This window comes from Arthrobacter sp. PM3 (genome assembly GCF_003352915.1).
Classification (GTDB): Bacteria; Actinomycetota; Actinomycetes; order Actinomycetales; family Micrococcaceae; genus Arthrobacter.
Window position 1 is genome coordinate 4,189,728 of the sequence record NZ_CP022314.1, and the last position, 57,671, is coordinate 4,247,398.

Below are 57,671 nucleotides of genomic sequence, written 5' to 3' on the forward strand. Positions count from 1 at the left end.
GGCGGCCTCGATCTCCCGCGCTTCTGCGGCCGCGCCGATGGCCCGCAGCCGGGCGGCTTCTGCGGGATCGTCGGTCAGGGCAATGACCACGACGCCGACCGCGGACAATCGATCCACGAGTGAGGCCGTCAGCTCTTCGCTGCCGGCCGAAACGACGGCGGCCCGGGCCAGCCCGCTCTGGCAGGCCGCCAGCAGTTCGGCAAGTTCGCCGCATCGCCTGACCACCGAGACGGGGCCGTGAAGCCGTTCCAGGCTGCCCACAAGATCGTCCCGGGAATCCCCCACCGTCACCACGGGGATGCTCATCTCGCGTCACCGCCCGGGTTCCAGACGACCGCGATCTTTGCCTTGTTGGCTTGCGCGCCCAGCAGTTTAGGCATCTGGGCGTCCGGGACGAGCACCATGACCACCGTGGAACGGGACGCCCCCAGCGCGGTGCTCGCGGGGGTGATCTCGGCAATTTCGGCGCCGGACAGGAGCAGGGTGGGCTCACTGAAGCCGTTCCGGGTGTCCGGTAGGGCCACCCAGATATCCACCCGGGATCCGGCCGCAGCCTGGGCGGGCAGGTTCTCTTCGACCGTCACGGCAACCGGCTTGCGGTCCAGCCCGTCGGGCTGCCCGACGCTTTCGCGCGGCAGCAACTGGTCCTTGCCGATCCTTTGGACTGCTACGAGCCCGGCCTCCATCCCGGACGCCGGGGTCAGGTAGTACTGCTCGACCTCGCCGAGGCGCACCTTGACCCTGTGCAGCTTTTCCGCAGTGAGTGACTCGCCGACCGCAATCGGCTCGCGCGCCGCATAGGCTTCGGTGGTCTGGTCCGCGGCGCCGACCAGGGCGACGACGCCCGCCACCGACGCCAGCACCAGCAGGATCCCGATCAGGAGCCGGGGGTCTTTCCACGACGGCTTCTTCAAACGGGCCCCGCCGGCTGCCGCGCCTACACTCATGCGTCCGCTCCCCCTGTCGTTCGCCATCCGTCCCGGGGATGCCGCGCACACCTATTGTTGCGCCCCCGCGGTCGGGGCGGAAGATGCACGGACAAACACACGCAATCTGTGGATAACGGCTTCAGCCGGCACCAACGGTGGCAAAATGAACACATGCCCCGATTCCTGACCCTCGCAGACGTAGCCGAACAGCTCCAGATCAACTCCCCGGCTGCCTACGCACTCGTTCGCAGCGGCGAGCTCAAGGCGATTCAAGTGGGCGGCCGCGGCCAGTGGCGGGTCGAGGAGAAGATGCTCGAGGAGTACATCCAGCAACGCTACGCCGAGGCCAGCCGCATGATCGAAGAGGCCAAGTCGAAGGCGGCCGGGAGCTGACCCGAGGCCCGGCTAGCCTGCCGGGCTAGCCGACCTGATGGCAGCCAGGGCGCCGAAGGGAATTGTCACCGTCGGCCGTCCGGCGGCCGGACGCCGGCTGTCGTCGTCACGGGCCACGGCCAGGTCGAGGAAGTCCCGGCCGACCGTTTCGATGACGCCGCGCTGCCCAGTGTCGTCCGGGCGGCGCGCGAGGACGACTGTCACGCGGGCCCGGTTCCGGGCCAGCCCGCGGAGGGCGCTGCCCAGGCCCAGCCGCTGACGTACTCTGGACGGTTCCGGGACGGCCAGCCGCGAAAGCCCTGCATACTGCACGGCAGCGGCATAGGGAATGAGCACCTGGTGCGCCGGCTCATCGACCACCAGCGCCTCGCTGCCTACGTGGCTCAGCACGCCTTCGATTGCGGCTCCCGCGGCCAGGTGGACACGGATGCTCCGCCCCAAGGAGCCGCGGAGCCGGTCCGCAAGCTCCACGCCCGCCGAATCCACCAACGCGCGCTCCGCTATCTCGGCCTCAAGATCGAGCTGATGGCGCGCGGCCAGCTGTGCCTCCATGTCTTCGAACAGGGCATCCCAGCGCATGGCGCCAGCGTAGGCGGACCGCCCGCACCGGTCAATCAGCGGGCGCCCGACTATCCACAGGCAGCCGTCCACTCTGGACAAAGACGCTAGAAGCGGTTCAGACTGCATTAAAAGATGTCAAACACTATCAAACGGCATCAAACTTGCTTGGGGTGAATGGAGGCAGTGCTCATGGAACCGACAGCTGCAGGACATCCCCGGCCCGGGACCGGAGCCCGGGAAACGGTCCGGGCAGACTCGACCATGGCAGCCACAATCCTGCTGCTGGGCGTATTCCTCGCTGCGACGGGAGGCGCCCTCGTCGAGCGCTGGCACCTGGCCTCCGCCCGCCGGCAGTCGTTGTCCTTCGAGGACCAGTTGGGGATCGTGGCAAACACGGCCGGGCTGATCGTCATCACCTGGTGGATCATGTCCCTCGTCATCGCCATTGCTGCGGCGCTGCTCGCGCGCTGCGGCAAGACCCGTGCGGCGGCCGCCACGGGAAAATTCAGTCCGGCCTTCATGCGGCGGCTGGTGCTCGCCGCCGTCGGCCTCCAATTGATGACTGCGCCGCTGGCCGACGCCGCCACCCCGCACGCCGCCACCGGGCCGGGGCAGCCCGCACCGGCAGCAGTGGCTGCGCCGGTGCCGGCGGAGGCGGCTGCGCCCATGGCCGTGCAGGTGTCCGAAATACCTGCGCCGACCCCGCCGCCCCGCGGTCCGTCCGCCCGGCCCGCCGTGGATCCGCGGTGGAGGCCGCTGCCGCCGACCGTGGATGCGGGTCCCCTGGCCGCGCGGCACATGCGCACCCAGGACATCCCCGGCGCCGGCCGCGAGGTCACCGTCCGGCCCGGTGATTCGCTGTGGAGTATCGCGGCGACGGTGCTGGGCCCGCTCGCCTCGGACGCCGATATCGCCAGGGAGTGGCCCCGGCTCTACGCGACGAACCGCGGGGTGATCGGGGACAATCCGCATCTCCTGCGGCCGGGGTTGCTCCTCACCCTCCCGCCGGACACCTGAGGAGCCCTGGCCACGCCCGCGCTGCCACAGCACCGCAGATCAGCACACCCCGTCAGCACCAGCCGCAAGGTCATTCACGATCAGTCACCAGCAAAGGAACCGTCATGAAGGCAGTCACCGGGGTCCGCGCAGCCGCGGCGACCCCCGTCCCGCCGGCCCCGGACCTCAGGGTCGTGTCCGGCACGGCAGCACCGGCCGCACGCCGGGCGGCGGGCCCTCCGCCCCTGCGCGTGGTGGACGAGGCCCGCGAAATCTGCGCGATTTCGCGCAGCACGGTGCAGGCGGCCATCGAGGTTCTGGCCGGGACGCGGCCCGCCCATCAGCTGTCCCGCCGGCTGGACCCGCGGTGCCTGGCGGCCCTGGAGCACCGCGCCGCACTGACCCGGCGGGTTGCCTCGGGCAGTTCACCCACGGCAGGCCGGCTGCACCGCAATCCGTCGGTCCGGTCCGTCCGGGCGTGCCGCGTATCGGATGACGTCTACGAGGCCAGCGCGGTGGTGGTCGAAGAGTCCAGGGTGCGGGCTGTCGCGTTGCGGCTGGAGCGCGGCACTGCAGCGTGGCGCGTGACCGTCCTGGAGATCGGCTGACCGGCCCCGCCCGCGCCGGGCACAGCAACCGGCGGGAACCGTCACGGTGAAGCAGTCCCGCCGTCACGACGGCGCGTACAGGACGGCGCGTTTGTGGACGGCGCGTACAGGACGGCGCGTTTGAGGAAAGGAGGTCCAACAACAGGAGGACCGGAACACATGTTCCGGTCCTCCTGTTGTTGTCTGGCAGCCTAGCGGCGCTTCTTCTTCGCCGTACGGCGGCCGATGTCCTGCGCCGCAGCCTTGGCCGGGTTCCCGGAGCGTCCGGCGTTCTTCGCCTCGATCCGGGTCTGGGCGGCGCCGTCTTCACCGGGGGCCGTGTACTGCAGCTGGGCGGGCTTCTCCGGGGCCTCCAGCCCGGCGGCGTGGATCTGCGGCTCGTGGTGCTCCGTGTGCTGGCCCGCGGCGTCCGCGACCACAACGTCCTCGGCCGGCGTCACCTCAACTTCGAGGTTGAACAGGAAGCCGACGCTTTCCTCGCGGATGGCCTCCATCATGGCCTGGAACATGAGGAAGCCTTCTCGCTGGTATTCCACCAGGGGGTCGCGCTGGGCCATGGCGCGCAGCCCGATGCCTTCCTTGAGGTAGTCCATCTCGTAGAGGTGTTCCTGCCACTTCCGTCCGATGACGGACAAGACCACCCGGCGCTCGAGTTCGCGCATGCTTTCGGAGCCGATTGCCTGCTCGCGTGCCTGGTAGACCAGCCGGGCATCGGAGAGGATCTCTTCCCGGAGGAACTCGACCGTGATGCGGGACTTTCCGCCCGCCTCGTCAATGACGTCGCGCGGGGTGAAGCTGACCGGGTACAGGGTCTTGAGGTTGGTCCACAGGAGGTTGAAGTCCCAGTCATCGCCGGTGCCCTCGGCCGTGGCCTCGTTGATGAAGGCGTTGATGGTGTCTTCCAGGAAGTACTGGACCTTCTCGTGGAGGTCATCGCCTTCAAGGATGCGGCGCCGGTCGCCGTAGATGGCCTCGCGCTGGCGGTTCAGGACGTCGTCGTATTTCAGCACGTTTTTGCGCTGTTCGGCGTTGCGGCCTTCCACCTGGCCTTGCGCGGAGGCGATGGCGCGCGAGACGAGCTTGGACTCGAGCGCGACGTCGTCCGGGACCGAGCTGTTCATGAGCCGCTCGGCCGCGCCGGAGTTGAACAGGCGCATCAGGTCATCGGTCAGGGACAGGTAGAACCGGGACTCGCCCGGGTCGCCCTGGCGTCCGGACCGGCCGCGGAGCTGGTTGTCGATGCGGCGCGACTCGTGCCGTTCGGTGCCGAGCACATAGAGCCCGCCCAGGTTGAGGACTTCCTCGTGTTCGTCCTTGACGGCCTGCTTGGCCGACTCCATGGCCTCGGGCCAGGCGGCCTCGTATTCCTCGGAGTTTTCCTCCGGGTCCAGTCCCCGCTTGGCGAGTTCGGCGACGGCGGTGAACTCGGCGTTGCCGCCGAGCATGATGTCGGTACCGCGGCCTGCCATGTTGGTCGCGACCGTGACGGCACCCTTGCGGCCCGCCTGGGCGACGATCGAAGCTTCCCGGGCATGGTTCTTGGCGTTCAGGACCTCGTGCCGGATGCCTTCCTTGGCCAGGAGGCGCGAGAGGTATTCGCTCTTCTCGACACTCGTGGTGCCGACCAGCACCGGCTGGCCTTTTTCGTGGCGTTCGGCGATGTCCCGGACCACGGCGTCGAACTTGACGGTCTCGTTCTTGTAGACGAGGTCTGCCTGGTCGATGCGCTGCATGTCGCGGTTGGTGGGAATCGCCACGACACCGAGCTTGTAGGTGCTCATGAATTCGGCGGCCTCGGTCTCGGCCGTACCGGTCATGCCCGCAAGCTTGTCGTACATGCGGAAGTAGTTCTGCAGCGTGACCGTGGCAAGCGTCTGGTTTTCGGCCTTGATCTCGACGCCTTCCTTGGCTTCGATGGCCTGGTGCATGCCCTCGTTGTAGCGGCGGCCGGCCAGGATGCGGCCGGTGTGCTCATCGACGATCAGCACCTCGCCGTCCAGGATGACGTAGTCCTTGTCCCGCTTGAATAGTTCCTTGGCCTTGATCGCGTTGTTCAGGAAGCCGATCAGCGGCGTGTTGGCGGACTCGTACAGGTTGTGGATACCGAGGTAATCCTCGATCTTTTCAATGCCGGACTCGAGGACGCCGACCGTGCGCTTCTTCTCGTCAACCTCGTAGTCAATCTCGGGCTGCAGGCGGGTGACGACCTTGGCGAATTCGCTGTACCAGCGGTTGGTGTCGCCCTGGGCCGGCCCGGAGATGATCAGCGGGGTGCGGGCCTCGTCGATCAGGATCGAGTCCACTTCATCGACGATGGCGAAGTGGTGGCCGCGCTGGACGAGTTCCGAGCTGTCCCACGCCATGTTGTCGCGCAGGTAGTCGAAGCCGAATTCGTTGTTCGTGCCGTAGGTAATGTCCGCGGCGTACTGCTCTCGGCGCAGCGCCGGGTCCTGGTTGGACAGGATGCAGCCGCTGCTCAGCCCAAGGAAGCGGTACACCCGGCCCATGAGGTCGGACTGGTATTCGGCCAGGTAGTCGTTCACCGTGACGACGTGGACGCCCTTGCCGGTGAGGGCGTTGAGGTAGGCCGGAGCAGTGGCCACCAGGGTCTTGCCTTCACCGGTCTTCATCTCGGCGATGTTGCCCAGGTGCAGGGCGGCGCCGCCCATGAGCTGGACGTCGAAGTGGCGCATGCCGAGGGTGCGGGAGGACGCTTCGCGGACGGCGGCGAAGGCCTCGGGCAGCAGGTCGTCCAGTTTCTCGCCGTCCTGGTGGCGGGCGCGCAGACGGTCGGTTTCTTCGCGGAGTTCAGCGTCCGTGAAAGTTTGGAAGGAGCTCTCCAGGGCATTGATGGAATCGGCATAGTTCCGCAGTTGCCGCAGGGTTTTTTTGTCCCCCGTGCGGAGAAGTTTTTCGATAAGTGATGCCACGTGAAGTTGCTCCCAGTCTCAAGCTGCCGAATTCTGGCGTGTTTAGTCTACGGGAGAGATCCAGGGCCGACGGCGCCTGTTCCCTCATAGCGGATACTGCCGGCGGCCGGGCATGTTTGCGGCGTGTTCCTGGCGGTCCTCGACGGCTGCGGCGAGCGCCGGTGCAAGGTCTCCGGCCGGGGAGACGAGCACCCCGGCCAGGCCGAGCCACCGGGCCATGAGCCCCAGTTCCGCGGCGAGTTCGACGGCGGTGTCCGCCGGCGCGCCGGGCTCGGCATGGGCGGTCCGTACCAGGAGCCGGCCGCCGGCCCGGTCGGCTTTCAGGTCCACCCGGGCGACGATGGCGTCGCGCAGCAGGAATGGCAGGACGTAGTAGCCGTACCGCCGTTTCGGCTCAGGCGTGTAGATCTCGATCCGGTAGTGGAATCCGAACAGTTCCTCCAGCCGGCGGCGTTCGAACACCAGGGAGTCAAACGGGCTCAGGAGTGCCCGCCCGGTGGCTGCGCGGGGAAGTTTGGCTTCGGCATGGCGGTACAGGGGCCGGTCCCAGCCGGCCACCGTGACCGGCTGTAGCCGGCCGGCGTCTACGAGGTTCCGCACGGCGAGCGCGGCGGCTTTCTGGGGCGTGCGGAAGTAGTCGGCGAAACACCGCACGGTCCCGATACCGTGCGCCCGGGCCGCGGCGTCGATTAGCCGGTCCAAGGCGGCGGACGGGTCGGTGTTCCGATCCTCCGGTTCCCCGCCGGGTCCCGGCAGGACCCTCGCGGTGAGGGTGTAGCGCCGTTCGAAGGATTCGGTCCGCGAGGAGGCTGAGACCAGGCCCTCCTCGAACAGGTGCTCCAGGACCCGCTTGACGGCATTCCAGTTCCAGCCCCAGTTGTCCCGCTGGCGGTCTTCGACATGGCCGAGCCGGGCCGTCAGTTCGGCGGCGGTCATGGGCTTGCCGGCCGCCAGGGTGTCCAGCACCCGGACCGCCACCCCGTTGCGCAGCTCGGGGTCCATGGCGTGTGCGCCCACCCATTTGCGGTTCTGCCACTGCACGAGATCGTGGAAGTGCTCGGGCCGGATAAAACAGGCCTCGTGCGCCCAGTACTCCATCATCCGGCGCGGATGGGACCCTGCCATCCGCTGCAGGATGGTGCGGTCGTAGTTGCCCAGCCGGGAGAAGAACGGCAGGAAGTGGCTGCGGGAAACCACATTGACGGAGTCGATTTGAACCAGGTGGAGCCGGGCAAAGGTACGGCCCACCGCCCGTGCACTCACGGGGCCGGCGGGCCGTTCCTTGTCCAATCCCTGGGCTGCCAATGCGATCCGCCGTGCCTGTGCCAGGCTCAGCGATGCTTGCACGTCAGTCCCTTCGTCGAAAAAGTCTGCTCCAGCTTATGCGCTGGCGGGCTCATCCTCCGAACGGTAGGCCAGAATCTTTTCTTCCAGGCTCGAGTGTCCGGGCTCGCAGGTCTGGTCCAGGGAGATGACGCCGTAGGTCCAGCCGTCGCGGCGGTAGACAACCGAGGGGGCCTTGGTCTCCTTGTCCACGAAAAGGTAGAAGTCGTGGCCCACCAGTTCCATGTTGTCGACGGCGTCGTCGAGCGTGAGCTGCGCTGCGGGGAACACCTTGCGGCGGATCAGCACCGGGGAGTCTCCGGCCGGAATATCGTTCTCGACGTCGTACGGCGACTTTTCCGCGGCCGGTGCCGCGGCTTCCTGCTGGTTTGCCGCCTCCACGTAGAGGGGTTCGCTGGGGCTGGCCGGTTCCAGGGTTGCCGTCGCCTCGGTGACGGACTTGGGGGTGTGCCGGCCATGATGGACCTTCCTGCGGTCCCTGGCCCTGCGCAGGCGTTCAAGAAGCTTGTTGTAAGCGAGATCGAAGGCAGCGAACTTGTCGGCGGCACTCGCTTCTGCGCGGATGACGGGGCCGCGTCCGAGGACTGTCAACTCAACCGTGAGCGATTCGGCGGTCTGGCGGGCTTTAGTCTCCTTGGTGACCTTTGCGTCCACCCTCTGGACCTTGTCTCCCAACGAGGCGATCTTTGAGATCTTGTCGTCGGCATACTCGCGGAACCGGTCTGAGACCGTCAAGTTGCGTCCGCTGATCATGAACTCCATGGTGCCCTCCAAATGACTTCGGTGACACGACGGCGGCACTTCCCGGGGCCGATCTGACTGACAGTCGAGCCCCTTTCCGAGCCGCTATCGACAGGTACATCTGTTCTTGGTACCCATCTTCGACGTTAGTTCATAGCAACCTGTTATTCATCTTTTTTCGGTTTATTTTTTTACTCGCCGCCCTTTCTCCCCCGCCATCGCGGGGCTGGGGGCGCCGGCGTCGGAGATGGCCGGCGGGCGTGTCGCGGCCACCACGACGGCGCCGCAGACGACGGCCCCTGCTGCCCGCAGCGCACGGGCCGCCTCGGCCAGGGTGGCACCGGTCGTCAGGACGTCATCGACGATGATGCAGGTCCGGCCGGTGACCCCCGGCGGGCGCGGGCGGGCCCTGACCCGCATGGATCCGCGCACCCGCCGGGCGCGGTCGCCCCGGCCCAGTCCTTTTTGTCCGCTGGACGCGGCCAGCCCCTCCAACCGGTCCAGCGCCCCCAGCCTCCCGGCCGGCCCCGCACGGGCAGCGGCGTCTTGCGCAGCGCGTCCGCGACCACGAAGCCGGGGATGTCGCGGCCGCGAACGAGCCGGCGGAGCAGGAGGTGGACGGGGCTGAAGCCCCTCTTGCGGAAGGCCGCGGCGCTGGTAGGCACGGGCACCAGGACGAGCCCCTGCCCGGGCCCCGGCAGGGCGGCGCGGAGGGCCCTGGCCAGGGCGCGCGACAGTTCACCGGCCAGCCGCGGCTGGCCGTGGGTCTTGAAGGACAGCAGGCACTGCGCCAGTTCGGCCCGGTAGGCCCCCGCCGCGACGACGGGAAGCAGCACGGAGCCGTCCGCGTCCATCAGGGAAGGCGCCTGGGCCTCGGCCCGGAACGGCCTCAGTGTCAGCAGCCGGAGCTGCCGGGCGCAGGCAGCGCAGAGCGCGGAGTCCTCGGCGCCGCAGCAGACGCAGTCCACCGGGACGGCGAGGGCGAGCACGTCGGCGGCCGCCGCCGTCGTCCGGTCCGCCAGCCGCGCCAACGGCGTGGCATACGCGCCGCGGTGCCTGGTGCTGCTCATCCCCCAAGCCTGGACGCCCCGGTCCCCCGGCGGTAGCGCTGCCCCCGGCTATGTGGACAAGCGCTCAGCCGGGGAACGCCGGATCGACGGGACCCTTGAGCTGGGGTGACCAGCCGTTGCCCAGCCGCTGGAAGATTCCTTCGGCGGACTGGCCGTAGATTTCCGCGGCCCCGTTGCCGGCACTGAGCGCGGTCAGCCCGGGCCAGGGCGCCAGCTGCGACGGCTGGGCGGAGGTCAGGGACAACAGCTCGGGCGTGACGGCGTCGCTGGCGGAGGCCTTCATGACCGCGACGGTGGTGTCATCGACCCACACGCCGGTGTCCGGATCGCGCGGTGTCAGCAGCGTCAGGGGCGCTGTCAGGTCCCGCGGCGTGCCGTCCGTGTTCCGGATGACGCCGGTGATCTGGACTTTGCTCTTGCCGTTCTGTTCGGAAATGACGAGCGCCCGTGTGCCGTCCCGGGAAATCCGGAACTCCCTGACGGTCCGGCCGGCGAGCCATCCCGGGGTCAGGGTCACGGTGGGTACGCTGGCGTTTTCGGCCACCCCGACCGGCCGGTAGGCGACCACTTCGGTGGCGCCCGAGGCTCCCGGCCCGGCGGTCCAGACCCAGTCGTACCGGCCGAAGGAGGGCCGGGAGAGGGTGGCCCGTGTGGTCAGGGCCCGGGCGGGCTGGCCCGGGACGATGGAATACAGCGTGGTGCGGGCGGCGTTGAGGAAGGCCGCGGCCTGGGATTCGGTCGACTCCGCCGGCGAGCGCGGGGACAGGGCCGCGACGGAGCGGATGTCCGGCAACGGCGAAATCCTGTTGTTCTCGTACCGGACGAGGTCGTTGTTGCTGACGGCAATCTGGTAGCCGGGGACGCTTTCGTCGCGGATCGGAGGCAGGACCGTGCCGTTGTCCTCGACGCGCACCAGGTCCTGGTTGGCCCGGAGCTCGACGCTGATGACATCCGGCTGGCTGCGGAACGTCAGGGCCAGCTGTGTCTGCATCCGCAGCCGGTCCTCGTTGGAGGCATCCACCAGGTCTTTGGCCGTCAGGTCCACCTGCGCCGCGCCGGACACAACGGGCACGGACTCGCGCGCCAGCCTGATGCCGGACGGGAAAGCGCTGACGACGGCGCCCTTGAGGTAGGGGGCTGGTCCGCCCAGAAGGGCACTCGTCATGGCCTTGACGGTTTTCTTGCGGATGAACCAGCGAACGTCAGGCACGGCGTAGGTGAAGGTGGGGTCGTAGAAGTAGATCGGGTAGGCGCCGTAGATGACCTTGAACGTCTCTTCCGGGATCGCCGTGCCGTCCGGGAGATCCGAGATCCGCCATTCGCCGTCGACCTGGGTCACGGTGACGGGGATGTTCTCGGTGGTGCCCTCGGGCAGTTGGGTGGCAACGCCGTCGGCGTCGACCGAATAGGCGAGGTCCAGCTGGTAGTTGAAGACGTTTTCGACGCCGGTCGCCACCACCGCGGCCTTCCGGAAAACCAGGGCCCGCTGATCGGGTTTCCACGTCACCGACGAGCCCTGGGTCAGGTACTGGCGGGCGACGGCGTAGTCGTCCTCGTAGCCGCTGCCGGCCAGGTAGAAGTCTTCGATCACCGCTTCGGGGCCTGCCCCGGGGCGCGGGGCGGCGGGGAAGAAGACGGGGGCGTTCGGGTTTCCCGCGCTCTCGTCGGTGCTCTTGCCCACAGGGCCCGAGCGCGGGATCTGGGCGCACGAGGTCAGCAGCAGCAGGACTAGGGCAAGCAGGGCCGCTCCCGTCCGGATGACCTTGCCGTACTTCCTGCTCATGCCCCGCCCTCCGTGTCCGCGCCAGGCGCCTGCGGCGCACTGGTTGCCGCGGTGGCCGCCGCCGTGCCGGCCACCGCGTCCACTGTTTGGTCCGCTGGCGCGGGTGGCGGTGGATCCAGCAGCACCACGGTCTGCTGGCTTCCCGCGCCCGGCAGCCCGACGTTGACCGGTTCGAGCGGGAGGGGCGACCTGCCGATCGGCTCGTCCCGGCGCAGCGGCAGGGTCAGCCGGAAGTTGGATCCGTCGCCCTTGCTCCCCCAGGCCTGCAGCCAGCCGTTGTGGAGCTTGGTGTCTTCGGTGGCGATGGACAGGCCGAGCCCGCTGCCCCCGGTGGTGCGGGCCCGGGCCGGATCGGCGCGCCAGAAGCGGTCGAAGACGCGGGCCGCCTCCGCCGGCGTCATGCCGATGCCGTGGTCCCGAACGGCCACGGCCACGGCGGTGTCGTTCGCGGCCACGGATATGTTCACCGGCCGGCCTTCGCCGTGTTCGAGGGCATTGAGGATCAGGTTGCGCAGGATGCGGTCGATCCGGCGGTCATCCATGTCAACGATGATGCTGCCCGCCGCGGCGTTGACGGTCACGGCGGAGCCGTATTCGGCGGCGACGGGCGCCACCCCCTCGATGACGTGGGAGAGCAGCTGCACGATGTCTGTGGGTTCGGCGTCGAGGGTGGCCGCACCCGCATCGAAGCGGGAGATTTCCAGCAGGTCGGCCAGCAGTGACTGGAAGCGTTCCACCTGGTTGTAGAGCAGCTCGGCGGACCGCTTGTTGATGGGATCGAAGTCCTCGCGGGCGTCGTAAAGCACTTCGGCGGCCATGCGCACCGTGGTCAGTGGGGTGCGGAGCTCATGCGAGACGTCGGAGACGAACCGCTGCTGCATTTGCGAGAGCGTGGCCAGCTGGGTGATTTGCTCCTGAAGGCTGGCCGCCATGTGGTTGAACGACGCGCCGAGCCGTGCGACCTCGTCCTCGCCCCTGACCACCATGCGCTCCTGCAGCTGGCCGGCTGCGAGCTTCTCGGAGACTACCGCGGCGTGACTGACCGGGCTGACCACGTTGCGGGTGACGTACCAGGCGACCCCGCCGATCATCAGGACCAGCAGGGCGCCGCCGGCCAGCAGGACGTTCTGGATCTCGTCCAGCGTCTTCTGGGCCGTGTTGAGATCGTAGATGAGGTAGAGCTCGTAGACGGTGCCGTTGAAGGTCACCTTGTTGCCGACCGCGATGCCGGGCCGGTCCTCGGTCCCCACCGGGAACTGCGTTGACGCCCAGAACTGGTCCTTGCCCGAATCCTGCACGGCTTTGCGGAGTTCGGGCGGGATGACGCCGATGGTGAGCTGGTCGGAGGCCCGGGACTCCACCCAACGGTTGCGCGGCTTTGTCTGCTCCGGCATCGCCTCGAAGACGTAGCGGCGCTGGATCACGGACCCGCGGCCCTCCACGGCGTTGAGGGTGTCGTAGACCAGGGTGATGACGCTGGACTGGTCGGTGACCTGGGCGCCGTCGAACGTGTCCTGAACCTGCTTGACGTTGTAGCGGGTCTCCGATTCAGCCTGGGCGAGGCGTTCCTGGAAGAGGTTGTTGGCTATCTGGTTGGACAGATATGCGCCGACGACGGCGAACGAGCCGATTGCCAGCAGCAGCGTGGTAAGGACCGTCCGGAACTGCAGCGAGCGCCGCCACTTCCGTTGCACTTCGCGGAGCAGGTATCGGAGCCCGGGCAGGATGCTGCCCGCCCCGGTGCGGACCAGCCGGGCTACCCGGACGCCGACGATCCTGGCGCGTTTGGCCCACAACCGGGTCCGGAAAACGAAGCCCCGCGAGGGGCCAGGGCCGCCGGCATGCTGCGAGCCGTCCCCGCGGGGGCCGGGTTCGCCGGTTCCGGCGTCCGTGGACTCAGGCTCCTGCTTTATAGCCGACACCACGGACCGTCAATACAACTTCGGGGGCTTCCGGGTCGCGTTCGATCTTGGACCTCAGCCGCTGGACGTGGACGTTGACCAGCCGGGTGTCGGCGGCGTGCCGGTAGCCCCAGACCTGCTCCAGGAGCAGCTCCCGGGTGAAGACCTGCCACGGCTTGCGGGCCAGGGCAACGAGGAGGTCGAATTCGAGCGGCGTCAGGGAGATCCGGTCGTTGCCGCGGCTGACCAGGTGGCCGGCGACGTCGATCGTGACGTCGGCGATCCGCAGCGTTTCGGGCGCCTTCTGGTCACCCGGGCGGAGGCGTGCCCGGACCCGGGCGACGAGTTCAGCGGGCTTGAAGGGCTTGGGCACATAGTCATCGGCGCCCGATTCGAGGCCGCGGACGACGTCCGAGGTGTCCGCCTTCGCGGTCAGCATCACGATCGGCACGTCAGACTCGGCACGGATCTGCCGGCAGACCTCGATGCCGTCCATCCCCGGCAGCATGAGGTCGAGCAGGACGAGGTCCGGCTTGGCGGAGCGGAACACGTCCAGTGCCTGCCCGCCGTCGGCGCAAAAGACGGGCTCGAAGCCGTCGTTGCGCAGCACAATACCGATCATCTCGGCGAGCGCCTCGTCATCATCCACTACCAGAATGCGTGCCTTCATAGTTATATATTCCCCCATTGCCTTGGCTTTGTCGTATCGGGCGGCGCACCGGCATGGCGCCAACGGGCCCGCCACGGCCGCCCGGACCGGGCCGGCGGCCGGGAATGTTGTGACAATTGCCGCGTTGTCCTGCATGCTGTGGACAGGCCCCGCAAACCGGCCCGGACCCAGGAGGAACCGTGAACACCCCGATCTACGAACGCGCCCTGGGCAGGGACTTTGCCCGGCTGCAACCCGAACTCCAAGCCTACTTCTCCCTGGCGCCGGGCTCCGGCCACTACGGGGTGGGCGAAGGCGTGTTCGACGTCGTCGGCTGCCGCCAGGCCTGGCTGCGTCCCCTCCTGCGGCTCACCGCCGGCGAACAGGCCTTCTTTCCCGAGTACGGCGAGGGCATCCGTTTCCGGATCGAGAACCACGCCCACCTTGACCCCTTCGGCAGGTCCAGCCTGACCGCCCGGCGGGAAATCTTCTTCCCGGGGACCACCCGGCTGTTCCAGGACACCACCAGCCTTGACGGAGCGGGAGGCAGGTCCGGGCTCGTGGACTACGTCGGCCGGTTCCGGCGGCTCGTCACGGACCTCAACCTCAGCGTCACGCCGGAAGGCCGGCTCCGCGGCGTGTCCGAGGCCTCCCGGCTGTTCGCGGGACCCTTGCGGATTCCGCTGCCGGCGGCCCTGGACGCCAAGGCCTACGCCGAGCAGTGGTGGGAACCGGACAACGGCGGCCGGCACCGGATCCAGGTCAAGGTGATCCAGCCCCAGCTCGGCCTCGTGCTGGTGTACGCCGGCCGTTTCGACTACCGGCTCGAGCCCTACCCCGGCGGAGTCACGGCGCCCGGGCACCTGCCCGGCTACGCCCGGCCGGACCGCTGGGAGCGCCGGGTCTGACTAGCCCAGGGCGAGCTGGTTGAGCCCGTCCGCCACCTGGGTCAGCCTGGTCAGGACCGCCGTCGCCGCGGCCGGCGAATGCCGGGCCAGGCCGTCCGACGGGGTGACCCGCACAGCCCCCAGCGCCGAGGCCGGAAGACCCAGCTGCCGCCACGGCCGCCACACGGTGTCCACGACCTCGCCCACCCGTGGCAGCGCCGCGGGGTCGGTGACGTCGAGCGCGCCGGCCCACAGGCGTTTGCCGGCTTCCACCGCGGCCGCGAGCTGCTCCCACTGACGCGAGGTCAGGGCGCGCAGCGGCACGGCGATCCCGTCCGCACCCGCGGCCAGGATCCGCTCGAACGGGGCTTCGACCTCGGCGACTGCTACGACGGTCTCGGCGGCGCCCGCGGCGCGGATGGCGTCGATGACCAGCTGCCAGGACTCGGTGACTTCACTGCCGGGTACCGAGCGCAGCGTGCGGTAGCCGCTGGCGGTGGGGATGGTTCCGGCCAGCACGGACGCGATGTCCGGCTCGTCCAGCTGGACCGTGATCCGCGCACCGGGGGCTGCCGCAGCCACCCGTTTGAGGTAGCCTTCCACGCCCGCGGCGAGGGACGCGGCAATGTCCCGGCGGGCGCCGAAGTCGATCAGGGCCCGTTCGCCGTTGTGGAGGTGGAGTCCGGCGGCCAGGCTGAGCGGTCCGCGGAGCTGGATCTTGATGTCGTCCGCCGATACTTCCTCGGCGCCAATCACATCGGCCAGGATGTTGATGTCGGTGGACAGCGCCGATTTTGCCCGCAGCAGGTCCTTGCCGGGACGGTCCACCAGCCTCCAGCCGTGCGGCTGGACATCGACGGGGAGTTCCACGAGCAAGGAGGCGGACCGGCCCACAGCATCGGAGCCGACGCCGCGGTCAGGGAGCTCGGCCAGGAACGGCAGGTGCGGGCTGCCGAGCTCGCCGCGGATGATGCGGGCGGCCTCAGCCGGGTCGTCCCCGGGCCAGGGGCCCAGACCTGTGGCGGTGACCTGGCCGGAAGCGGAAGCCTCTGGTGCGGCCATGGCTACGCGTCGGCGGCGCGGACGGCGTCCGTCGCGCCGGCGGCCTGGACGGCGGCCTGGTGGTCCTCGGCGATGGCCTCGTGGTGGCGGATGACCTCGCCGATGATGAAGTTCAGGAACTTCTCGGCGAAGGCAGGGTCCAGGTGCGCCTCGGCGGCGAGGTGCCGCAGCCGCGCGATCTGCGCCGTTTCACGGCCCGGGTCCCCCGCGGGGAGCTGGTGCGCGGCCTTGAGGAAGCCCACCTTCTGCGTGGCCTTGAAGCGTTCGGCGAGGAGGAAGACGAGGGTGGCATCGATGTTGTCGATGCTGGAGCGGATCGACAACAGCTCCGCCATCACCGCGGGGTCCACGGAACCGGCCAGCGAACTGGCTGCCGGGTCGTAGGAATCGGTGTCAGGAAGATTGAGGTTCTGCTCGGTCATTGACCCAGTCTATTGGTACCTCAGCCAATGCTTTCTGCTGTTAAGCCCGGTTGCCGCCGGGGCGCGAGCCCCGGAACGGGACATGCCCGCCGTTCATTGCGAACGGCGGGCATGTCCCCTGCGCGGCGGCGCCGGCGGCACCCGCGGGCAGCTCGGACCGCGTCAGCTGTGGAGCACGGCCCGGAAGGCCTCGCGCCGGCGGGCCTGTTCGTCGGGGTCCGGAACGGGCAGCGAGGCGATGAGTTTCTTCGTGTAGTCGTGCTGAGGGTTGCCCATGACCTGGCTGCCGAGGCCCTGCTCCACCATCTTGCCCTTGTAGAGCACCCCGACCCAGGTGGAGAGCATGTCCACGACGGCGAGGTCGTGGCTGATGAAGAGGGCCGCGAAGCCGAACTCCTCCTGGATGTCCTTGAACAGTTCCAGCACCACGGCCTGCACGGACACGTCCAGGGCCGACGTCGGCTCATCGGCGATGAGCAGCTTGGGGTTCAGGATGAGCGCCCGCGCCAGGGAAGCGCGCTGGCGCTGCCCGCCGGAGAGTTCATGCGGAAACCGGTCAGCGAACGACGCCGGAAGCTGCACCGATTCGAGCAGCTCACCGACCCGTTTGCGCGCCTCGGCCGGGGAAGGGTTCGCGTGGATGAGCAGCGGTTCGGCCACGCAGTCGCCGATGGTCAGCTGCGGGTTGAACGAGGCTGCCGGGTCCTGGAACACGAAGCCGATCTCCTTGCGCAGCGGCTTGAAGGTCCGTTCCTTGAAGTTCAGCATTTCGTAGCCCAGCACCTTGAGGCTGCCGCCCGTGGTCCGGTTCAGCCCGGCGATGGCCCGGCCGATCGTGGTCTTGCCGGACCCGGACTCCCCCACCAGGCCGAAGACTTCGCCTTCGGACACTGTGAAGCTGACGCCGTCGACCGCTTTGAAGGCCGGGCTGCCCAGCCGGCCCGGGTACTCGATGGTCAGGTCTTTGGCCTCGACCAGCACCTTGCCGCCCTGGTGGGCGCGTTCGGTCATGCCCTCCGATGCGGAATTGCGGCCCAGGTGCGGGACGGCGGCGAGCAGCTTACGGGTGTAGTCCTCCTTGGGCTGGGCGAACAGCACCCGCGAGGTCGCTTCCTCCACGACGTCACCCTGGTACATGACCACCACGCGGTCGGCGAGGTCGGCGACCACGCCCATGTTGTGGGTGATCAGCACGATGGATGTCCCGTACTTGTCGCGCAGGTCCCGCAGCAGTTCCAGGATCTCGGCCTGGACCGTGACGTCCAGGGCCGTGGTCGGTTCGTCGGCCACGATAAGTCCCGGGTTCAGGGCCAGTGCGGCAGCAATGACGACGCGCTGCTTCTGGCCGCCCGAGAACTGGTGGGGGTAGTAGTTGACCCGGGTTTCCGGATCCGGGATGCCCACTTTCCGGAGGGCTTCGATGGCCCGCGCTTTCGCCTCCTTGGCCGAGACCTTGTTCCCGCTCGCGGCGTCGGCGTGCGCCCGGATGCCCTCGGCAATCTGCCAGCCGACGGTGTAGACCGGGTTGAGGGCGGTGGACGGTTCCTGGAACACCATGGCGACGTCGCGTCCGCGGATCTCCCGCAACTTGGCTTCGCTGACGCTAATGACGTTGTTGCCGTTGATCAGGACTGCGCCCTGGCTGGTCGCCGTCTCCGGCAGCAGGCCCAGGATGGTCTTGGCCGTCACGGTCTTGCCGGACCCGGATTCGCCCACAATGGCGACAACCTCGCCGGGGTTGACCTCGAGGCTGACGTCCTTGACGGCGTACACGTCCCCGGCGTCGGTGGCGAAGGTGACCTTGAGGCGGTCGATGTCCAGGACCGGGCCTGCGTCCCTGGCCGGCTTGTCAATGTTGGTGGTCATAGAACTCTCGATTCTGCTTCGAGTGCAGCCTGGGTGCCGGCGGTTGAATCGGGTCCGCCCTTGCCGGCGGCTGCCTTCCTGCGGCCCCGGAGGCGGGGATCGTTAAGGTCGTTGATGCTCTCGCCCACCAGGGTCAGTCCAAGGACGGTCAGGACGATCGCCGTACCGGGGTACACGCCCGTCCACCAGATGCCCGAGGAAGCATCCGCGATGGCCTTGTTGAGGTCGTAGCCCCATTCGGCAGCGGAGGACGGTTCGATGCCGAAGCCCAGGAAGCCGAGCCCGGCCAGGGTCAGGATCGCCTCCGAGGCATTCAGCGTGAAAATCAGCGGCAACGTGCGGGTGGCGTTCTTGAAGATGTGCCGGCCCATGATGCGGACGCTGGACGCACCCACCACCTTGGCAGACTCGACGTACGGCTCCGCCTTCAGCCGGATGGTCTCGGCCCGGATCACGCGGAAGTACTGCGGGACGAAGACGACCGAAATGGAGATGGAGCACGCAACGATGCCGCCCCAGAAACTGGACTGTCCATGATTGATGACGATCGACATCACGATGGCCAGCAGAAGGGACGGGAAAGCGTAGATCGCGTCGGCGATCACGACGAGCGCCCGGTCCAGCCAGCCGCCGAAGTAGCCGCTCAGCAGGCCGAGTGCGACGCCCAGGAAGATCGACATCACGACGGCCACGACGATCACGACAAACGCCGTCTGCGCGCCCCAGAGCACGCGGGAATAGACGTCATAGCCGGCCACGGTGGTTCCCCAGATGTGGGCCGGGCTGGGCGGAGCCTGGGCCGGGAACGTTCCGGCCGCGTCGCTGAGCTGGGCGAAGCCGTAGGGTGCGATCCACGGTGCCAGTGCCGCCGTCAGCAGGAAGACGACGGTCAGCACCAGGCCGGTGACGAGCATGCCGCGCTGCAGCCCGACGCTCGACCGAAAGTGCGAGATCACCGGCAGCCGGTACATGAGGGGCTGCTTGCGCCCGCTTACTGTGCTTGCATTCATGGCTAGTACCTCACTCGCGGGTCGATCAGGGCTGCGACGACGTCCACGATGAAGTTCGTGACGGCGACGATGACCGCCAGCAGCACGACAATGCCCTGGACGGCGACGAAGTCGCGGGCGTTCAGGTACTGCACCAGCTGGTAGCCGAGGCCCTTCCACTCAAAGGTGGACTCCGTGAGGACGGCACCGCCCAGCAGGAGGGCGATCTGGAGTCCCATCACCGTGATGACCGGGATCAGCGCAGGCTTGTAGGCATGCTTCGTGACGAGCCGGTAATTGCTGACGCCGCGGGACCTGCCGGCCTCAACGTAGTCCTTGCCCAGCGTGCCGATGACGTTGGTGCGGACCAGCCGGAGGAAGACCCCCGCCGTCAGCAGGCCCAGGGTGACCGCCGGGAGGACCGAATGGGATGCGACGTCGCCGAACGCGGCCATGTTGCCGCTGCGCAATGCATCGAGCCAGTAGATCCCCGTCGGTGCGGCCAGGCTTCCCATGGCCAGTTCGGTCCGGGTGGAGGCCCGGCCGGCGACGGGCAGCCAACCGAGCCAGACCGAAAAGGTCAGCTTCATCAGCAGGCCGGCGAAGAACACCGGGGTGGCGTAGCAGAGGATGGCGAAGAACCGCAGGACGGCGTCCGGTGCCTTGTCGCGCTTGTAGGCGGCGATCAGACCGAGCGGGATGCCTACCACCAACGCGACGATGAGGGCGTTGATGGCCAGCTCGAGGGTTGCGGTGCCGAAGGTCAGGAGCATTTCGACGACGGGGCGGCGGTCGGTGATGGTGGTGCCGAAGTTGCCGGTCGCCACTTGCCCCACGTATTCCAGATACTGCACCAGGATGGGGCGGTCATACCCGGCTTCATGAATGCGCTGCGCCAGCGCCTCTGGCGGCAGCCTGCCGCCCTGGGCGGCGGTGATGGGGTCGCCGATGACCCGCATCAGGAAGAAGACCATGGTCACCAGGATGAAAATGGTCGGAATGATCAGGAAGAACCGGACCAGGATGTAGGTCCCCAGTCCCCCGCCTGAGGATTTTTTCTTGGACGGAAGAAGTCCGTCGGCGTCGCTGGGCGGCGCCTCTATCAATGTTGTCATTGGTACCTAATGTTGTGCGTTCGCGGCCAGGGGCCGGCCGCGGGTGCTGCAGGGTGCGGCATGACCAGCAAAGGCGGGGCGCCTCGAGGGCGCCCCGCCTCGCAGGCCGGTCAGGACAGCAGGGTCGCAGCCCTACTTGGAAACAGTTCCCAAACGGAACTTGAAGGAGGCATCGAGGGTGGAGTCGACACCCTTGACGCCGCTGCCGGAGATGGCAACCTGCGCGCCCTGGAGCAACGGAAGCGTGGAGATGTCCTTGGCGAGGGCATTCTGTGCATCCTTGATCGTGGACTCGCGTTCAGTCTTGTCAACGGTGGTGAGCTGCTTGTTGATCAGGTCGTTGACGGTCGGGTTGTTGTAGTGGTTCTTCAGGAAGCCGCCTTCCGGGAAGAACGGGGTCAGGTAGTTGTCAGCGTCGCTGAAGTCCGGGAACCAGCCGAACTGGAACAGCGGGTATTCATCTGCCCGGCTGGCCTTGCTGTAGGTGACCCATTCGGTGGACTGCAGGTTGACCTTGAACAGGCCGGACTTCTCCAGCTGGTCCTTGATCATGGCGTACTCGTCGCCGGAGGACTTCCCGTAGTGGTCCGGGTTGTACTGCAGGTTCAGCGTCACCGGGGTGGTCACGCCGGCGTCGGCCAGGACCTTCTTGGCCTTGTCCAGGCTGGGCTTGCCGGCGTCGCCGTAAGCGTCCTTGAACGATTCGTTGGCGCCGAGGAAGCCGTTGGGAACGTTGGAGTACAGGGGCAGGTAAGTGCCCTTGTAGACCTGGTCCGCGATGGCCTGGCGGTCAACGAGGTTGGCGATGGCCTGGCGGACGGCGGTGGCCTTGGCCGGGTCGGCATCCGGAGCCTTGGCGCCGAACGGCATGGTGTCGAAGTTGAACGTGATGTAGCGGATCTCGCCGCCGGGACCCACGTTGACCTTGACCTTGGAATCCTTCTTCAGGTCGTCGATGTCGGTGGCGCTGAGGCTGCGGTTGGCGACGTCGATGTTGCCCTGCTGGATGTCCAGCTTCATGTTGGTCGGGTCCGCGTAGTACTTGATCGTGGCGGCGTCGTTGGCCGGCTTGCCAAGGACACCCTGGTAATCGGGGAACGCCTTGAAGCTGATCAGTTCGTTCTTCTTGTACGTGTCGATCACGTACTGGCCGTAGAAGGCCTTGGCCTTGACGATCGAGTCGTCGTCGAGGAGCTTGTCGGCCGGGAAGACTTCATCGTCCACGATCGGCGCGGCGGGGCTGCTGAGGATCTGCGCGAAAGTCTGGTCGTTGGCCAGCTTCAGCTTGAAGACCACGGTGTTGGCGTCCGGGGCGGTGACGCTCTCCACGTTGGCCAGGAGGCTGGCGGGGCCGGCGGGATCATTGATCTTGATCTGCCGGTCGAAGGAGAACTTGACGTCCTTGGAGTCGAGCGTGTGGCCGTTGGCCCACTTAAGCCCCGGCTTGAGCTTGACCGTGTATTCGGTCGGCGAGGTGAAGGACGCGGACTCGGCAAGGTCCGGAACGGGCTCGGCGCTGCCCGGCTTCGAGTTGAGCAGGAAGGAGTAGATCTGGTTCATCACCATAAACGAGCCGTTGTCGTACGAGCCCGCGGGATCCAAGGCGGTGACCTTGTCCGTGGTGCCGTAGGCGATCGGTCCGCTTGCGGCGGCTGATGACCCGCCCGAGCCACCGGACGGCCCGGTGCAGGCCGTCAGTGCAAAGGCGGAAACCCCGGCCAGCGCGATAACGCTGTGCCAGGCCTTTTTGTGCATTGCCATCTGTGAACTTTCTGTTCGATGCGTTTTGGCGCAGCCCAAGTGAGACGAAGGTCTCGTCGGGCGGCACGCTTTGCTGATCCCTAGATTCAACCAGACAACCACATGGTGAATCGTTGCATTTTGTGAGTTGAGACACAAAATTTATACGATTCGAAGCTTTCTTCCACTTTTCTCCGGATTTCTTGGGATTTCCGGTCGGATCTTCGGCCCGCAGACGGCGCAGGGCCCCGCCGGGTGGCGGGGCCCTGCACTGGAGTCGGTGTATTTGCTGGCGTTACAGCGGGGCGCGCTGCAGGGACCGTGCCGCATCGATGGTGGCCTGGCCGAGCACCCGGCTGCCCTGGTAGAGGACGACGGTCTGGCCGGGGGCCACACCGCGCAGGGGTTCGTCGAGGGTGACCACGAGCCCGTCGCCGGCCATACGGGCACGGGCGGGCACCGGGTCGCCGTGGGCGCGGACCTGGGCGTAGCAGTCGAACTCCGCCCCGGTGGCCACCTCGGCGATCGGCAGCCCGGCCCAGGAGACCTTGATGCCGCGGATCTCGTCGATGGCGAGCAGCGCCTCCGGGCCCACCACCACCTTGTTTTCCTTGGGCCGGATTTCCAGCACGAACCGTGGCTTGCCGTCCGCGGCCGGCGTGCCGAGCTTCAGGCCCCGGCGCTGGCCGACCGTGAAGGCGTTGGCGCCGGGGTGCTCGCCGACCTTCGCCCCGGATTCGTCGACGATGTCTCCCGCAGTCATTTCGATCTTTTCGGCGAGCCAGCCGGCGGTGTCGCCGTCGGGAATGAAGCAGATGTCGTGACTGTCGGGCTTGTTCGCCACCGACAGCCCCCGGCGCTCGGCCTCGGCGCGGACCTCGGCCTTGGACGGTGTGTCGGCCAGGGGGAACATCGAGTGCTTGAGCTGCTCGTGGGTCAGCACGCCAAGGACGTAGCTCTGGTCCTTGGCCCAGTCCGCGGCGCGGTGAAGTTCCGGGTTGCCGTCGGCGTCGGTGATGACCTTTGCATAGTGTCCGGTGCAGACGGCGTCGAAGCCCAGCGCGATCGCCTTCTCCAGGAGGGCGGCGAACTTGATGCGCTCGTTGCAGCGCATGCACGGGTTGGGCGTGCGGCCCGCGGCGTACTCGTCGATGAAGTCCTGAACGACGTCCTCTTTGAACCGCTCGGAGAAGTCCCACACGTAATAGGGGATCCCGAGGATGTCGCAGGCACGCCAGGCGTCCCGGGAGTCCTCGATCGTGCAACAGCCGCGGCTGCCGGTTCGCAGGGTGCCGGGCATCCGGGACAACGCCAGGTGGACCCCGACGACGTCGTGGCCGGCCTCGACGGCGCGGGCGGCGGCAACGGCGGAATCAACGCCGCCGCTCATGGCTGCAAGAACTCGCATACTGGCTTTCTCTAGCTTTCGGGGATGTCGCGGGCCCGCTCCGGTCAACGGCGGTTAGCACAAAGCCTGCGGCCCCATTCTATCGCCACGCCGATTCCCCGCCCAAAACCCTTGACCCGGCGCAGGTCTGGAATCTAAAGTCAAAGAACGTCATTTTAGAGGGCGGGACCGGCGGAAGCGAGCGGATCATGGCCACTGAGGGCATCGTCATCGTAGGCGGCGGGCTGGCAGGGGCAACAGCTGCCAAGACGCTGCGCGCCGAAGGATTCGCCGGATCCGTCACCGTACTCGCCGCCGAGCCCCATCCGCCGTACCTGCGCCCGCCGCTCTCCAAGGACTACCTGCTGGGCACGTCCGGCGAGGAAGCCCTCCCGGTGGCGCCGGAGGACTGGTACGGCGCGAACGACGTCGACCTCCGGCTCGGCTCCCGGGCCGTGGCAATGGACCCGGCCGCACGGGCCGTCACGCTCGACGACGGCAGCGAACTGCACTACGCTTCCCTGCTGCTCGCGACCGGGGCTCAGCCCCGCAGCGTCCCGTTGCCCGGCAGCGGGCTGGAGGGGGTCAGCACCTTCCGCACGGTCGAGGACAGCAGGCGGGTCCGCCGCGCCCTCGCCGGGGGCGGCCGGAATGTCGTTATGGTCGGTTCGGGATGGATCGGGATGGAACTGGCCGCGGCCGCCAGCATTTACGGCAACACGGTCACCCTGATGGGCCTGGAAGAGGTGCCCCTGGCCGCCGCAATCGGCCCCGATCTGGGCGGCTTCTTCCGGTCCCTGCATGAGGCCCACGGCGTACGGTTCCTCCTGCCGGCGTCGGCCGCGGAAATCACCGGCAGCTCCGGGCGCGTCACCGGCGTCCGCACCAGCACCGGCGAACTCCTGCCGGCGGACCTGGTGGTCATTGCCGTGGGTGTGGTCCCGGAGGTGGGGCTGGCCGAGGCGGCGGGCCTCGGGATCCGCAACGGGATCCTCACCGACGCCTCCCTGCGCACCGGGACCCAGGGGGTCTTCGCGGCCGGCGACGCCGCCAACGCCCTGCATCCGTTCACCGGGGAGCACCACCGCAGCGAGCACTGGTCCAACGCGCTCAACGGCGGCAAGGTGGCTGCGCGGTCAATGCTGGGCCTTGAGGCCAGGCTGGATGTCATCCCGTACTCCTACACGGACCAGTACGACGTCAGCATGGAGTACTCGGGCTTCTCGTCGCTCGTGTCAGGGCCGCCGGTGATCCGCGGCTCGCTCCAGGACAAACAGTTCGTGGCCTTCTGGCAGCGGGAGGGCCGGGTGGTCGCCGGGATGAACGTCAACTGGCCCCGATCCGCCAAGCCGCAGAAGGCGATCAAGGCGCTCATCGCTTCACGCGCCGGCGTCAGCCCCGGGCTTCTCATGGATTCCTCGGTGCCGCTGGAGGAACTCCCGGCGTAGCCCGGAACTCCGGTTCAGCCGTCGGCGGCGGCGCGGCGCGCCACGGTGCCCGCCGTCTGGATGCTGGATTCGTGCCCGGCCATGCCGGCCTGCCGGGCCCGCGCATACGCGTCCGGCAGCGCCGCGAGCAGGGCGTCGACGTCCGCGCCGGTCGAGGAATGCCCCAGGGTGAACCGCTGCGCGCCGCGCGCCGTGTCCTCGTCCAGGCCCATGGCCAGCAGCACGTGGGAGGGCCGCGGGACGCCGGCGGTGCAGGCGGAGCCCGTGGAGGATTCAACGCCGGCCAGGTCCAGCAGGAACAGCAGCGAATCGCCCTCGCAGCCGGGGAACGTGAAGTGCGCATTGCCGGGCAGCCGCCCGGCCCCCGGGGCGCCGCGCAGCACGGCCTCGGGCACGGCCGCCCGGACTCCGTCGATCAGCCGGTCGCGCAGGCCGGCGATGCGCGCAGCCTCCTCGGGGAGCTTCGCGGCCACGGCTTCTGCGGCCGCGGCGAAGGCGGCGATCGAGGCGGTGTCCAGCGTGCCGGAGCGGACATCCCGTTCCTGTCCACCGCCGTGCTGCACCGGGGTCAGTTTCACGGCCCGCCCCAGGAGCAGGGCTCCGACGCCCACCGGGCCGCCGATCTTGTGCCCGGAAATGGACATGGCATCCAGGCCCGAGCCGCGGAAATCGACCGGGACTGACCCGAAGGCCTGGACGGCGTCGGAGTGCACCGGCACCCCGGCACGGTGCGCCAGCTCCACAATCCGGGCGACCGGCTGGATGCTGCCGACCTCGTTGTTGGCCCACATGACGGTGACGAGGGCGATCGACGCCGGGTCGCGGGCGAGCTCCGCCTCCAGTGCGGCCAGTTCGACGACCCCGTCGGCGTCGACGGGCAGCCAGCAGACTTCCGCACCCTCGTGCCGTTCGAGCCATTCCACCGTGTCCAGGACGGCATGGTGCTCGACGGCGGAGCACAGGATCCGCGTGCGGGCCGGGTTCTCGGCGCGCCGGGCCCAGTACAGGCCCTTGACCGCCAGGTTGTCCGCTTCCGTGCCGCCGGAAGTGAAGATGATTTCGGACGGGTGCGCGCCGGCGGCGGCGGCGAGCGCTTCTCGGGAGTCTTCAACGACACGGCGCGCCCGCCGTCCCGCGCCGTGCAGCGACGAGGGGTTGCCGGTCCGGGACAGTTCGCGCGTCAGCGCCGCCAAAGCTTCCGGGGCGATGGAGGTGGTGGCGGCATGATCGAGGTATACGGGCACGGGCCAATTCTACCCGCGGGGATGCCGCGTCACAGCGGCCGGATCCGGGCGCAGCACTGGGCCGGCTGCGCGGCCCCGCGTTCCCTCAGGGCTTCGATCGGGAGCGCCTCCACCCGTTCCGGGTCGACCCCCAAGGCGGTGGCGGCCCCGCAAAGGAACGCGCCATTCATGGCACAGACCACGTCCGCATGGCCCGCGGCGAGGCGGTGGAACGGGCAGTTCAGCAGCAGCAGGCCCCCGCCGCCGTCGTCCGCCGGGCCGTACCCCTCCCCCGCGAGGAAGTCCGCGAAGACGGCGGCGTCCCCCTCCCCGGCCACCGCACCGGCCGCCGCTGCGGCGGCCGACTCCCCCCGGGAGCGGGCGGCCCGGAGCAGTGCGTCCCGGGGCGATCCGCCGTCGTGCGTTGCTGCCTCGACCGCGGACACCAGCAGCTCGGCGGCGAGATCGTAGTGGCGCTCCGGGACCGAGGCCGCCACCTCCTGCACGGCGGCCCGGTACAGCTTGGCCGGCCGGCCCGAGCCGGGGCCTTCCCGTCCCCCGAGCTTGCGGAACTCCACGGCCAGCAGCCCGTCGCTCACCAGGCGGTCCAGATGGAACGAGGCGGTGCTGCGGGCCAGGCCCACGGCCGCGGCAGCGTCGTCCCGGCTGACGGCGTCTGCCGCGGAGGCGACGACGTCGAACAGCCGCCGGCGGTTCTCATCCCCCAGGGACGCGACCGCCGTGAGGCGTCGGCGCCAGGAAAGTTTGGTCATGGGAACAGGATATCTCTAAAAACAAGAATCGTTGCTTAATCCCGACGGCCGGATCTAAAATCAGAATATCCATTTTTAGAAGGAGTCCGATATGAAAACCTCCCCATTCCCCGCCACGTCCGCACGGCCTCTCGCGGCGGACCCGCACCGCCAGGCGTTCCTGCTGCTGCGGACCGTCTTCACCGTCGCGCCGATCATCTTCGGCCTGGACAAGTTCACCAATCTGCTGACCGACTGGACCATGTACCTGGCCCCTGCGGCCACCGCGGTGGTCCCGCTGCCGGCCCAGACCATCATGTATGTCGTCGGCGTCGTGGAAATCCTCGCCGGCATCGCGGTGGCCGTGCGTCCCCGGTTCGGTTCGGCACTCGTGGCCGCGTGGCTGCTGGGCATCATCATCAACCTGATGGTGCTGGGCGGTTTCTACGACGTGGCGCTGCGGGACTTTGGACTGCTCGTGGCGGCGCTGGCCCTGAACCGGCTGTCACCGCGCCGGGCGGCGTAGCCGGGAACCATCCCGGTACGCGCGCGCGTTGATCCTCCAGCCGGTTAAACTGGCCACGCCGGAGCTCGCGAAGGGTCCCGGCACGTTCAGCGCCGGCACCACCGATGAAAAGGATTTCTGTTTGACGCAGGGCAGCAGCTCGCACTACCAGGTCCTCAGGATCCCCGTGACGGCGACGGACAAGGAGATCAAGGTCGCGTACCGGAAGGCGGCCCGGCTCGCCCACCCGGACCACGGGGGCGATCCGGCCGCGTTCCGGCGCGTCACCCTCGCCTACGAAACGCTCATCGACGCGAAGCGGCGCGCGGACTACGACCGCTCGTACGGCAGCGGGACGGGCGCCTATGCGACCCCGGCCGCGGAGGAGGGGGCGCACTTCGATGCCCCGGCCGCGGGCAGCAGGGCGTCGGCCAATGTGCGCCGGCCGAACACGCCGCGGAGCACCGCGGGGGACGCGCCCGTCTATGTCCCGCCCTTCGAACAGTTCGGTGCGGGGACCGCGGTGCCGCTGATTCCGGCGGATGTGGCCCGCCAGCAGGTCCACGGGATGCCCCGCAAGCGCGGGATCTTCGGGGCCGAGGCGCGGATCCAGCGCGAGATGCGCACCGTGCAGCTGATCAGCAGGCAGATCCTGACGGCGATTCCGGCGGCGCGCCTTATTAACGGTCTGCAGTCGCCTGCGGACAACAGCCACATCGACCACGCGCTCCTGTCCGGCTACCGGCTGGCGATCATCGGCTCCATGCTGCTGCCGCCCGGCGCGTACGCGTGGAACGGCAGCACGCTGACCCACGGCGGGCGCTCGGTCGCACCGCCCCAGCTTGCGCACGTGGTGCGCCGGATGCAGGATATCTTTCCCGAGCTCAATGTGACCGGCTGGATCGTTGTCCACAGCACGGACGGCAACCTGCACCAGCCGGTCATCGACCGGCACCGCCGCCTGCCCGGCGGCCAGGGCCGCGGCTACGAGGAGAACTCGGGGCTGGTCGAGGTGGTCAATGCCGCGGGCCTGGCCCGCGGCCTCAAACAGTTCCTCGGCTCGGGCCCGGCCCCCAATACCGTCAACGTCCCCGTGCTGGCCCGGCTGCTGCGCGGGATGCATTAGGCCCGACGCCGGATCGCTAGGATGGGACGGTGTTCCGCATCCTCTTCTACACCCCCGAAATTCCCGGCAATACGGGCAATGCCATCAGGCTGGCCGCCATCACGGGCGCCGAGCTGCATCTGGTGGAGCCGCTGGGCTTTGATTTTTCCGATGCCAAGCTCCGGCGCGCCGGCCTCGACTACCACGACCTCGCCGTCGTGACCGTTCACAAGGACCTCGACGCGGCCTGGGCGGCATTGCAGCCCGAGCGGGTCTTTGCCTTCACGTCCGACGGCGAAACCACCTACACGGACATCCGCTACCGGGCGCGCGACGTCCTGTTGTTCGGTCCGGAATCCGTGGGGCTGCCGGAGGACATCAAGCACCGCCCCGAGGTGACGTCCCGCGTCCGACTGCCGATGCTGCCGGCCCTGCGGTCACTGAACCTCGCCAACGCCGCCTCCATTGCCGTCTATGAGGCGTGGCGCCAGAACGGGTTCGCCGGGGCCAAACTGTAGCCCGCCGGCGGCAGGCATCCTGCTGCAGGTCCCGCCCATCCGCGCTGCCCGCCGCACCGAATCACTTCTGAAGACGGCAGGTCAGCCGTCCCCGCAACACACCACAGCGGGCCACCGGAAGGGAGCGAGGAACGGCGGGTGAGCACACTTCATTTGGGCCGGCGCATCGCTGGTCCGCCTTCGCCCGCAGGCGCTTTATGCTTGGGGGTAATGGAAACTCCGAACGCCCCGAACCCCGAGGCCTCCGCACCCGCCGGCACGTCCGCCGACATCAACAGCAGGCTGGGCAGCCTGCTGGAACTGATTGCCCAGGGCGACCAGGCAGCTTTCGCGGAATTCTACGGGCTGACTTCCCGGCGGGTGTTCGGCATGGCACGCCGGGTACTGATCGACACCGAACTGAGCGAGGACACCACGCAGGAAGTCTTCCTCCAGGTGTGGCAGAACGCCGCCAAGTTCGATGCCGCTGCCGGCAGCCCGCTCGCCTGGCTGATGACGATCTCGCACCGCCGCGCGGTGGACAAGGTCCGGTCGTCCCAGTCCGCCACCGACCGCGAAGCCAAGTACGGCGCCAGCAGCCAGGAGATCGACCACGATTCGGTTGCGGACGAGGTGGGCACCCGGCTCGAGGCCGAGGCTGTGGTCCGGTGCCTGGAGACACTGACCGACACGCAACAGGAATCCGTCCGGCTGGCATACTACGGCGGCCTGACCTACCGCGAAGTGGCCGAGCGGCTCAACGCCGCCGTTCCCACGATCAAGTCCCGCATCCGCGACGGACTCATCCGACTGAAGACCTGCCTGGGGGTGAGCTGAATTGACCGACATGAACAACCATGACCGCAACCGCCGCCCCGGCGGCTTCACGGCAGACATCGCCACGGACCTAGCCGCAGGCCGCGTCGTGGACCTGGCCGAGATCTACGCCCTCAACGCCCTGGACGACGCCGAGCGTGCCGCGATCGATCATTTCCTCGCCTCGGCACCCGCCGCCGACCGGGATGCGTTCAACAAGCGCGTCCGTCAGGCCCGGGAGACCCTGGCCACGAGCTTCACCGCTGAGGAAGAGCCCCCGACCGGGCTGCTGGACCGGATCCTGGCCACGCTGCCGGCACAGGCGACGGCACATCCTGCGGCACAAACCGCGGCACCGGCAGTGCCACGCCCGGTGCGCGACGCCACGGAAATGCCGATCGCTGACGAACTTGGTGAAGCCCGGAAGCGCCGGGACGAACGCCGCCGCCCGCAAGGCATGCGGAACTGGCTTATCGGCGTCGCCGCCGCGGCGGCGATCGCCCTTGGCGGCGTCGGCGTCGGCGCCTATGTGGCCAACCAGAACGATCCGCTTAACCAGGTGATGCAGGCCGGTGACGTCCGGCAGGCCACCGTCGATGTCAACGGCGGCGGCACCGCCACCGTGACGATTTCCCCGTCCAAGGACGCCGCCGTCGTCAAGATGAACGGCGTCCCGGCCCCGCCTGCGGGCAAGGTCTACCAGATGTGGCTGATCCCCAAGGACGGCTCGGCTCCGGTGTCGCAGGGCCTCATGGATGCTGAAGCCCTGTCCAAGCCGGCGGTCGTCAAGGGCATCGGCTCTGCTTCCTCCCTGGGCATCACCGTGGAGCCGGCCGGCGGATCCGCGTCGCCGACCCTTCCCACCGTCGCCGCCGCGCCGCTCGGCGCGTAGGGCACCGCCTCCAGCGCCCGCGGGAAACCGGTCCGCGCAGGACAACGAAAAGCCGTCCGGGCCTTGGCACCTTCCGCTGAAGGGGCCAAGGCCCGGACGGCCTTTGTGCATTGTCCGCGGCTCTGGACCGTGGTGTCCGGCTAAATGACGAGCGAGAGCAGCATGACCAGGCCGAAGCCCACCACCGAGATCAGCGTCTCCATCACGGACCACGTCTTGAACGTCTGGCCCACCGTCAGTCCGAACAGTTCCTTGACGAGCCAGAACCCGGCGTCGTTCACGTGCGAGAAGAACAGGGAACCGGCGCCGATGGCCAGGGCCAGCAGTGCGGCGTGCGTCGGTGACAGCGAGCCGGCCAGCGGGGCCACGATGCCGGCCGCCGTCACCGTGGCGACGGTCGCCGAGCCTGTGGCCAGGCGCAGGGCGACCGCCACGATGAAGCCGAGCACCAGCACGGACATGTTGGTCCCCTCGGCCCAGGCCTTCACGGAGTCCCCCACCCCCGCACCGATCAGCGTCTGCTTGAAGCCGCCGCCGGCGCCGACGATCAGGAGGATTCCGGCGATCGGGCCGAGGCTGGCGCTGATCTTCTTGGTGATCAGGGCTCCGTTGAGCCCGACGGCGTAGCCGAAAGTCACCATGGCCAGCAGGACGGCCAGGGTCATGGCAACCAGCGGCTGCCCGACGAAGTCGAAGAAGGTCCGGATGGCCGGGGCCGTCTTGGGGTCGGGCCAGATGATGTCCATGACGGCCTTGAGCAGCATGAGCACCACCGGGAACAGGATGGTCAGCAGCGTGACGAGGAAGCTCGGCGGGCGCTTGACGCCTTCCAGGTCCGCGCCGTGCACGGTGTCGACGCCGCCGGCGACAGCGGGAGCGCCGACAGGCACCCACCGGGCCGCCAGGCGGGAGAAGAGCGGGCCGCAGATGATCACCGTGGGGACGGCAACGAGGATGCCGAGCGCCAGGGTGGTGCCGAGATCGGCTTTGACGGCGCTGATCGCGATCAGCGGTCCCGGGTGCGGCGGCACCAGGCCGTGCAAAACGGACAGGCCGGCCAGCGCCGGGATCGCGATGCGCATGAGCGGCATCTTCGACCGCTGGGTGACCAGGACGATAACCGGCAGCAGCAGGACGAGGCCGATTTCGAAAAACATCGGCAGGCCGATGATCACGGCAACGAGCGTGATGGACCAGACGAGCTTGTTGCCGGTCGCTTTGGCCAGGAGGGTATCGACCACCCGGTTGGCGCCGCCGGAGTCAGCCAGCAGTTTGCCCAGCATGGCGCCGAGGGCGACCAGCAGGCCGACTTCCTTCAGGACGCCGCCCACACCGTCCTCGAAGTTGGCGATCACCTTGGCCGGATCCACGCCCGCGGCCAGGCCGACAAATCCGGAGCCCAGGATCAGGGCCAGGAAGGGATGGAACTTGAACTTGGCGATCAGCACCACGAGCAGGACGATGCCCAGGCCCGCAATGAGCAGTAGTTGGGTGTTAACGCCGGTGCCGGCGTCAACGGCAGCCGGAAGCTGCGTTGCAAAAAGAGATGTCACAAAATTTCCTTGGTGGACGGCGGAACGCGGGAGGCTCAGGGCCGGGCGTTGGCGGCGTCGAGGCTGAGTCGGGTGATGATTTCCTGTGCTTCCTCCGCGGGCGGCGCGGAGACGGACAGGGAGATGAAGTTTTCGTCGGCCGTGGGCGCTTCGAGCGCCTCGAACTGGGATTCGAGCAGGGACGGGGGCATGAAGTGGCCGTGGCGGGAGGCCAGGCGGTCGGAGATCTTGTCCCGCGATCCTTCGAGGAAGACGAAGACCACGCCTTCTCCCCGCAGGACGTCCCGGTAGCGCTTCTTCAGCGCCGAACATGTCACGATTCCCGGCGTTCCGGCCGCCGTGTGGGCCCGGATCCAGTCGGCAATACGTTCCAGCCAGGGCCAACGGTCCTCGTCGGTCAGCGGCTCGCCGGCGTGCATCTTGGCCACATTGGCTTCGGGGTGCAGGTCGTCGCCTTCGGCGAGATCCCAGCCCAGCCGGCCGGCCAGCAGCCCCGCGACGGTCGATTTGCCCGAGCCGGAGACTCCCATGACCACGAGAACGGGGTGGTGCGCAGTCTTCGCCATCAAAGTCTGCCTCTCATCAAATAAATATGATTTAAACAGAGGCAAGCATATGGCAGCGGCAGTGTGTGCGGCAACACTAAAAGCCGGCGATGGTCCCCGGACCGTTGACTGTGACGACATGGAAGGCCTCCGCGCTGCGTCCGGCGGGAAGCCCCGCGCGCTCCCCCGTCGCGAGCATGAGGCCCCGGACCGTGCGCTCCATGGCGTCGACATCAGGATGCTGGCTGACGTGGATGTGGATGGCGGCAAGCTTGCCCTCCACATGCTCTGTGACGTCCACGAAGTGGTTTTCGCGCTCCTCGGGGCCGGCGAAGAGCCACAGCCAGGGCAACTTGTAGGCTTCCAGCCCGGCCTCGGCCAGTTCCGGGTACGCGAACGGGTTTTCCAGCGCCGGGTACACGGCCCGGGTCACGGCCTCCCCCACCGCCAGGTGGTCCGGGTGGCTCTTCTGGATCCGGTTCCAGTTGCGTTCCGGATGCATGGACAGGACGACGTCGGGCCGCAGCTGCCGGATCAGGCGCACCACCTCACGCATCACCTCGTGCGAGGCTTCGAGATAGCCGTCCCGCTGGTGCAGGTAGTGGATGTCCGTGACGCCGACGAGGGCGGCGGCGCGCTCCTGTTCCGCGGTGCGCAGCCGCACGATCTCGTCGCGCTGTTCGGGGTCGAAGCCGCCGGCGTCGCCGTCGGTCATGATGCAGTAGCTGACCTGGACGCCGGCGGCGGTCCAGGCCGCAACCGTGCCGGCGGCGCCGAAGTCGATGTCGTCAGGGTGGGCCGTGAAACAAAGCACCCGCTCGATCCGGGAGGTCTCCGGATCGAACGGGCTTTGCGCCGGGGCGGCGGTGGAGCTCATCGGTCAGCCTTGGCGCTTCTTGATTTCCGCGGTGGCCTGCGGCAGCACCTGGAAGAGGTCGCCCACAACACCGAAGTCCGCGATCTCGAACACCGGTGACTCGGCGTCCTTGTTCACGGCGACGATCACCTTGGCCGTCTGCATGCCGGCCTTCTGCTGGATGGCGCCGGAGATGCCCGCGGAGATGTAGAGCTGCGGCGAGACGGTTTTGCCGGTTTGCCCGATCTGCGCGTCGTGGCCGATCCAGCCGGCGTCCGTGGCGGCGCGCGAGGCGCCGATGGCCGCGCCCAGGGCGTCGGCGAGGTCTTCCAGGGGGCCGAAGTTGCCGTCCACCCCGCGGCCGCCGGCCACGACGATCCGCGCCTCGGTCAGCTCCGGGCGCCCGCTGGCGGGCTTTTCGTTCCGTGCCGTGACGCGGGCCGCGGCGGCGGTGGCGTCGGCCGGGAGCCCGACGGTGACGCTGTCCGGAGCCGCGGCGGGCGCCGCGGGCTCGGGCGTGACACTGTTGGGCTTCACGGTCAGCACGGAGACGGGCGTCGTGGCCTTCGCTGTGGTGGTGTAGGACCCGGCCAACACAGACTTGTGCGCCGTTCCGTCCGGGTCCACGGCCACGACGTCGGTGATGACGCCGGCGCCGAGTTTGATGCCGAGCCGGGCGGCGATTTCCTTGCCTTCGGCGGAGTTCTCGGCGAGGACCACGGTCGCAGCGGAGGCGTGCACCGCGGCCGCCAGGTAGGACGCCTTCGGGCCCACGAGGTAGTCGTCGAGGTCGTCGGCCGAGGGCAGGTAGAGCGTCCGGGCGCCGTATTCGCCCAGGGTGCGGGCGACGTCGTCGTGCAGTTCGCCGTTGACGGCGACCACGGATTCGCCCAGGGACCGGGCGATCGTGAGCAGCTCCAGGCTGGATTTCTTCAGCGCCTGGCCGGGGTTGTCGATGAAAACGAGTACTTTTGCCATGTTCGGATATTCCCCTTTAGAGCAGCTTCTGGGCGGCCAGGAACTCGACCAGCTGAATGCCGGCGTCGCCTTCGTCGGTGATGATGGTGCCGGCCGTGCGGGGCGGACGGACCTCTGCGGTCTCGACGGCGGTCCAGGAGCCGGCACTGCCCACCTGCGACGCGTCGACGCCGATGTCGGCCAGGGAGAGCGTGGTGATGGTCTTCTTCTTGGCCGCCATGATGCCCTTGAAGTTGGGGTAGCGGGGGTCGTTGATCTGGTCGGTGACCGAGACGACGGCCGGCAGCGGCGCCTCAACGGTATCGGAGTGCGTGTCGCCGTCGCGGCGCGCGGTGAGCTGGCCGCCGTCGAGCTCCAGCGACGCCGCGAAGGTCACCTGCGGAAGGCCCAGGCGCTCGGCGAGCTGTGCCGGGACGAGGGAGGTCTCGCCGTCCGTGGAGGCCATGCCCGTGAGGATGAGGTCGGCCGGGGCGTCCGCGCCGAGGTGGCGGATAGCAGCGGCCAGGGCCAGCGACGTTGCGGCGGCGTCGGACCCGGCAAGGGCCTCGTCGCTGAGGTGCACGCCCTCGGTGGCGCCGATCTGCAGGGACTTCTTCACCGCATTGACGGCGCCGGCCGGGCCCATGCTCAGGGCAATGACCTTGTTGCCGGCCGCTTCCCCGCCGCGGGCCTCGATCAGCTGCAGCGCAGCCTCCAGGGCGTATTCATCCAGTTCGGAGAGAATGCTTTCGGAGCGGTCCGTGGTGTTTCCCGCACCGGTGAGGTGCCGGTCGAACTGCGCATCCGGGACGTGCTTGACCAGCACAATGATTTTCAGAGTCTCTTCCACTGTGTCTACAGCAGCCTTCCATGCGGGTGGATAGCCGCCCCTGGCGGGGTCATGGCAACGGAACGCCCGGCAGCCGGGCTGTTCCTAGCTAACCATAAAGCCGCGGCGCGGCGCCGCCTGGGTTAACGCCTGTGTCAGGGCCGGACACGGGAATGACAGGGCGCGGCGATGGCAGAGCATGGCAATGGCCGGGCCGCACCGCGCGGGTGCTGCCCGGCCATTGCCTGTGCCTGGTGCGCTGTTGCTACTGCACTGCCTCCAGGGGAGGTGTGCTTACTGTTCGGCTGCGGCGCCGAGGGTCACATCGACTTCCTTCTCCTGGCCGCCGCGCAGCACCGTGACCTTGACCGTGCCGCCGGCAGGCTGTTCACGCACCGCAGCGGTCAACTGGTTGGGATCGCTGATGGTCAGGTTCTGGAACTTCGTGACGACGTCGCCGACCTTGATGCCGGCCTTGTCAGCGGCCGAGCCGGACTCAACCGTCGCTACCTCGGCGCCCACGGAGAACCCGGAAGCCGACGAGCCGGCGGTCTTGGCCTTGACGCTGACACCGAACTGCCCGTGCGTGGCCTTGCCGTTGTTGATGATCTCCTGGGCCACGCGCTTGGCGTTGTTGATCGGGATGCTGAAGCCCACGCCGATGTTGCCGCTGCTGCTGCCGGTGGCCGAATCGCCGCCGGCGGAGGCGATCGCGACGTTGACGCCGATGATTTCACCCTTCGTGTTCACCAGCGCGCCGCCGGAGTTGCCGGGGTTGATGGCCGCATCCGTCTGGATGACATTGATCGAGATGGACCCCTGGTCTGCGGTGCTCTGGGACTGGCCGCCGCCGGGAGGTGCGAACTGGAAGCCCTGGTCGCCGCCCTGGGAGTTGTCCGCACCGTCCTTAGGCGCGGCCGAGGACGCCACGCTGATGGTCCGGTTCAGGGTGGAGACGATGCCGTCCGTGACAGTGCCGGTAAGTCCGAGCGGCGAGCCGATAGCGACGGCGGTGTCGCCGACATTGAGCTTGCCGGAATCACCCAGCGTTGCCGGGACCAGCCCGGAGGCGTTGTCAATCTTGATCACGGCGAGGTCGGAAAGGGGGTCGGTGCCGACAATCTTCGCGGAGTAGACCTTGCCGTCGTGGGTCCGGACTTCCACGGTGGCATTGGCCGCCTTGCCGTCGAGCGTCACCACGTGCGTGTTGGTCAGCACGTGCCCCTCGGCGTCCAGGATGATCCCGCTGCCGGTGCCGCCGTCGCTGCCGCTGGTGGCTTTGATGGTCACAACGCTGGGGGAAGCCTTGAGGGCGGCGGCTGAGATGGCGTTGACGTCTTCCCTGTTGTTGACGATCACCGGACCGGCCTGGCTCGAGGTGCTCGTGGACGCGGTCGAGGCACGGTCCGCCAGCAGCGCGTTGCTGCCGGCAACCACGCCGCCGCCGATCAGGCCGGCCGCCACGATGCTGGCCACGAGGGTCGGGACGCCGAACGCCGCCTTGCGCTTCGGGGCGTGCGCCGGGTCGTTCGCGAAGCTCTGCCCGGAAAAGCTCTGGCCGGAACCATAGGACGGTCCCGGCGGCTGGTTGCCATAGGGGGCGTAGCCGTAGTGCGGCTGGTTTCCTGCGGGCGCACCGTACGCGTGGGGTCCGGGCTGCTGGGGCTGGGTCTGTGAAGGCTGGGGCTGTGAGGGCTGGAGCTGGGGAGGCTGGGACTGGGAGTAGACCGGACGCGGCGCACCGTCCTCGGGGCGGTCCAGCCGGAGCGTCGGGTTCGCGGGCGTCGGGGCGGGCTGCGCAGGGACAGTCGGCTGCGTGACAGGCGGCTGCGCGGCGACATCAGGCTGCGCCGCGACATTCGGCTGCGCCGGCGCGCTATCCTGGGGCCCCGCCGGTTCCCGGTGGTGTTGTGTCGGCTCAGGTGACGCACCCGGCACTGGGTTCTCAGTCATGAGACTTCCTTTCATCCTCGTCTGCCTCTAACTATGGACGCTCAGACTGATACTAGAGCGGACATTTGCTGGGAGGTTCCTGAATGGATAGTCGGCGGCCGGCAGGGCTGTATTCCTGCACGGTTAACCTGCTTAAGCGCGTTTCGCTGGTGGCATATTCCCGTCGGTGGACGGCCATTTGGGTGCACCATAGAATCAAATGGAATTGCCACAGCGACCTGCGGCTTTACATCTGCGTGGGGGCGCTGCTGCATTCTGTGACGGCTGGTTCGACCGAACCGGTCCCAGAAGTGCTGAAGGGTTGCACATGCGGTCTAAGTTGAATCGTTTCCTCGCCGTCCTTGGCGTGGCCGGATTACTGGCGCTTCCCGCCGCCCCGGCCCTGGCCGAAGATCCGGTGACCATCCCGTCCGGGCAGAACATCGTGGACGACGCGAACGTGCTCGGCAGCCGCAAGGGCGAAGTCCAGGACGCGATCCAGCAGCTCCTGAAGGACCACAAGTACAACCTGTACGTCATCACGGCCAAGACGTTCGAGAACCCGACCGATCCCAAGGCGTGGGCCCAGGCCGTCGCAAAGAACAAGGGCATGGGCAAGGCCGACGTCATCCTCACGATGTCCGATGACGGCCACTACTACTTCTCCCCCTATTCGACCAGCGCCATCTACCCCAAGACCTCAAACATCGTGCAAAACGCGATCGTGCCCAACCTGGCCGGAGGCAAGCGCGACTTCGCGCAGGCGGCCATTGATACCGCGACTGCGGTGGGCGATGCTGCCGCCGGCGGCAGCGGCGCCGTCCAGTCCGGCGGCGGCGCGGGCAGCGCCGTCCTGGTGGGAGTCGGCGTCGTGGCCGTGGGCGGTGCGGGCACGTACCTGTACCTGCGCAGCCGCCGCAAGAAGGCGGCCCAGGGCGCCGGGGGCACCGCCGGGTCCCAGGGCGGCGCGCCGGATCCGCTGGCAGGCCTCAGCGTCGCCGAGCTGCGCCGGAAGAGTGACTCCCTGCTGATCGAAGCCGATGACGCCATCAAGTCCAGCGAACAGGAACTTGGATTCGCCCAGGCCCAGTACGGCGACTCCGCGGTGGGCAACTTCACCAAGGCACTGCAAGAGGCGAAGGGGCACATGACGGAGTCGTTCAAGCTGCAGCAGCAGCTCGACGACCACATTCCCGACACCGAGGAGCAGCAGCGCAGCTGGCTCGGCGAAATCATCCGCCGTTCCGAAGCCGCCCTGGCGTCGCTGCAGGAGCAGAAAGCCGACTTCGATTCGCTGCGCGAACTGGAGAAAAACGCCCCGCAGGCCCTCGCCGCGGTCGGTACCGGTGCCGCCGAGGCCCGGGAAAAGATTGCCAGCGCGGAACAGTCGCTGACCGAGCTGCGCGCCAAGTACGCCGAGAGCGCCCTGGTCCAGGTGGCGGACAACATCAACCAGGCCAAGGAACGCCTCGACTTCGTCCAAAACGCCTCCGCCGCGGCGCAGGAAAAGCTCGCGGCGGGTGAAAACAGCCTCGCCGCCGTCGCCGTGCGCGCCGCGGAGGAGAGCCTGCACCAGACCAACGTCCTGATCGGCGCCATCACCAAGGTGGCCAGCAGCCTCGGCGAGGCACGCAGCAGCCTGGAGGCCGCCGTCGTCGACACCGCCCAGGACCTTGCCCAGGCGAAGGCCATGATCCAGTCCGGCGCCCACCCGGAACTTTCCGGCCCGGTGGCCGCCGTGGAGGCCGCGCTGGCACAGGTCAAGGCCCAAATCCAGAGCGGCAAGATCGATCCGATCGCCACGCTGAAGCAGGTGGAAACGGCACACCAGACCCTCGATCAGGCCCTCGGCGGAATCCGCGACCAGCAGGAGCAGGTGCGCCGGGCCCAGGCCTCGCTGCAGCAGAGCATCATGTCGGCCCAGGCCCAGATCAGCGCGACATCGGACTACATCACCGCCCGCCGCGGCGGGGTCGGCACCGAGGCCCGCACCCGCCTGGCGGAGGCCCAGCGGAATCTGGACTACGCACTCTCCATCTCCCGCAACGACCCGGTGACGGCGCTCCAGTACGCCCAGCAGGCCTATGCGCTTGCGACGCAGGCCGCACAGCTGGCCCAGTCCGACGTTGACCACTTCGGCGGCTACGCCAGTCAGGGCTATGGCCGCGGCGGGATGTTCGGTGGCAGCGGCGGCGGAGGATTGGGCGGAGCGATCCTCGGTGGCATCCTCATCAACTCGATCCTTCACGGCGGTGGCGGCGGCGGCTGGGGCGGCGGTGGCGGCGGTGGCTGGGGCGGCGGTGACTCCGGCGGTGGCTGGGGCGGCGGCGAGTTCGGCGGAGGCGGCGATTTTGGCGGCGGTGACTCCGGCAGTTTCTAGCACCTGAAGCTTTACATCTGTTCACTGGAGGCAGTGAGGCAAGTGAGCAGGACAACTGAGCATGACAATTGAGCAGGACGAAAGGTAAAACCATGGTTAAGCAGTCCATCTTCGGCCGTATGGCACAGCTGGCGAAGGCCAACATCAACTCGTTGTTGGACCAGGCCGAGGATCCGCAGAAGATGCTGGACCAGATGGTCCGTGACTACACGAACAACATCGCGGAGGCCGAATCCGCCGTCGCCCAGACCATCGGCAACCTGCGTATGCTCCAGGATGACTATAACGAGGACGTCCGCAATGCCCAGGACTGGGGCAACAAGGCCCTCGCGGCGTCCCGGAAAGCCGACGAATACCGGGCCAAGGGCGATATCGGCGACGCCGAGAAGTTCGACAACCTCGCCAAGGTGGCCCTGCAGCGCCAGATCGCCTCGGAAAACGAGGCCAAGGCCGCCGAGCCGGGCATCGCGTCCCAGTCCGAGGTGGTGGACAAGCTCAAGCAGGGCCTTGACCAGATGAAGGGCAAGCTCAATGAACTGACCAGCAAGCGCAACGAGCTGGTAGCCCGGTCCAAGACCGCGGCGGCGCAGAGCCAGGTCCACGACGCCCTCAAGAGCATCAACATCATGGACCCCACCTCCGAGGTGGGCCGCTTCGAAGAGAAGATCCGCCGCGAGGAGGCCAAGGTCAGGGGCCAGCAGGAACTTGCCGCCTCCAGCTTGGACGCCCAGTTCAACGCGCTCGAGGACCTCGGCGAACAGACCGAAATCGAGGCCCGGCTCGCCGCGCTGAAGTCGGGCAGCGGCCCCGCGGCCATCGGCACCGGAGACCGCGCCGCCGCCGGCTCCACAGTGGACGAGGCCGACTTCGACAAGCTCTAAGCTGTCCGCCGGGCGGGCCTGGGACCGCAGGCCCGCCCGGCGCGGTTGCCCCCTTTCGCGCTGTACCGGGATCCGACGCGTGTAGCGTGGGTCCATGTCTGCGACCATTGTTTGGCTCCGCGACGACCTCCGGCTGGATGACAATCCTGCCCTGACGGAGGCCGCCGCCCTCGGCACCCCCCTGACCGTTGTCTACATCCTCGACGAGGAGTCGCCCGGCATCCGGCCCCTGGGCGGTGCCGTGAAGTGGTGGCTCCACCATTCCCTCACCGGGCTTGCCGCCAGCCTCGAAGCCGTAGGCTCGCGTCTGGTGCTCCGGCGCGGACCGGCCGCCCCGATCATCCGCGAGCTCGCCGCGGAGACGTCCGCCAACACCCTGGTGTGGAACCGCCGCTATGGCGCACCCGAACGGGCGGTGGATGCCGGCCTGAAAAGCTGGGCGGCCAGCGAGGGCATCAACGCGGGGAGCTTCCAGGCCAACCTCTTGTTCGAACCCTGGACGGTTCGCACCGGCGGCGGGGGGCCCTACAAGGTCTTCACCCCGTTCTGGAAGGCCTGCCTGGCCGGCGCCGAGCCCCGCCAGCCCCAGCCCGCTCCGGAGCGGCTCCCTGGCCCGGCCCGCACCGGCCACGGAACCTTGCCGTCGAGCGACTCCCTCGACGGCTGGGGATTACTCCCCCGCCGTCCCGACTGGAGCACCGGCTTGGCGGCCACCTGGACACCGGGTGAAGGCGGCGCCCACAGCCGGCTGGCGGATTTCGTGGACGGACCGGCCGCCGAGTACGGCACCGGGCGCGACATCCCGGGGGTGGAAGGCACCAGCCGGCTCTCACCCCATCTGCGCTTCGGCGAAATCAGTCCCTTCCGGATCTGGCACACGCTACTGGACCACTTCGGGCCGCGCATACCGGCCGACGTCGGGATCTTCCGTTCCGAACTCGGCTGGCGGGAGTTCTGCTGGCAGCTGCTCTATGAGAACCCGGACCTGGCCACGCAGAACTACCGGCACGAGTTCGACCGGTTCCAGTGGCAGCCGCCGTCGAAAGCCGAACTGGAGGCCTGGCAGCAGGGCCGCACGGGCTACCCGCTGGTGGACGCCGGCATGCGCCAGCTCTGGCAGACGGGCTGGATGCACAACCGCGTGCGGATGGCGGCGGCATCGTTCCTGGTGAAGAACCTGCTGGCCGACTGGCGGCTGGGCGAGGCATGGTTCTGGGACACACTGGTGGACGCCGATGCCGCCAGCAACCCGGCCAACTGGCAGTGGGTCGCGGGGTCCGGGGCCGACGCATCCCCCTATTTCCGGATCTTCAACCCGGTCACCCAAAGCAAGAAGTTCGACGCCCCGGGACGCTACCTGCGCGGCTACATTCCGGAGCTCGCCGCCCTGGACGACAAGTCCGTCCACGAGCCGTGGAAGGCCAACGGGGACGCCTCCGGCTATCCGGCGCCAATCGTGGACCTCGCCGAGACCCGTGCCCGGGCCCTGGCAGCCTACCAGCGACTCAAGGACGCCTGAGGGCAGCCCCGCCCGCCCGGGGAGCGCCAAGTCTCATGGAACGGCAAAGGCCCGGATCATCAGATCCGGGCCTTTGCGAGCACCGCTGGCGCTTACTGGTTGCGGGGACAGGATTTGAACCTGTGACCTCTGGGTTATGAGCCCAGCGAGCTACCGAACTGCTCCACCCCGCGTCGCTCGATCAACAATACCCTACTTTTGACCGCCCCATGACCACCCTGGTTTTCCGACGATTCTGCCGCCGGCCCAGGGTGGCGGCCGCGCTCCTTGCCCGCGGGACGCACTTAAAGCAGAAGGTCCGGAACACTATTTCCAGTGTTCCGGACCTTCGCTTCAGTTGCGGGGACAGGATTTGAACCTGTGACCTCTGGGTTATGAGCCCAGCGAGCTACCGAACTGCTCCACCCCGCGTCGCACAAACAACTCTACCTGCCGGTGAACTTCAGGCCAAATCGAGGTGACGTGATGTGCATCTCCCCCGCCCCGCCGCCGGTGAGACCGTCCGGAAATGGCACCGGCCGGGCCCAACCTCCGTGGAGGTCAAGCCCGGCCGGTGTCCGGCGATTGGGCGCCGGTGTCCGTTACTGCGGGTGCATCAGCTGCCGGCGGTAGCCGACGGACTGGGCGACGCCGTGGGAGCCGCGGTGGCTGCCGGAGCCGGCGCGGACGCCACTTCCAGCTTCGCCTCGGCCTCCAGGGCCTTCTGCAATGCTGCGGCGAGCTTCTTCTGCTGCTCGCCGTAGGTCGCGAAGTCACCCTTGGCGAGCGCGTCCTGGCCGGCCTTGATCGCGGCGTTGGCCTCGTCGAGTGCGGCCTTCAGTTGCGCCTTGGCATCCGTGGTTCCGGGAGCCGGCGCTTGGCCGCCGGGGGTGGCGGGTGTTTGCCCCTTGTTCCCCGAGTCTCCTGCCGCAGCCCCGGAGTTGCCGCCGAACAGCTGGTTCAGGGCCTCGTTCAGGGTGGGCGCGAAGCCGATCTTGTCGCCGAACGCCACGAGGACCCGCTGCAGCGTCGGGTACGAGGTCTCACCCGTGGAGCGCAGATAGACGGGCTGGACGTACACCATGCCGCCGCCGACCGGCAGGGTCAGGAGGTTGCCGTTGAGCACCGCCGAGGCGCCCTGCCGCAGCAGGTTCAGGGCCTGCGACACGGTGGGGTCTGAGTTGAACTTGTTCTGTGCCTGGCCGGGGCCGGGCACCTGGGTTTCCGGCGGGATCTGCAGGAGCCGGAGCTGGCCGTAGCTTTCGGCCTTGACGCCCTTCTGGTTGCCGGCGTCGGAATCGGCGGCCAGGTAGCCGTAGAGCACGTTGCGGGCGTTGCCGTTGACCACCTGCGGGATGAACGAGGACGTCAGCTGGAACGCCGGCTTGTCCTGGTCCGGCATCTTCAGCGACATGTAGTACGGCGGCTGCTTGACCTCGTCCTGGACGGTGGGGTCGTTGGGCACGGACCACGCGTCAATGTTCGTGTAGAAGCTGTCCGGGTTGGTCACGTGGTACCGGCCCAGGAGTTCGCGCTGGACCTTGAACAGGTCTTCCGGGTACCGGACGTGGCTCATGAGCGCACCCGACATCTCCGAGTAGGGCTTGAGCGAGGTCGGGAAGACCTTCTGCCACGCCTTCAGGACGGGGTCCTGGTCATCCCAGGCATACAGCGTCACGGAGCCGTCATAGGCATCCACCGTGGCCTTGACCGAGTTGCGGATGTAGTTGACCGAACTGTTCGGCAGGGCGACCGTCCGGTTCGCGGCGGTCTGCGAGTCGGCCGTGGCGGCGGACAGCTGCTCCTGCTGGGAGTACGGGAAGTACGGGCTCGTGGTGTAACCGTCCACGATCCACTTCACCCGCCCGTCGACGACGGCGGGGTAGGCATTGCCGTCGACCGTCAGGTACGGGGCAACCTTCTCGACGCGGTCCCGCGGGTTGCGGTCGTACAGGATCTGCGACTCGGCGTTCACGCCGTCGGAGAGCAGCATGTCCGAGGACTGGAACTTGATCGAGTAAAGGATCTTGTTGAAGAAGCTGCCGACGTTCGGGCCGCCGTTGCCGGTGAAGGTGTACTGCGTTTCGCCGTCGCCTTCCTTGGCCGCGGGCCGGTCCTGCTCGCGGTGCGGTGCGCCGGCCGGCGCACCGACGATCGAGTAGTCCGGTGAGTTCTCGCCGAAGTAGATGCGCGGCTGGTAGGTCGAATCGTTGCCGAGCGCGCCGGTGGACGGGATGCCCGCCTGCAGGAAGTCCGGCTTGCCGTCCACGGTGAACGTGTTGCCCTTGGCCGCGACGACGCCGTAGCCGTGCGTGTAAACGACGTGCCGGTTCAGCCAGGATTGCTGGTTCGTGGCCAGACCGTCAGGGTTGAGTTCACGGACGGCGATGACCGTGTCCTGGGTCTTGCCGTCGATCTGGTAACGGTCCACATTCAGTGCCTTGGGGAACTGGTAGTAGGGCCGGTACTGCTCAAGCTGGGAGAACGCATCCGAGATCAGGTTCGGATCCAGCAGGCGGATGTTTGCGGTGGTCTGCTGGTCGGGGGCCAGGGCGCCGGTGGTGGCGTTGGTGGTGGCGTTGTACCGGGTTTCCTGGACCTTATCCAGGCCGTAGGCGGCACGGGTCATGGCGATGTTGCGCTGGATGTACTGGTTCTCCAACGTCTGCTCCGACGGGCGGACCTGGAACTGCTGGATGACCCACGGGTAGACGCCGCCGGCGAGGATGGCCGTGATCACCAGCATGGCCGTGCCGATCACCGGAAGGCGCCACTTGCCGATGATGGCGGCGACGACGAAAAGGACGGCCACGATGACTGCGGCCACGGCCAGGATGGCCTTGGTGGGAATGACGGCGTTCACGTCCGTGTAGAGCGCACCGGCCCAGCGGCCGTTGTTGTTCTGTACGGTGGCGTACCTGTCCAGCCAGAAGTTGATGCCCAGCAGCACGAGGAACGCGGCGCCCGTGACCGCGAGGTGGATCTGCGCGGCGCGGCTGGTGAAGATCCCGCGTTCCATGATCCGGATGCTGCCGTAGAGGTAGTGGGTGAGGATGCCCGCCAGGCCCGCCACCACCGTGACACTGATGAGGAACCCGGTGACGAAGCCGAGGAAAGGCAGCGTCATGAGGTAGAAACTGATGTCCAGGCCGAACTGCGGATCATTCTGTCCGAACGGCTCCTGGTTCAGGAACAGCAGGACCTTCTGCCACTGGCTGGCGGCGGCGCTGCCGGCGAACAGGCCAAACAGGATGGGGACACCCACCATCACGACCCGCCGGATGGGCTCGAGCTGGACCTGGTACCGGTTCAGGTTGTCCCGGACCTCCGAATCAGGGGCGTACACCGGCCGGGCGTGGTAGGCGATCCTGATGGCAAAGAACACGGCGGCAAACATGATCGCGAAACCGACCAGGAAGATCACGATCCTGGCCACGTTCTCGGTCATGAACACTTCGAAGAAGCCCAACTGCTGGTACCAGAGGACATCCGTCCAGACGTTGGCGAAGAAGATGAATCCGACCACGATCAGGGCCACGATGATCAGCGTCGGCGTCAGGGCGCCGCGTCGTGTCTGGGGTCTTCCGGGCGGGACAGTGCTGGCGGGACGGGACAAACTCGGTACCTCATAGCTGGTCGTCTACTGCTGGTTTTCAGTTATTGGTCGCTACCGTGTCTCAGTCCTTCGACTAAGGTCGCGGCATTGCAGGGTTGATGCATTCTAACGGCCGGTCCTGCCGTTCCGTCAGGGCCCTCCAACAGGTCCCGGCGGGGCGGCGTCGGCCGTCATTAGTGCCACGAGTGAGGCTGGCGCTTAGTTCCGCGGTCAGTCTAGTTGCTGGTGCACACCGGCAGACCGGATGTGTCGCCGCCTGACGCGGCCAGTTCAACCGCTTTGCGGGCGTCGGTGAGGTTCTCCACCTTGACGACCTGCAAGCCGTCGGGAATGTGGCCCACGACGTCGTCGCAGTTGGCCGCCGGTGCCAGGAACAACGTGGCACCACCGGACCGTGCTCCCAGCATTTTCTGGGCGATTCCGCCAATCGGGCCCACGGCGCCGTCCGGGGCGATGGTCCCGGTCCCGGCAATGTGCTTTCCCCCGGTCAGGTCCCCGGGGGTGACGGTGTCGATGATGCCGAGCGCAAACATCATGCCGGCGCTGGGTCCGCCCACCTTGTCCAGGGAGATTTTGACGTCAAACGGGAAGGTGAACTTGTACTGGAGCAGGACGCCGAGGATGTAGCGGCCGGAACTGTTCTTGGCCGGGGTGATCGTGACGGGCACCTGGCTGCCGCTACGGTCCACGATGACCTTGACCGGCTTGCCGTTGCCGGCTGCCAACTCCGCCTGGACCACGCCGAGGCCGGTGATGGGCTTGCCATTGATGGACACCAGAACGTCGCCGGTCTGCAGCAGGCCCTTCGAGGCGGAGCCGTCCGGCAGGCCGGCGACCTCCATCTTCTGCCCGAACGGGATATTCAGCTCCTTCAGAGCGGACGCAACGGCGTTCTCCTGGGAGGTGGTCATCGCGGTCGCGCTCTCCTGCTGGGACTGTTCCTTCGTCACTCCCGTCGGGAACAGCAGTTCCTCGGGGTAGACGGCTTTGGCCCCGTTGAGCCACGCGGCAAACGCCTCGAACACGCTGACGGGGCCGTTGGGACCGCCGTCGACATAGACAGTGGTCAGATCAAGGTTGCCCTTGGCCGGGAAGGTCTCGTGGCCGGTGACGCTGATGACCGGTTTGCCGTTGTCCTCGCCGATGGTGTTGAAGATAGGACCCGGCGATTCGACCACGTACGGCACCGGGAGGCTCACGGCAGTGATGCCAAGGGCCGCGGCAAGAAGCCCGGAGACGAGCATCGCTGAGGACCGGCGCTTCCGCCTGCCACGGACCGGGGCGGACGCCGGGTCGCTGGCGGGCTGCTCACCTTGGGTGACTGTCATTGAACGACCTCTCCGTGCAAACATTCCAGCTTCCAAGACTACGCGCTTGGCCGCCCCCGCCCGCTCTTTGCCGACAGCGAACGGGGCCTAGTTTCGGCAGACAGCCCCTCTCGCCGAGGGGTACCGTGAAGTTGAGAAGCAGCCACACCGACGATCGGCGGGATCATGACCTCCAACCCACTCAATCCGTCCAATGGCGACGAGGAACCCAAGGACCCGCTGGCAGAAATGCTCAAGAACCTGATGGGCGGCCAGGGCATGGGCAACATCGACCCCGCCGAACTCGCCAAGGCCGCCGGCCTCCCGGACGACCCCAACCTCCTGGCCCAGATGTTCTCCCAGGTGCAGGCCATGATGAGCGCCCCCTCGGAGGGGCCCGTCAATTGGAAGCTGGCGCACGAGAACGCCCGGCGGGTGGCTGCCAGCAGTTCTGACCCCTCGGTCACCGCACACCAGTCGCGGGAGGTCGATGAGGCCCTGCGGCTCGCAGAACTCTGGCTCGACCAGGTCACCGCCCTTCCGGCCACCGGTCTGATCGGCCGGGCCTGGTCCCGCGCCGAATGGGTTGAGGAGACCCTCGGAACATGGAAGCGGCTGACCGAGCCGGTGGCCAACAGCATCGCCAACGCGCTCTCCGCCGCCATGACCGAACAGATGCCCGAGGAAATGAAGTCCATGATGGGCGGCGCCTCCTCCATGATCCAGAACATGGGCGGGGCGATATTCGGCATGCAGCTCGGCCAGGCAATCGGCGCGCTCTCGGCCGAAGTGGTCAGCTCGACGGACATCGGCGTGCCCCTGGCCGACCTGGAAATGGCGCTCCTGCCGGCCAACGTGGCGAAGTTCGGCGAAGGTCTCAGCCTGCCGGAGAACGATATCCGCCTGTTCCTCGCGGTGCGGGAGGCCGCCCACGCGCGTCTCTTCGTCCAGGTCCCCTGGCTGCGCGGGCATCTCCTCAGCGCCATCGAGGCGTACGCGCGGGGCATCCACATCGACACGTCCAAGATCGAAGAACTTGCGCGGGACATCGATCCCAGCAACCCGGAAGGCATCCAGGAAGCGCTCTCGCAGGGCGTCTTCATGCCGCAGCGCACGCCCGCCCAGGAGCAGGCCCTCGAGAAGCTGGAAACGGCCCTCGCCTTGGTCGAAGGCTGGGTGGACGAACTCACCTGGGGCGCCACCGAGAAGCTGCTGCCCTCCGCCGCGGCATTGCGTGAGACCGTCCGGCGGCGCCGCGCCACCGGCGGGCCCGCGGAGCATGCGTTCTCATCGCTGGTGGGCCTGGAGCTGCGGCCCCGCCGGCTCCGCGAGGCCGCCACGTTGTGGGCGTCGCTGAAGGAAGAACGCGGCATCGAGGGCCGCGATGACGTCTGGAAGCACCCCGACCTGCTGCCCACCGCCGAGGACCTCGACGATCCCCAAGGCTTCAGCGGACGCCGGGCACTTGCCGAAGCCAGTGACAGCGAGGTGGACGACGCCCTGCAGAAACTGCTGAGCGGAGGCTTCGACGAACCAGCCGACGGCGATGCGGCTGCCGCCGGAACCGGCGACAACGACAGCGACAACGACAGCGACAACGACCGCAACGACGACGACAGCAGGGACGACAGCGAGGGCGGGGCGCCGGACGAGGGTGGCGGCCCCAAGGCCTGACGTACGGGCCCGGGCGCTACCCGAACACTAGGAGGCCCCGGCCGGGATTTCGGTTCCGTCCGGGGCCTCGTCGTACCCGCCGCCGGGTGCCAGGCCGCGGGAGGTCGCGAACGAGACACCCTCGAGGAATGCCTTGGCGCGTTCCGTCTCCGGGTACGCCGTCAGCAGCCGCCAGAACGCGGCGTCGTGGCCGGCCACCAGCAGATGGGCCAGCTCGTGGAGCAGCACATAGTCGATCACCCACTGCGGCATGGGCTGAAGTTTCGCCGAGAGCCGGATGGTCCCTTCGGACGGAGTGGCCGAGCCCCATCGCGAGTTCTGGTTCGTGACCCAGCGGACCGAGGACGGCACCGCCCGGCCGCCCAGGTACTTGGCTGAGAGTTCGGCGGCGCGGGCGGCGAGCTCGGCATCATTGCGCGGCCGGCGCCGGCCGGTGCCGCCCGCGCCGCGGGTCCCTTGGAGCCGCAGTTTTTCGAGCATGCGGTGTACCCACTCCTGCTCCTGGGCACGGCTGAAGGAGGCGGGAATGGCGACGACGGCGGTGCCGTCCTCCCAGAACGCGGCGACTGTCCGGCGCCGGCGGGCGGACCGGCGCACCACCACCGGGGCGCCGTCGGCGGTGGTCAGCGGTGTGGTTCCGCCGGGCATCAGCGTTCCGTGCTTTCCGCCAGGACCGTCAGGACGGCCTCGCCGTATTTTTCCAGTTTGGAGGGCCCCACGCCGGCGAGTTTCGCCAGTTGTTCGAGCGAGCCGGGGCGGGCCTCGGCGATGGCGGTCAGGGTGGCGTCGGTGAACACGACGAACGCCGGCACCTCGGCCTCCAGGGCGACGTCCTTCCGCCACTGCCGCAGGGCCTCGAACGTCTGCTCCTCGTAGCTGGGCGGACACTGGTTGCAGCGCCCCACCTTGCGTTCGGCCCCGCTGGAGAGCATGCTCCCGCAAACCCTGCACGACGCCGGGACGGCAGCCTTCCGGCGCGGCGCAGCCCCCTTGCCACGGAGCTGGGAGCTGGCCACGGAGTCGGGCCGCAGGCCGTCCAGGAACCGGGAGGGCTTGCGGTTGGCACGGCCGCCCGGCGTCCGGGCGGTAGACCAGGACAGGGATAGATATTCGCGGGCGCGGGTGATGCCCACGTACAGGAGCCGGCGTTCCTCGTCCACGGCTCCCGGGGTGTCGGCGAAGGAAATCGGCATGAGCCCCTCGCTGAGCCCGACAAGGAACACAGCGTCCCACTCCAGTCCCTTGGCGGCGTGCAGTGACGCCAGCGTGACGCCCTGGACGGTGGGCGCATGCTGGGCGAGGGAACGTTCCTGGAGTTCGTTGACGAAGTCGGCCAAACTGAAACGGTCCCCCCGGCTGATGACCAGTTCGTCGGCCAGCGCCACGAGCGCCGCGAGTGATTCCCAGCGTTCCCGGAGCGCGCCGCCGCTGTGCGGGGCGGCGTCGGTGTAGCCGAGGGAGGCGACGATGTCCCGGACGAGCTGCCCGAGCGGCTCGGGCGCGGCGGTTTCGGCCACTGCCCGGGTGGCGGCCCGCAGCTGGAGGATGGCGTCCCGCACTTCCTTGCGGGCGAAGAAGCGCTCACCGCCGCGCAGCTGGTAGCCGATCCCGGCCGACGCCAGCGCCTGTTCGTAGGCTTCGGACTGTCCGTTGGTGCGGAAGAGCACCGCCACCTCGCTGGCCGGTGTGCCGGCGTCGAGCAGTTCACGGATCCGGGCGGCGACCGTGGCCGCCTCGGCCTCGTCGTCGGAGCACTCGGTGAACTGCGGCACCGGGCCCGCCGGCCGCTGCGCCACGAGCTGCAGCGGAGTGGCCCAGGCGGCGTCCGCCGCGGGGCCGCCGCTGCGCCGGCCCGCCAGGAGGTCGTTGGCGAGCTTGACCACCTGCGGCGTGGACCGGTAGTCCCTGATCAGCTTCACCACGTGGGCCCCGGGGTACATGGCCTTGAAGCCGAGAAGATGCTTCGGCGAGGCGCCCGTGAAGGAGTAGATGGTCTGGCTGGCGTCGCCGACGACGCAGAGGTCGTCCCGGCCGCCAAGCCACAGCTCCAGGAGCCGCTGCTGCAGCGGCGAGACGTCCTGGTACTCGTCAACCACGAAGTGCCGGTACTGTTCGCGGACCGTTGCCGCCACTTTGGGGTCCTCCTGCAGGATGCCGACTGTGATCAGCAGGACGTCCTCGAAGTCGATGACATTGCGGTCGGTTTTGACGTCCTCGTAGGACTGGAACACCCGTGCCACGGCTGTCAGGTCGAGGCCGCCGGGCGTGCCGCGGCCCTGCGCGTTTTCCAGGTAGTTCGCCGGGGTCAGCATGGACACCTTGGCCCACTCGATTTCAGAGGCGAGGTCGCGGATGGCGGCGCGGTCTGTGCTGAGCCGGAGCCGCCGCGCCGCCTCGGCAATCATTTGCGCCTTGTGGTCCAGCAGGTTGGGCAGGGCGCCGCCGATCGCCTGCGGCCAGAAGAACTGCAGCTGGCGCAGCGCGGCGGCGTGGAAGGTTCGGGCCTGGACGTTGCCGGCGCCCAGGTCACGGAGCCGGCTGCGCATCTCGGCGGCGGCCCGGGCCGTGAAGGTGACCGCCAGAAGCCTTTGCGGGCTGTAGACCCCCGAGTGCACGCCGTACGCGATCCGGTGCGTGATCGCCCGGGTCTTGCCGGTACCGGCGCCGGCCAGCACGCACATGGGCCCCTGGAGGGTGCTGGCAACTTCGCGCTGTTCGGCGTCGAGTCCGCCGAGGATCCGCTCTTCCAGGGAGCGTGTGTCCGGGGCGGGGCCGGTGGTGCCGGCATCGCCCGGGGCGGGCACGCCGCCGGGAAGGGCGCTGAAATCCAACTTCCCTGCGCTGGATGTCGCTGCGCCGGATGTCTCTGCGCCGGATTTCTTGGGGTTCGATGTCTCTGGGATCACTTTTTGCTGCTCAGTCGGTAGTCGGGGTCCTGCGGAAGGCGTCAGCCCGGGTCAGGCGTTGTCCGCGGCGTCCTGGATGACGCCGCCGTACCAGTGTTCGATGAGGGACCGGGCGATGGACAGCCGGCTCGAAATGACGATCTCGCCGCTGAGGACGGCTTCCTGCAGTTCGCTGCGGCTGAACCAGCGCGCCCTGGTGACCTCGACGCCGTCGGGCCGGGCCTCCGTGTCCGCGGTGCGGGCCGTGAAACCGAGCATCAGCGACGCGGGGAAGGGCCAGGACTGCGATCCGAGGTATTGCGAGGCGGTGACACGGACCCCGACTTCCTCGCCGATTTCGCGCTGCACCGCCTGTTCGAGCGATTCCCCCGGCTCGACGAAGCCGGCGAGCGTGGAATAGTTCCGGGCGTCGAGCGGACCGCCGCCGCCCAGCAGGATCCTGTCATCGGGACCCACCACGGTCACGATGATGGCCGGGTCCGTCCGGGGGAAGTGCTCGGAGTTGTCGGCCGGGCAGCGGCGGACCCAGCCGCCGGCCTCCGCCTGCGTGGGCGTGCCGCAGCGCGGGCAGTGCGTGTGGGTGGCGTGCCAATTGGCGATGGCGCTGGCTTCGATGAACAGCGCCGTGTCCGTGGGGTTCAGCCGGGCCGCGACTTCACGGAACCCTGCCCACTGGGCGTCCGTGGGGATCCCGGCCACATGGGTCTCGAATTCCTCGGCCCGGACCTCAAACTGGGCCGGCAGGACGAAGAGGACGAGTTCGGTGCCGGCGTCCAGGTCCGCCCCTGCCAGGGCCGAACCCAGGTAGATCACGTGCTCGGGAGCGTACGGGGTGTTCGCCAGGTGCTCGGCGAGTTCGGCCGCATTCAGCAGCACGAGGCGGCTGTCGCTGACCAGGGCCTGGCGCCCGGAGAGCACCACGGCCCGCGCCGCGCCTGCGCGGATCACCTCGGCCAGCATGCCGGGCTTCTGCCGTGCCGCCGAGCCGCGGTCGATCAGGGCCGGATGCACTGGCAGCACCGTCTCCATCAGGTGGTTTGCCGGGAGGAGCTGCACGGGGTTAGCTGCACCTTGGGGCGCCACAGGATCAGAGGGCGTCGTTGGTGAAGTCGGCGTTGATGAAGGGGGCGTTGATGAAGCTGATGATGACTCCGCAAGACTCATGTACCCACCGTACTGACTCGGGCAGACAATTGACATTTGCCGTCCACAGGCCCGGGCCCTGGGCGGCGGCGTCCGGGATTGTCCATTTGCCGCAGATTTACCCCGGATTTGACGCTGATTTACCCCCGATCTCAAGACTCGCCGGAGTGCATCGCCGTCCTGGGCGCCGCTCAATCTACCGTGGAGGGGTGAGAAGGAACCCAATCGAACTGGCAGCTGTAGCAACTGCGGCGGTACCCGGCCTGACCCCGACCGCCGTCAGTTCCGCGCCCGACGATCCGGCAGACTTCGACGCGGCCCTGCTGGTGGACTGCGAGGGTAAGCGGTGGCGTGTCCGCTGCCCGCGGCATGCCGAGGCCAGCACCCGGCTGGAAACCGAATTCCTGGTCCTGAGGGCCTTCGCGCCGGGTATCCGGGCGGAACTGCCGTTCCTCATACCCACCGTCGCCGGCACCGTCCGGCAGGGCCAGCTCAGCACGTTTGTCTACTCGCACCTGGCCGGTGCGACCCGTTCCCTGGACGACCTCAGCAGCGGCTCCGCTGCCCTGGCCGGGGAAATCGGGGCGGCTTTGGCCGCGATCCATGACTTGCCCCGGACCCTTGTGAGCAATGCGGACCTTCCCAGCTACACGCCCAACGAATTCCGCCAGCGGCGCCTGAACGAACTCGACCAGGCCGCCACCACCGGGAAGATCCCGCCGCTGCTGCTGCGGCGCTGGGAACACGCCATGGAGGACGTGACCCTCTGGCGGTTCAACCCCTGCGTGGTCCATGGCGACCTGCACGAGGACAACATTTTGGTCGAGGGCGACCGCGTGACCGCCGTGACGGGCTGGACCGACCTGCGGATCGGCGACCCGGCGGACGACATGGCGTGGCTGGTGGCCTCGAACGAGCAGGACTTTGTGAACGCTGTCCTGGAACACTACACCTCGGCCCGGCGGGACGTTCCCGATGCCCACCTGTTGCGGCGTGCGGCCCTGTCCGCCGAGTTCGCGCTGGCGCAATACCTGGTCAAAGGCCTGGCCGCCGGCAACCAGGAGATGATCGGCGAGGCCGAATCGATGCTCGCCGCCCTGGCCGACGACGTCGCCGTCCACGGCGGACAGCCCATCAGCGTGGAGCCGCTGCCGCGGCCGGTCGAGGTGTTGGAAGCAGACGCGGAACGTGCCGACGCCGGCCCCGCCGTCCCGGCCGGTTCCGCCGGCCCCGCGGCGCAGACGACGGCGGCCCGGGTGTCCGGGGTCCGTGCGGTGCCCGCGGTACAGGTGACGCCTATCCCCCTGGAGGAGGCGGTCGACCACTCGGCCACAGAGACCACCGCGGCAGAAACCCCGCAGACCGACGCCGCGGTGACTGACGCACCCGACGCCGGTACTCCCGACACCGGCACTCCCGACGCCGCTGCCCCGGACGCCATGGCACCGGCCGCCGAGGCGCCCGACAGCGACGCCGGCGCGGCAGGGACCGGTGACGCAGCCGACGCCGTCCCTGCAGCAGGCGACGTCCCCACGCAATCCATCGCCGTGGTGGAGCCGGTTGCCGCCAACGAGGCCGGGGACCCGGCCGTCCCGGCGGCCGAGTCCCCGGCCCGCTAACCGGCCGTCCTCCCCAGCGCCGCAGCCACGATTTCTTCCAGCTTCTCCGCTGACCCGAGGTCGTGCGGCCGCACCACCTGATTGTCGGCCACATAGTAGAACGCGGCCCGGACGTCCTCGAGCGGAACATCCTTGAGCCGTGCCCAGGCCAGGCGGTAGACGGCGAGCTGGACTGCTTTCACTTTCAACTGGGCGGCCGGCGGGCGACGGCCCGTCTTCCAGTCCACGAGGTCCCAGCCGCCGTCGGCATCACGGAAGACGGCGTCAATCCGTCCCCGGACCACGACGTCGCCGATCCTGGTCTCGACCGGAACCTCGACATGAGCGGGGGCGCGGTGTGCCCACTCGGATTGGCGGAAGGTTTCCACCATGGAGTCCAGGCCGTAAGCCTCGTCGATGTGGTCGTCGGCCCCGGCGGCCTCACCAAGGTCCAGCATCCCGGCGGCGCCGAAGTATTCCTCGACCCAGGCGTGGAACGCCGTGCCCTTTCGCGCGGACATTCCCGGTTCGCGCGGAACCGGCCGGCGCAGCCTGGCCACGACGGCGTCCGCGTCCTCGTCCAGGTCCACCAGGGTGGAGGCGGAAATATGGCCGGGAAGATGCACGTCCTGGACCACTGCACGCCGCGACCGGCGTTCCAGCAAGGTGGCCGCCTCCCTGGCCCACCCGGCCGCCGGACCGCGAAGGGCCCGCCGCCGGGCATCGTCTGTGCTGTCGGTGCCGTCGGTGCGCGCGGTGGCTGCGGCGGGGTCGACCGCCTGCAGGACCCGGGCCGCGGCCGATTCCATGGCCGCCCGGCGGCCCGGGACAAGCCGCAGCCGTTTGCCTGTCCGGGGATCGTAGGGCCCTTCGAGTGGGTCGTAGGGCCATTCGGCGACTTCGAGTTCGGAGGTCAGGGGGCTTTCGGCCGGCAGCGCGTCCTCGCTCACGGACTGCGGATGGATTTCGGCGGCGCCCTCCGCGGCGAGGCCTTCGAGCTCGGCGAGGAAGGGCGACATCCCGGCCAGTCCGGCGCGCGAGCCCACCCACGCGGCACTGGAAATCCACAGCACGTGTTTGGCGCGGGTGTAGGCCACGTAGGCCAGGCGGCGTTCCTCAGCTTCGCCGTGCGCCTGCACGGCGGACTTGAACTCCTTCTCGGCGTCGAGCCAGCCTTTCTGGTCCGGCTGGTCCAGGTCCCACTGGGGAAGGTCGGCGCGGTCACCGCGCAACGGCCAGGGCAGGGCCGCGCTTCCGCTGCTCCACCGCGAGTCCCGGCTGCTGGGGAACGCCCCGGCGTTGAGCCCGGGAACGAACACGACATCCCATTCCAGTCCCTTGGAGGCGTGCACGGTCAGGAGCTGCACGGCCTCATGGTTAATCTCCGGCGCCGCGGCATCGAGGCCGTTTTCCTCGGCCGCCGCAGCCTCCAGCCAGGCCAGGAAGGCCAGGACATCCACCCGCTGGGCGGTGCGGAGGAACCCGGCGGCGGCGTCCTGGAAGGCGTCCAGGTTGCGCCGGGCCTGGTGGATGCTGATCCCGGAGCGGGCCGCGACCTCGATGTCCAGGAGCATGGCCCGTTCTACCTCGCCGAGCAACATGGTGAGGTCATCCCCCATGAAGCTGCGCAGCTGCCGGAGCTCGTCCGAGAGCCGTTGCAGGCGGCCGCGGGCCTCGGCGCTGAGCCTGCGGCCGTGCGCCGAGGTCCACTCTTCGCGCGGCAGCCAGTCCAAGGCCTCGACCAGGCTCGCGGAGTCCGTGATATCGCCTTCAATCACGGCCTCGTCGGCAGCGTCCCCGTTATCGTCAGTGTCCGGGCTGGCCGAGCGGCCCCGGCGGCGGGCCAGATGGCTGGACCAGTCCTTCAGGGCCATGAGGTCTGCCGGGCCGATCCGCCACCGCGCACCGGCCAGCAGGCGCATGAGGGAGTCCGAGCGGCCGGGGTCGGCCAGGACCCGGAGCGTGGCGACGAGGTCGATGATTTCGGGGGTGTCCAGCAGCCCGCCGAGGCCGACGATTTCATAGGGTATGCCGCGCAGTTCGAACTCGCGCCGGATGCATTCCATCTGGGCGCGCCGCCGGCAGAGGACGGCCATGGCCGGGGGCACCGGATCCGGGTCCTGCGAGCCGTCGAAGTCCGTCACCCGGAATTTTAGGACGTCGCCGGCGATCGCCGCGGCCTCGGCCTCGTCTGTGCCGAAGCGTCCCATCACGACCCTGCCCTGGACCGCGGCGGGGCTGGGCTGCAGGGGCGGGACCTCGACGGCGCCGGCAGTGTCCCGGGCACCGGCGGCACCAAGGCTTGCAGCTGCTTTGCTCAGCGGTGCGGAAATGAGGTTGGCCGTGGCGAGGATGTTGCGGCCGTTGCGCCACGCGGTGGTCAGGTACGACGTCGGCGCCACGGCAAAGCGGGCGGGCGCACCGGCCGTGGGGCTGCTGTGGTCCGCACCGGCGGCGGCAGCGTCCACGCGGGCAGCATCCGCGCCGACGCGGACCGGGAATTCCCGGACGAAGTGGAAGAGCTGCCCGGCGGACGCGCCGCGGAAGCCGTAGATGGACTGGTTCGGGTCCCCCACCGCGGTCACGGCATGGCCGTCACCGAACAGGCGGGAGAACAGGACGAGCTGGGCGTGCGAGGTGTCCTGGAACTCGTCCAGCAGCACCACCTTGTAGCGTTGCCGCTCCGTTTGGGCCGCGACCGGAATCTCGTCGGCCGCCCGTGCGGCCAGGGCCACGAGGTCGCCGAAGTCCAGGGCGCCGCGGGCGCGCTTGGCCGCGGTATAGCGGCCCACCATGTCCGCAACGCTGGCCCGGGTGCGCAGCATGGCGCTGAGCTCGGCCGCGGCCTGCGTGGGGTTCTTCTTGGCGTCGGCGACGTAGGGAAGCGATTCGAACTCGGTGATCCGCTGCAGCAGCCAGTCACCGACCCGGGCCGGGTCCTGGAGGTGTTCCGCGCACTCCCCTGCCAGCTGGATCACGGCTTTGACGAGTGTCGCTTTGGCCGACCGGAAGTGTTCGTAGTCGCCGTCGAACGCTTCCACCACCTCGCTGGCGAGCTGAAACGACTGCGCGCCGCCGAGCAGCACGACGTCGCGCTCGACGCCCAGGCGCAGGCCGTAGTCGGACACGATGCCGCTCGCATAGGAGTGGTAGGTGGAGACCTTCGGTTCGAGCGCATCCGCGCTCAGCAGCCCGGCCGGAAAAATACTGTTCCCGGTGTCGGCGGCCGCGATGCGCTGCAGCGCCGCCAGCTTGGCGCGGATCCTGGAGGCGAGCTCGCCGGCGGCCTTGCGGGTGAACGTCACGCCAAGGACTTCCTCCGGCCGGACCCAGCCGTTGGCCACGAGCCATACCACCCGGTCCGCCATGGTGGCGGTCTTCCCCG

At 68.4% G+C, this 57,671-nt stretch carries 47 protein-coding genes and 2 tRNA genes (2 of these 49 cut by a window edge); 15 read left to right on the forward strand and 34 right to left on the reverse strand.

Annotation, left to right across the window (positions count from 1 at the left end):
• Positions 1-306, reverse strand: the beginning of a protein-coding gene (locus tag CFN17_RS19040; RefSeq protein ID WP_208749230.1) for a chromosome partitioning protein. 1,023 nt of this gene lie to the left of the window's left edge; the window shows 306 of its 1,329 coding nt (coding positions 1-306); its start codon is at positions 304-306; its stop codon lies beyond the left edge, outside the window.
• A complete protein-coding gene (locus CFN17_RS19045; RefSeq protein WP_208749231.1) occupies positions 303-947 on the reverse strand; it encodes a hypothetical protein in 645 nt (214 codons plus the stop codon). The genes CFN17_RS19040 and CFN17_RS19045 overlap by 4 nt, the downstream gene beginning before the upstream one ends.
• 153 nt (positions 948-1,100) lie before the next feature.
• Here CFN17_RS19045 and CFN17_RS19050 point away from each other — a divergent pair, with 153 nt between their 5' ends.
• Positions 1,101-1,322 carry a helix-turn-helix domain-containing protein gene (locus tag CFN17_RS19050; RefSeq protein WP_208749232.1) on the forward strand — a complete coding sequence of 74 codons (222 nt, stop codon included), beginning with the start codon at positions 1,101-1,103 and terminating at the stop codon, positions 1,320-1,322.
• 12 nt (positions 1,323-1,334) lie between these two features.
• Here CFN17_RS19050 and CFN17_RS19055 read toward each other — a convergent pair whose 3' ends face one another.
• On the reverse strand, positions 1,335-1,901 hold the full coding sequence (locus CFN17_RS19055) for a hypothetical protein (RefSeq protein ID WP_208749233.1): 567 nt from the start codon (positions 1,899-1,901) through the stop codon (positions 1,335-1,337).
• A 243-nt stretch (positions 1,902-2,144) separates the two neighbouring features.
• On the opposite strand from CFN17_RS19055, the gene CFN17_RS19060 reads away from it, so the two are divergent.
• Positions 2,145-2,900, forward strand: coding sequence for a LysM peptidoglycan-binding domain-containing protein (locus tag CFN17_RS19060; protein ID WP_208749234.1), 756 nt, complete (start codon positions 2,145-2,147; stop codon positions 2,898-2,900).
• 104 nt (positions 2,901-3,004) lie between these two features.
• The gene (locus CFN17_RS19065; protein WP_208749235.1) at positions 3,005-3,487 is read left to right on the forward strand and encodes an Rv3235 family protein; all 483 of its coding nucleotides are present in this window, start codon (positions 3,005-3,007) and stop codon (positions 3,485-3,487) included.
• 191 nt (positions 3,488-3,678) lie between these two features.
• Here the strand turns inward: CFN17_RS19065 and secA are convergent, their stop codons facing one another.
• The 8 genes from secA to mtrA all read right to left on the reverse strand — a co-directional run bounded on the left by secA (position 3,679) and on the right by mtrA (position 13,926).
• The gene (gene secA, locus CFN17_RS19070; RefSeq protein WP_208749236.1) at positions 3,679-6,417 is read right to left on the reverse strand and encodes a preprotein translocase subunit SecA; all 2,739 of its coding nucleotides are present in this window, start codon (positions 6,415-6,417) and stop codon (positions 3,679-3,681) included.
• 84 nt (positions 6,418-6,501) lie between these two features.
• Positions 6,502-7,764: a winged helix-turn-helix domain-containing protein gene (locus tag CFN17_RS19075; RefSeq protein ID WP_208749237.1), complete on the reverse strand. Its 1,263-nt coding sequence runs from the start codon at positions 7,762-7,764 to the stop codon at positions 6,502-6,504.
• 33 nt (positions 7,765-7,797) lie between these two features.
• Positions 7,798-8,523, reverse strand: coding sequence for a ribosome hibernation-promoting factor, HPF/YfiA family (gene hpf / locus CFN17_RS19080; protein WP_208749238.1), 726 nt, complete (start codon positions 8,521-8,523; stop codon positions 7,798-7,800).
• A 162-nt stretch (positions 8,524-8,685) separates the two neighbouring features.
• The gene (locus CFN17_RS20045) at positions 8,686-8,922 is read right to left on the reverse strand and encodes a phosphoribosyltransferase family protein (protein WP_261792282.1); all 237 of its coding nucleotides are present in this window, start codon (positions 8,920-8,922) and stop codon (positions 8,686-8,688) included.
• Complete coding sequence (locus CFN17_RS19085; RefSeq protein ID WP_261792283.1) at positions 8,850-9,572, reverse strand: ComF family protein; 723 nt, start codon at positions 9,570-9,572, stop codon at positions 8,850-8,852. The genes CFN17_RS20045 and CFN17_RS19085 overlap by 73 nt, the downstream gene beginning before the upstream one ends.
• A 64-nt stretch (positions 9,573-9,636) precedes the next feature.
• Positions 9,637-11,355 (reverse strand): LpqB family beta-propeller domain-containing protein, encoded by a 1,719-nt coding sequence (locus tag CFN17_RS19090; protein WP_208749239.1) that lies wholly within the window; start codon positions 11,353-11,355, stop codon positions 9,637-9,639.
• Positions 11,352-13,280 (reverse strand): MtrAB system histidine kinase MtrB, encoded by a 1,929-nt coding sequence (gene mtrB, locus CFN17_RS19095; protein ID WP_395925676.1) that lies wholly within the window; start codon positions 13,278-13,280, stop codon positions 11,352-11,354. The genes CFN17_RS19090 and mtrB overlap by 4 nt, the downstream gene beginning before the upstream one ends.
• Entirely contained in the window at positions 13,252-13,926 is a 675-nt protein-coding gene (gene mtrA / locus CFN17_RS19100) for an MtrAB system response regulator MtrA (RefSeq protein ID WP_208749240.1), read from the reverse strand. Before mtrA ends, mtrB begins: the two co-directional genes overlap by 29 nt.
• A 179-nt stretch (positions 13,927-14,105) precedes the next feature.
• On the opposite strand from mtrA, the gene CFN17_RS19105 reads away from it, so the two are divergent.
• Positions 14,106-14,813, forward strand: a complete 708-nt coding sequence (locus CFN17_RS19105; protein WP_208749241.1) for a DUF4166 domain-containing protein — start codon at positions 14,106-14,108, stop codon at positions 14,811-14,813.
• Here the strand turns inward: CFN17_RS19105 and CFN17_RS19110 are convergent, their stop codons facing one another.
• From CFN17_RS19110 to mnmA, 7 genes are all read right to left on the reverse strand, one after another.
• The gene (locus CFN17_RS19110) at positions 14,814-15,854 is read right to left on the reverse strand and encodes a hypothetical protein (RefSeq protein ID WP_208749242.1); all 1,041 of its coding nucleotides are present in this window, start codon (positions 15,852-15,854) and stop codon (positions 14,814-14,816) included.
• Between the two features lie 2 nt (positions 15,855-15,856).
• Positions 15,857-16,276 carry a chorismate mutase gene (locus tag CFN17_RS19115; protein ID WP_208749243.1) on the reverse strand — a complete coding sequence of 140 codons (420 nt, stop codon included), beginning with the start codon at positions 16,274-16,276 and terminating at the stop codon, positions 15,857-15,859.
• 162 nt (positions 16,277-16,438) lie between these two features.
• Positions 16,439-18,142: an ABC transporter ATP-binding protein gene (locus CFN17_RS19120; protein ID WP_208749244.1), complete on the reverse strand. Its 1,704-nt coding sequence runs from the start codon at positions 18,140-18,142 to the stop codon at positions 16,439-16,441.
• Positions 18,139-19,152, reverse strand: coding sequence for an ABC transporter permease (locus CFN17_RS19125; protein WP_208749245.1), 1,014 nt, complete (start codon positions 19,150-19,152; stop codon positions 18,139-18,141). The genes CFN17_RS19120 and CFN17_RS19125 overlap by 4 nt, the downstream gene beginning before the upstream one ends.
• Before the next feature lie 2 nt (positions 19,153-19,154).
• A complete protein-coding gene (locus CFN17_RS19130) occupies positions 19,155-20,246 on the reverse strand; it encodes an ABC transporter permease (RefSeq protein ID WP_208749246.1) in 1,092 nt (363 codons plus the stop codon).
• Between the two features lie 132 nt (positions 20,247-20,378).
• Entirely contained in the window at positions 20,379-22,007 is a 1,629-nt protein-coding gene (locus tag CFN17_RS19135) for an ABC transporter substrate-binding protein (RefSeq protein ID WP_208749247.1), read from the reverse strand.
• A gap of 274 nt (positions 22,008-22,281) precedes the next feature.
• Positions 22,282-23,394 (reverse strand): tRNA 2-thiouridine(34) synthase MnmA, encoded by a 1,113-nt coding sequence (gene mnmA, locus CFN17_RS19140; protein WP_208749248.1) that lies wholly within the window; start codon positions 23,392-23,394, stop codon positions 22,282-22,284.
• A 188-nt stretch (positions 23,395-23,582) separates the two neighbouring features.
• Between mnmA and CFN17_RS19145 the strand changes: the two genes are divergently transcribed.
• Positions 23,583-24,821 carry an NAD(P)/FAD-dependent oxidoreductase gene (locus CFN17_RS19145; RefSeq protein ID WP_208749249.1) on the forward strand — a complete coding sequence of 413 codons (1,239 nt, stop codon included), beginning with the start codon at positions 23,583-23,585 and terminating at the stop codon, positions 24,819-24,821.
• A gap of 14 nt (positions 24,822-24,835) precedes the next feature.
• Here CFN17_RS19145 and CFN17_RS19150 read toward each other — a convergent pair whose 3' ends face one another.
• Entirely contained in the window at positions 24,836-26,065 is a 1,230-nt protein-coding gene (locus tag CFN17_RS19150) for a cysteine desulfurase family protein (RefSeq protein ID WP_208749250.1), read from the reverse strand.
• A gap of 29 nt (positions 26,066-26,094) precedes the next feature.
• On the reverse strand, positions 26,095-26,817 hold the full coding sequence (locus CFN17_RS19155; RefSeq protein ID WP_208749251.1) for a metalloregulator ArsR/SmtB family transcription factor: 723 nt from the start codon (positions 26,815-26,817) through the stop codon (positions 26,095-26,097).
• A gap of 91 nt (positions 26,818-26,908) precedes the next feature.
• Here CFN17_RS19155 and CFN17_RS19160 point away from each other — a divergent pair, with 91 nt between their 5' ends.
• From CFN17_RS19160 to CFN17_RS19180, 5 genes are all read left to right on the forward strand, one after another.
• A complete protein-coding gene (locus CFN17_RS19160; protein WP_208749252.1) occupies positions 26,909-27,322 on the forward strand; it encodes a hypothetical protein in 414 nt (137 codons plus the stop codon).
• Positions 27,323-27,443: 121 nt separating this feature from the next.
• Positions 27,444-28,427: a J domain-containing protein gene (locus CFN17_RS19165; RefSeq protein ID WP_208749253.1), complete on the forward strand. Its 984-nt coding sequence runs from the start codon at positions 27,444-27,446 to the stop codon at positions 28,425-28,427.
• 29 nt (positions 28,428-28,456) lie between these two features.
• On the forward strand, positions 28,457-28,924 hold the full coding sequence (locus tag CFN17_RS19170; RefSeq protein ID WP_208749254.1) for a tRNA (cytidine(34)-2'-O)-methyltransferase: 468 nt from the start codon (positions 28,457-28,459) through the stop codon (positions 28,922-28,924).
• Positions 28,925-29,134: 210 nt separating this feature from the next.
• Positions 29,135-29,740, forward strand: a complete 606-nt coding sequence (gene sigK, locus CFN17_RS19175; protein ID WP_222612644.1) for an ECF RNA polymerase sigma factor SigK — start codon at positions 29,135-29,137, stop codon at positions 29,738-29,740.
• Positions 29,741-29,750: 10 nt separating this feature from the next.
• Positions 29,751-30,611: an anti-sigma factor domain-containing protein gene (locus CFN17_RS19180; protein ID WP_208749255.1), complete on the forward strand. Its 861-nt coding sequence runs from the start codon at positions 29,751-29,753 to the stop codon at positions 30,609-30,611.
• A gap of 140 nt (positions 30,612-30,751) precedes the next feature.
• Here the strand turns inward: CFN17_RS19180 and CFN17_RS19185 are convergent, their stop codons facing one another.
• The 6 genes from CFN17_RS19185 to CFN17_RS19210 form a co-directional block, all read right to left on the reverse strand.
• Positions 30,752-32,164 (reverse strand): gluconate:H+ symporter, encoded by a 1,413-nt coding sequence (locus CFN17_RS19185; RefSeq protein WP_208749256.1) that lies wholly within the window; start codon positions 32,162-32,164, stop codon positions 30,752-30,754.
• A 35-nt stretch (positions 32,165-32,199) separates the two neighbouring features.
• Complete coding sequence (locus CFN17_RS19190; protein ID WP_208749257.1) at positions 32,200-32,730, reverse strand: gluconokinase; 531 nt, start codon at positions 32,728-32,730, stop codon at positions 32,200-32,202.
• Between the two features lie 76 nt (positions 32,731-32,806).
• Positions 32,807-33,586, reverse strand: coding sequence for a PIG-L deacetylase family protein (locus CFN17_RS19195; RefSeq protein ID WP_208749258.1), 780 nt, complete (start codon positions 33,584-33,586; stop codon positions 32,807-32,809).
• A gap of 3 nt (positions 33,587-33,589) precedes the next feature.
• Positions 33,590-34,543 carry an electron transfer flavoprotein subunit alpha/FixB family protein gene (locus CFN17_RS19200; RefSeq protein ID WP_208749259.1) on the reverse strand — a complete coding sequence of 318 codons (954 nt, stop codon included), beginning with the start codon at positions 34,541-34,543 and terminating at the stop codon, positions 33,590-33,592.
• 16 nt (positions 34,544-34,559) lie between these two features.
• On the reverse strand, positions 34,560-35,360 hold the full coding sequence (locus CFN17_RS19205; RefSeq protein ID WP_208751598.1) for an electron transfer flavoprotein subunit beta/FixA family protein: 801 nt from the start codon (positions 35,358-35,360) through the stop codon (positions 34,560-34,562).
• Positions 35,361-35,645: 285 nt separating this feature from the next.
• On the reverse strand, positions 35,646-37,304 hold the full coding sequence (locus tag CFN17_RS19210) for a trypsin-like peptidase domain-containing protein (RefSeq protein WP_208749260.1): 1,659 nt from the start codon (positions 37,302-37,304) through the stop codon (positions 35,646-35,648).
• Between the two features lie 307 nt (positions 37,305-37,611).
• On the opposite strand from CFN17_RS19210, the gene CFN17_RS19215 reads away from it, so the two are divergent.
• From CFN17_RS19215 to CFN17_RS19225, 3 genes are all read left to right on the forward strand, one after another.
• Complete coding sequence (locus tag CFN17_RS19215; protein ID WP_208749261.1) at positions 37,612-39,663, forward strand: TPM domain-containing protein; 2,052 nt, start codon at positions 37,612-37,614, stop codon at positions 39,661-39,663.
• A 92-nt stretch (positions 39,664-39,755) separates the two neighbouring features.
• Positions 39,756-40,544 (forward strand): PspA/IM30 family protein, encoded by a 789-nt coding sequence (locus CFN17_RS19220; protein ID WP_208749262.1) that lies wholly within the window; start codon positions 39,756-39,758, stop codon positions 40,542-40,544.
• A gap of 94 nt (positions 40,545-40,638) precedes the next feature.
• Positions 40,639-42,063 (forward strand): deoxyribodipyrimidine photo-lyase, encoded by a 1,425-nt coding sequence (locus CFN17_RS19225; protein WP_208749263.1) that lies wholly within the window; start codon positions 40,639-40,641, stop codon positions 42,061-42,063.
• 96 nt (positions 42,064-42,159) lie between these two features.
• Here CFN17_RS19225 and CFN17_RS19230 read toward each other — a convergent pair.
• From CFN17_RS19230 to CFN17_RS19245, 4 genes are all read right to left on the reverse strand, one after another.
• A tRNA-Met gene (locus tag CFN17_RS19230) sits at positions 42,160-42,236 on the reverse strand.
• A gap of 164 nt (positions 42,237-42,400) precedes the next feature.
• A tRNA-Met gene (locus CFN17_RS19235) sits at positions 42,401-42,474 on the reverse strand.
• Positions 42,475-42,658: 184 nt separating this feature from the next.
• Positions 42,659-45,658, reverse strand: coding sequence for a UPF0182 family protein (locus CFN17_RS19240; RefSeq protein WP_208749264.1), 3,000 nt, complete (start codon positions 45,656-45,658; stop codon positions 42,659-42,661).
• Between the two features lie 215 nt (positions 45,659-45,873).
• The gene (locus CFN17_RS19245) at positions 45,874-46,986 is read right to left on the reverse strand and encodes a PDZ domain-containing protein (RefSeq protein ID WP_208749265.1); all 1,113 of its coding nucleotides are present in this window, start codon (positions 46,984-46,986) and stop codon (positions 45,874-45,876) included.
• Between the two features lie 165 nt (positions 46,987-47,151).
• On the opposite strand from CFN17_RS19245, the gene CFN17_RS19250 reads away from it, so the two are divergent.
• On the forward strand, positions 47,152-48,639 hold the full coding sequence (locus CFN17_RS19250; protein WP_208749266.1) for a zinc-dependent metalloprotease: 1,488 nt from the start codon (positions 47,152-47,154) through the stop codon (positions 48,637-48,639).
• 27 nt (positions 48,640-48,666) lie between these two features.
• Here CFN17_RS19250 and CFN17_RS19255 read toward each other — a convergent pair whose 3' ends face one another.
• The 3 genes from CFN17_RS19255 to nudC all read right to left on the reverse strand — a co-directional run bounded on the left by CFN17_RS19255 (position 48,667) and on the right by nudC (position 52,601).
• On the reverse strand, positions 48,667-49,287 hold the full coding sequence (locus tag CFN17_RS19255; RefSeq protein WP_208749267.1) for a M48 family metallopeptidase: 621 nt from the start codon (positions 49,285-49,287) through the stop codon (positions 48,667-48,669).
• Entirely contained in the window at positions 49,287-51,443 is a 2,157-nt protein-coding gene (locus CFN17_RS19260) for an ATP-dependent DNA helicase UvrD2 (protein ID WP_208751599.1), read from the reverse strand. The genes CFN17_RS19255 and CFN17_RS19260 overlap by 1 nt, the downstream gene beginning before the upstream one ends.
• A gap of 153 nt (positions 51,444-51,596) precedes the next feature.
• Positions 51,597-52,601, reverse strand: coding sequence for an NAD(+) diphosphatase (gene nudC / locus CFN17_RS19265; RefSeq protein ID WP_208749268.1), 1,005 nt, complete (start codon positions 52,599-52,601; stop codon positions 51,597-51,599).
• 296 nt (positions 52,602-52,897) lie between these two features.
• Between nudC and CFN17_RS19270 the strand changes: the two genes are divergently transcribed.
• Positions 52,898-54,307, forward strand: a complete 1,410-nt coding sequence (locus CFN17_RS19270; RefSeq protein ID WP_208749269.1) for a macrolide 2'-phosphotransferase — start codon at positions 52,898-52,900, stop codon at positions 54,305-54,307.
• Here the strand turns inward: CFN17_RS19270 and CFN17_RS19275 are convergent.
• On the reverse strand, positions 54,304-57,671 hold the 3' portion of the coding sequence (locus CFN17_RS19275; RefSeq protein WP_261792497.1) for an ATP-dependent DNA helicase. 91 nt of this gene lie beyond the right edge of the window; only the last 3,368 of its 3,459 coding nucleotides appear in the window; its start codon lies off the right edge, out of view; its stop codon occupies positions 54,304-54,306. The genes CFN17_RS19270 and CFN17_RS19275 overlap by 4 nt on opposite strands.

Bases quoted from the DNA above. Each gene is read 5' to 3' on its own strand.
- CFN17_RS19115 (WP_208749243.1), bottom strand. From the start codon at position 16,276: ATGACCGAGCAGAACCTCAATCTTCCTGACACCGATTCCTACGACCCG.
- CFN17_RS19120 (WP_208749244.1), bottom strand. From the start codon at position 18,142: ATGACCACCAACATTGACAAGCCGGCCAGGGACGCAGGCCCGGTCCTG.
- hpf (WP_208749238.1), bottom strand. From the start codon at position 8,523: ATGGAGTTCATGATCAGCGGACGCAACTTGACGGTCTCAGACCGGTTC.
- CFN17_RS19255 (WP_208749267.1), bottom strand. From the start codon at position 49,287: ATGCCCGGCGGAACCACACCGCTGACCACCGCCGACGGCGCCCCGGTG.
- CFN17_RS19220 (WP_208749262.1), top strand. From the start codon at position 39,756: ATGGTTAAGCAGTCCATCTTCGGCCGTATGGCACAGCTGGCGAAGGCC.
- CFN17_RS19250 (WP_208749266.1), top strand. From the start codon at position 47,152: ATGACCTCCAACCCACTCAATCCGTCCAATGGCGACGAGGAACCCAAG.
- CFN17_RS19195 (WP_208749258.1), bottom strand. From the start codon at position 33,586: ATGAGCTCCACCGCCGCCCCGGCGCAAAGCCCGTTCGATCCGGAGACC.
- mtrA (WP_208749240.1), bottom strand. From the start codon at position 13,926: ATGAAGGCACGCATTCTGGTAGTGGATGATGACGAGGCGCTCGCCGAG.
- CFN17_RS19125 (WP_208749245.1), bottom strand. From the start codon at position 19,152: ATGAATGCAAGCACAGTAAGCGGGCGCAAGCAGCCCCTCATGTACCGG.
- CFN17_RS19225 (WP_208749263.1), top strand. From the start codon at position 40,639: ATGTCTGCGACCATTGTTTGGCTCCGCGACGACCTCCGGCTGGATGAC.
- CFN17_RS19210 (WP_208749260.1), bottom strand. From the start codon at position 37,304: ATGACTGAGAACCCAGTGCCGGGTGCGTCACCTGAGCCGACACAACAC.
- CFN17_RS19065 (WP_208749235.1), top strand. From the start codon at position 3,005: ATGAAGGCAGTCACCGGGGTCCGCGCAGCCGCGGCGACCCCCGTCCCG.
- CFN17_RS19215 (WP_208749261.1), top strand. From the start codon at position 37,612: ATGCGGTCTAAGTTGAATCGTTTCCTCGCCGTCCTTGGCGTGGCCGGA.
- CFN17_RS19200 (WP_208749259.1), bottom strand. From the start codon at position 34,543: ATGGCAAAAGTACTCGTTTTCATCGACAACCCCGGCCAGGCGCTGAAG.
- CFN17_RS19130 (WP_208749246.1), bottom strand. From the start codon at position 20,246: ATGACAACATTGATAGAGGCGCCGCCCAGCGACGCCGACGGACTTCTT.
- CFN17_RS19045 (WP_208749231.1), bottom strand. From the start codon at position 947: ATGAGTGTAGGCGCGGCAGCCGGCGGGGCCCGTTTGAAGAAGCCGTCG.
- CFN17_RS20045 (WP_261792282.1), bottom strand. From the start codon at position 8,922: ATGCGGGTCAGGGCCCGCCCGCGCCCGCCGGGGGTCACCGGCCGGACC.
- CFN17_RS19110 (WP_208749242.1), bottom strand. From the start codon at position 15,854: ATGGCCGCACCAGAGGCTTCCGCTTCCGGCCAGGTCACCGCCACAGGT.
- CFN17_RS19050 (WP_208749232.1), top strand. From the start codon at position 1,101: ATGCCCCGATTCCTGACCCTCGCAGACGTAGCCGAACAGCTCCAGATC.
- sigK (WP_222612644.1), top strand. From the start codon at position 29,135: ATGGAAACTCCGAACGCCCCGAACCCCGAGGCCTCCGCACCCGCCGGC.
- CFN17_RS19090 (WP_208749239.1), bottom strand. From the start codon at position 11,355: ATGAGCAGGAAGTACGGCAAGGTCATCCGGACGGGAGCGGCCCTGCTT.
- CFN17_RS19145 (WP_208749249.1), top strand. From the start codon at position 23,583: ATGGCCACTGAGGGCATCGTCATCGTAGGCGGCGGGCTGGCAGGGGCA.
- CFN17_RS19155 (WP_208749251.1), bottom strand. From the start codon at position 26,817: ATGACCAAACTTTCCTGGCGCCGACGCCTCACGGCGGTCGCGTCCCTG.
- CFN17_RS19055 (WP_208749233.1), bottom strand. From the start codon at position 1,901: ATGCGCTGGGATGCCCTGTTCGAAGACATGGAGGCACAGCTGGCCGCG.
- CFN17_RS19245 (WP_208749265.1), bottom strand. From the start codon at position 46,986: ATGACAGTCACCCAAGGTGAGCAGCCCGCCAGCGACCCGGCGTCCGCC.
- CFN17_RS19160 (WP_208749252.1), top strand. From the start codon at position 26,909: ATGAAAACCTCCCCATTCCCCGCCACGTCCGCACGGCCTCTCGCGGCG.
- CFN17_RS19060 (WP_208749234.1), top strand. From the start codon at position 2,145: ATGGCAGCCACAATCCTGCTGCTGGGCGTATTCCTCGCTGCGACGGGA.
- mnmA (WP_208749248.1), bottom strand. From the start codon at position 23,394: ATGCGAGTTCTTGCAGCCATGAGCGGCGGCGTTGATTCCGCCGTTGCC.
- CFN17_RS19135 (WP_208749247.1), bottom strand. From the start codon at position 22,007: ATGGCAATGCACAAAAAGGCCTGGCACAGCGTTATCGCGCTGGCCGGG.
- CFN17_RS19190 (WP_208749257.1), bottom strand. From the start codon at position 32,730: ATGGCGAAGACTGCGCACCACCCCGTTCTCGTGGTCATGGGAGTCTCC.
- CFN17_RS19180 (WP_208749255.1), top strand. From the start codon at position 29,751: ATGAACAACCATGACCGCAACCGCCGCCCCGGCGGCTTCACGGCAGAC.
- CFN17_RS19085 (WP_261792283.1), bottom strand. From the start codon at position 9,572: ATGAGCAGCACCAGGCACCGCGGCGCGTATGCCACGCCGTTGGCGCGG.